At 71.9% G+C, this 55,626-nt stretch carries 54 protein-coding genes (1 of these 54 only partly in view); 29 read left to right on the top strand and 25 right to left on the bottom strand.

Annotation, left to right across the window (positions count from 1 at the left end):
- Positions 1-247, bottom strand: the 5' end (the start) of a protein-coding gene (gene rsgA, locus MKK55_RS28180; RefSeq protein ID WP_405042872.1) for a ribosome small subunit-dependent GTPase A. Its footprint begins 785 nt before the window's first position; 247 of the gene's 1,032 nt are visible here — the first part of the coding sequence; its start codon is at positions 245-247; its stop codon lies beyond the left edge, outside the window.
- Positions 248-529: 282 nt separating this feature from the next.
- Between rsgA and MKK55_RS28175 the strand changes: the two genes are divergently transcribed.
- The 7 genes from MKK55_RS28175 (at position 530) to MKK55_RS28145 (ending at position 7,999) form a co-directional block, all read left to right on the top strand.
- Positions 530-2,515 (top strand): acyl CoA:acetate/3-ketoacid CoA transferase, encoded by a 1,986-nt coding sequence (locus tag MKK55_RS28175; protein WP_243939000.1) that lies wholly within the window; start codon positions 530-532, stop codon positions 2,513-2,515.
- 168 nt (positions 2,516-2,683) lie between these two features.
- Positions 2,684-2,968 (top strand): hypothetical protein, encoded by a 285-nt coding sequence (locus tag MKK55_RS28170; protein WP_147858714.1) that lies wholly within the window; start codon positions 2,684-2,686, stop codon positions 2,966-2,968.
- 435 nt (positions 2,969-3,403) lie between these two features.
- Entirely contained in the window at positions 3,404-4,282 is an 879-nt protein-coding gene (locus tag MKK55_RS28165; protein ID WP_243938966.1) for an STAS domain-containing protein, read from the top strand.
- 4 nt (positions 4,283-4,286) lie between these two features.
- The gene (locus MKK55_RS28160) at positions 4,287-4,688 is read left to right on the top strand and encodes an STAS domain-containing protein (protein ID WP_147725694.1); all 402 of its coding nucleotides are present in this window, start codon (positions 4,287-4,289) and stop codon (positions 4,686-4,688) included.
- Positions 4,669-5,088, top strand: a complete 420-nt coding sequence (locus MKK55_RS28155; RefSeq protein WP_147842251.1) for an anti-sigma regulatory factor — start codon at positions 4,669-4,671, stop codon at positions 5,086-5,088. Before MKK55_RS28160 ends, MKK55_RS28155 begins: the two co-directional genes overlap by 20 nt.
- A gap of 2 nt (positions 5,089-5,090) precedes the next feature.
- On the top strand, positions 5,091-6,086 hold the full coding sequence (locus MKK55_RS28150) for an ATP-binding protein (protein WP_243938998.1): 996 nt from the start codon (positions 5,091-5,093) through the stop codon (positions 6,084-6,086).
- Positions 6,083-7,999 carry an ATP-binding protein gene (locus MKK55_RS28145; RefSeq protein WP_243938996.1) on the top strand — a complete coding sequence of 639 codons (1,917 nt, stop codon included), beginning with the start codon at positions 6,083-6,085 and terminating at the stop codon, positions 7,997-7,999. The genes MKK55_RS28150 and MKK55_RS28145 overlap by 4 nt, the downstream gene beginning before the upstream one ends.
- A gap of 196 nt (positions 8,000-8,195) precedes the next feature.
- Here the strand turns inward: MKK55_RS28145 and gyrB are convergent, their stop codons facing one another.
- The 3 genes from gyrB to MKK55_RS28130 form a co-directional block, all read right to left on the bottom strand.
- Entirely contained in the window at positions 8,196-10,673 is a 2,478-nt protein-coding gene (gene gyrB / locus MKK55_RS28140; protein WP_243938995.1) for a DNA topoisomerase (ATP-hydrolyzing) subunit B, read from the bottom strand.
- Between the two features lie 177 nt (positions 10,674-10,850).
- Positions 10,851-11,810 carry an aldo/keto reductase gene (locus MKK55_RS28135; protein ID WP_243938993.1) on the bottom strand — a complete coding sequence of 320 codons (960 nt, stop codon included), beginning with the start codon at positions 11,808-11,810 and terminating at the stop codon, positions 10,851-10,853.
- Positions 11,811-11,815: 5 nt separating this feature from the next.
- The gene (locus tag MKK55_RS28130) at positions 11,816-12,460 is read right to left on the bottom strand and encodes an MBL fold metallo-hydrolase (RefSeq protein WP_147725689.1); all 645 of its coding nucleotides are present in this window, start codon (positions 12,458-12,460) and stop codon (positions 11,816-11,818) included.
- A 330-nt stretch (positions 12,461-12,790) separates the two neighbouring features.
- On the opposite strand from MKK55_RS28130, the gene MKK55_RS28125 reads away from it, so the two are divergent.
- Positions 12,791-15,142, top strand: a complete 2,352-nt coding sequence (locus MKK55_RS28125) for a TonB-dependent receptor family protein (protein WP_243938991.1) — start codon at positions 12,791-12,793, stop codon at positions 15,140-15,142.
- A gap of 57 nt (positions 15,143-15,199) precedes the next feature.
- On the opposite strand, the gene MKK55_RS28120 is transcribed toward MKK55_RS28125, so the two are convergent.
- The 4 genes from MKK55_RS28120 to MKK55_RS28105 all read right to left on the bottom strand — a co-directional run bounded on the left by MKK55_RS28120 (position 15,200) and on the right by MKK55_RS28105 (position 17,908).
- The gene (locus tag MKK55_RS28120; RefSeq protein WP_147725688.1) at positions 15,200-15,568 is read right to left on the bottom strand and encodes a hypothetical protein; all 369 of its coding nucleotides are present in this window, start codon (positions 15,566-15,568) and stop codon (positions 15,200-15,202) included.
- A gap of 58 nt (positions 15,569-15,626) precedes the next feature.
- Complete coding sequence (locus MKK55_RS28115; protein ID WP_243938989.1) at positions 15,627-17,294, bottom strand: alpha-amylase family protein; 1,668 nt, start codon at positions 17,292-17,294, stop codon at positions 15,627-15,629.
- A 64-nt stretch (positions 17,295-17,358) separates the two neighbouring features.
- Entirely contained in the window at positions 17,359-17,679 is a 321-nt protein-coding gene (locus MKK55_RS28110) for a BrnA antitoxin family protein (RefSeq protein WP_147725686.1), read from the bottom strand.
- The gene (locus tag MKK55_RS28105; RefSeq protein ID WP_243938987.1) at positions 17,642-17,908 is read right to left on the bottom strand and encodes a BrnT family toxin; all 267 of its coding nucleotides are present in this window, start codon (positions 17,906-17,908) and stop codon (positions 17,642-17,644) included. Before MKK55_RS28105 ends, MKK55_RS28110 begins: the two co-directional genes overlap by 38 nt.
- Positions 17,909-18,069: 161 nt before the next feature.
- Here MKK55_RS28105 and MKK55_RS28100 point away from each other — a divergent pair, with 161 nt between their 5' ends.
- The gene (locus tag MKK55_RS28100) at positions 18,070-21,078 is read left to right on the top strand and encodes a penicillin-binding protein 1A (protein WP_243938985.1); all 3,009 of its coding nucleotides are present in this window, start codon (positions 18,070-18,072) and stop codon (positions 21,076-21,078) included.
- 39 nt (positions 21,079-21,117) lie between these two features.
- Complete coding sequence (locus MKK55_RS28095; protein ID WP_147844165.1) at positions 21,118-22,212, top strand: hypothetical protein; 1,095 nt, start codon at positions 21,118-21,120, stop codon at positions 22,210-22,212.
- A 36-nt stretch (positions 22,213-22,248) separates the two neighbouring features.
- Here the strand turns inward: MKK55_RS28095 and MKK55_RS28090 are convergent, their stop codons facing one another.
- Positions 22,249-22,488 (bottom strand): hypothetical protein, encoded by a 240-nt coding sequence (locus MKK55_RS28090; RefSeq protein ID WP_147729075.1) that lies wholly within the window; start codon positions 22,486-22,488, stop codon positions 22,249-22,251.
- 256 nt (positions 22,489-22,744) lie between these two features.
- Between MKK55_RS28090 and MKK55_RS28085 the strand changes: the two genes are divergently transcribed.
- A complete protein-coding gene (locus MKK55_RS28085; protein ID WP_147844166.1) occupies positions 22,745-22,993 on the top strand; it encodes a hypothetical protein in 249 nt (82 codons plus the stop codon).
- A 221-nt stretch (positions 22,994-23,214) separates the two neighbouring features.
- A complete protein-coding gene (locus MKK55_RS28080) occupies positions 23,215-23,847 on the top strand; it encodes a hypothetical protein (protein WP_243938983.1) in 633 nt (210 codons plus the stop codon).
- A 32-nt stretch (positions 23,848-23,879) separates the two neighbouring features.
- Here MKK55_RS28080 and trhA read toward each other — a convergent pair whose 3' ends face one another.
- Both trhA and MKK55_RS28070 read right to left on the bottom strand, forming a co-directional pair.
- Positions 23,880-24,563, bottom strand: coding sequence for a PAQR family membrane homeostasis protein TrhA (gene trhA / locus MKK55_RS28075; protein WP_147729078.1), 684 nt, complete (start codon positions 24,561-24,563; stop codon positions 23,880-23,882).
- 147 nt (positions 24,564-24,710) lie between these two features.
- On the bottom strand, positions 24,711-25,820 hold the full coding sequence (locus MKK55_RS28070) for a COX15/CtaA family protein (protein WP_243938981.1): 1,110 nt from the start codon (positions 25,818-25,820) through the stop codon (positions 24,711-24,713).
- Between the two features lie 371 nt (positions 25,821-26,191).
- Here MKK55_RS28070 and MKK55_RS28065 point away from each other — a divergent pair, with 371 nt between their 5' ends.
- Together MKK55_RS28065 and MKK55_RS28060 are read left to right on the top strand one after the other, a co-directional pair.
- Entirely contained in the window at positions 26,192-26,398 is a 207-nt protein-coding gene (locus MKK55_RS28065) for a DUF2842 domain-containing protein (RefSeq protein ID WP_147729767.1), read from the top strand.
- 74 nt (positions 26,399-26,472) lie between these two features.
- The gene (locus MKK55_RS28060; protein WP_147858710.1) at positions 26,473-26,850 is read left to right on the top strand and encodes a hypothetical protein; all 378 of its coding nucleotides are present in this window, start codon (positions 26,473-26,475) and stop codon (positions 26,848-26,850) included.
- A gap of 15 nt (positions 26,851-26,865) precedes the next feature.
- Here the strand turns inward: MKK55_RS28060 and MKK55_RS28055 are convergent, their stop codons facing one another.
- Positions 26,866-27,927 (bottom strand): polysaccharide deacetylase family protein, encoded by a 1,062-nt coding sequence (locus tag MKK55_RS28055; RefSeq protein WP_147858709.1) that lies wholly within the window; start codon positions 27,925-27,927, stop codon positions 26,866-26,868.
- Positions 27,928-28,276: 349 nt separating this feature from the next.
- On the opposite strand from MKK55_RS28055, the gene MKK55_RS28050 reads away from it, so the two are divergent.
- Positions 28,277-29,428 (top strand): GNAT family N-acetyltransferase, encoded by a 1,152-nt coding sequence (locus tag MKK55_RS28050; protein WP_243938979.1) that lies wholly within the window; start codon positions 28,277-28,279, stop codon positions 29,426-29,428.
- 48 nt (positions 29,429-29,476) lie between these two features.
- Here the strand turns inward: MKK55_RS28050 and MKK55_RS28045 are convergent, their stop codons facing one another.
- Positions 29,477-31,825, bottom strand: coding sequence for a GumC family protein (locus MKK55_RS28045; RefSeq protein WP_243938977.1), 2,349 nt, complete (start codon positions 31,823-31,825; stop codon positions 29,477-29,479).
- A 190-nt stretch (positions 31,826-32,015) separates the two neighbouring features.
- Here MKK55_RS28045 and MKK55_RS28040 point away from each other — a divergent pair, with 190 nt between their 5' ends.
- From MKK55_RS28040 to MKK55_RS28030, 3 genes are all read left to right on the top strand, one after another.
- Complete coding sequence (locus MKK55_RS28040; protein WP_147842834.1) at positions 32,016-32,639, top strand: polysaccharide biosynthesis/export family protein; 624 nt, start codon at positions 32,016-32,018, stop codon at positions 32,637-32,639.
- Positions 32,640-32,822: 183 nt separating this feature from the next.
- On the top strand, positions 32,823-34,019 hold the full coding sequence (locus MKK55_RS28035) for a glycosyltransferase family 4 protein (RefSeq protein WP_243938974.1): 1,197 nt from the start codon (positions 32,823-32,825) through the stop codon (positions 34,017-34,019).
- A 148-nt stretch (positions 34,020-34,167) separates the two neighbouring features.
- The gene (locus tag MKK55_RS28030; protein ID WP_243938942.1) at positions 34,168-35,700 is read left to right on the top strand and encodes an undecaprenyl-phosphate glucose phosphotransferase; all 1,533 of its coding nucleotides are present in this window, start codon (positions 34,168-34,170) and stop codon (positions 35,698-35,700) included.
- Positions 35,701-35,789: 89 nt separating this feature from the next.
- On the opposite strand, the gene MKK55_RS28025 is transcribed toward MKK55_RS28030, so the two are convergent.
- From MKK55_RS28025 to MKK55_RS27985, 9 genes are all read right to left on the bottom strand, one after another.
- Positions 35,790-36,146, bottom strand: coding sequence for a hypothetical protein (locus MKK55_RS28025; RefSeq protein WP_147728714.1), 357 nt, complete (start codon positions 36,144-36,146; stop codon positions 35,790-35,792).
- Between the two features lie 196 nt (positions 36,147-36,342).
- Complete coding sequence (locus MKK55_RS28020) at positions 36,343-38,895, bottom strand: TonB-dependent receptor domain-containing protein (RefSeq protein ID WP_405042853.1); 2,553 nt, start codon at positions 38,893-38,895, stop codon at positions 36,343-36,345.
- Positions 38,896-39,162: 267 nt separating this feature from the next.
- Positions 39,163-39,798: a hypothetical protein gene (locus MKK55_RS28015; protein ID WP_243938969.1), complete on the bottom strand. Its 636-nt coding sequence runs from the start codon at positions 39,796-39,798 to the stop codon at positions 39,163-39,165.
- A complete protein-coding gene (locus MKK55_RS28010) occupies positions 39,795-40,700 on the bottom strand; it encodes an ABC transporter permease (RefSeq protein ID WP_243938967.1) in 906 nt (301 codons plus the stop codon). Before MKK55_RS28010 ends, MKK55_RS28015 begins: the two co-directional genes overlap by 4 nt.
- A complete protein-coding gene (locus MKK55_RS28005) occupies positions 40,697-41,470 on the bottom strand; it encodes an ABC transporter ATP-binding protein (protein WP_409566140.1) in 774 nt (257 codons plus the stop codon). Before MKK55_RS28005 ends, MKK55_RS28010 begins: the two co-directional genes overlap by 4 nt.
- 17 nt (positions 41,471-41,487) lie before the next feature.
- Complete coding sequence (locus tag MKK55_RS28000; protein WP_147728365.1) at positions 41,488-41,724, bottom strand: hypothetical protein; 237 nt, start codon at positions 41,722-41,724, stop codon at positions 41,488-41,490.
- A 14-nt stretch (positions 41,725-41,738) separates the two neighbouring features.
- Positions 41,739-42,173 carry a hypothetical protein gene (locus MKK55_RS27995; protein ID WP_243938963.1) on the bottom strand — a complete coding sequence of 145 codons (435 nt, stop codon included), beginning with the start codon at positions 42,171-42,173 and terminating at the stop codon, positions 41,739-41,741.
- 47 nt (positions 42,174-42,220) lie between these two features.
- Entirely contained in the window at positions 42,221-43,204 is a 984-nt protein-coding gene (locus tag MKK55_RS27990; RefSeq protein ID WP_147728361.1) for a YVTN family beta-propeller repeat protein, read from the bottom strand.
- Between the two features lie 160 nt (positions 43,205-43,364).
- On the bottom strand, positions 43,365-44,615 hold the full coding sequence (locus MKK55_RS27985) for an ABC transporter substrate-binding protein (RefSeq protein ID WP_243938961.1): 1,251 nt from the start codon (positions 44,613-44,615) through the stop codon (positions 43,365-43,367).
- A 145-nt stretch (positions 44,616-44,760) separates the two neighbouring features.
- Here MKK55_RS27985 and MKK55_RS27980 point away from each other — a divergent pair, with 145 nt between their 5' ends.
- From MKK55_RS27980 to MKK55_RS27950, 7 genes are read left to right on the top strand one after another with little or no spacing between them, the layout of a single operon-like run.
- On the top strand, positions 44,761-45,315 hold the full coding sequence (locus tag MKK55_RS27980; protein ID WP_243938959.1) for a DUF3280 domain-containing protein: 555 nt from the start codon (positions 44,761-44,763) through the stop codon (positions 45,313-45,315).
- Positions 45,316-45,365: 50 nt separating this feature from the next.
- Positions 45,366-46,091, top strand: coding sequence for a (5-formylfuran-3-yl)methyl phosphate synthase (locus MKK55_RS27975; RefSeq protein ID WP_243938958.1), 726 nt, complete (start codon positions 45,366-45,368; stop codon positions 46,089-46,091).
- A gap of 2 nt (positions 46,092-46,093) precedes the next feature.
- Positions 46,094-46,672, top strand: a complete 579-nt coding sequence (locus tag MKK55_RS27970; RefSeq protein WP_147859783.1) for a uridylate kinase — start codon at positions 46,094-46,096, stop codon at positions 46,670-46,672.
- The gene (locus MKK55_RS27965) at positions 46,669-48,234 is read left to right on the top strand and encodes a DUF6513 domain-containing protein (protein WP_243938956.1); all 1,566 of its coding nucleotides are present in this window, start codon (positions 46,669-46,671) and stop codon (positions 48,232-48,234) included. The genes MKK55_RS27970 and MKK55_RS27965 overlap by 4 nt, the downstream gene beginning before the upstream one ends.
- A 4-nt stretch (positions 48,235-48,238) precedes the next feature.
- Positions 48,239-48,862, top strand: coding sequence for a DUF447 domain-containing protein (locus MKK55_RS27960; RefSeq protein ID WP_147729340.1), 624 nt, complete (start codon positions 48,239-48,241; stop codon positions 48,860-48,862).
- Between the two features lie 17 nt (positions 48,863-48,879).
- Positions 48,880-49,419: an SRPBCC family protein gene (locus MKK55_RS27955; RefSeq protein ID WP_243938988.1), complete on the top strand. Its 540-nt coding sequence runs from the start codon at positions 48,880-48,882 to the stop codon at positions 49,417-49,419.
- Between the two features lie 32 nt (positions 49,420-49,451).
- Positions 49,452-50,393 (top strand): YncE family protein, encoded by a 942-nt coding sequence (locus tag MKK55_RS27950; protein ID WP_243939016.1) that lies wholly within the window; start codon positions 49,452-49,454, stop codon positions 50,391-50,393.
- 142 nt (positions 50,394-50,535) lie between these two features.
- Here MKK55_RS27950 and MKK55_RS27945 read toward each other — a convergent pair whose 3' ends face one another.
- The gene (locus MKK55_RS27945) at positions 50,536-50,736 is read right to left on the bottom strand and encodes a hypothetical protein (protein ID WP_147729338.1); all 201 of its coding nucleotides are present in this window, start codon (positions 50,734-50,736) and stop codon (positions 50,536-50,538) included.
- Positions 50,733-51,809 (bottom strand): hydantoinase/oxoprolinase family protein, encoded by a 1,077-nt coding sequence (locus tag MKK55_RS27940; protein WP_279596397.1) that lies wholly within the window; start codon positions 51,807-51,809, stop codon positions 50,733-50,735. The genes MKK55_RS27945 and MKK55_RS27940 overlap by 4 nt, the downstream gene beginning before the upstream one ends.
- Positions 51,810-51,823: 14 nt before the next feature.
- Between MKK55_RS27940 and MKK55_RS27935 the strand changes: the two genes are divergently transcribed.
- The 4 genes from MKK55_RS27935 (at position 51,824) to MKK55_RS27920 (ending at position 54,913) form a co-directional block, all read left to right on the top strand.
- The gene (locus MKK55_RS27935) at positions 51,824-52,543 is read left to right on the top strand and encodes a HisA/HisF-related TIM barrel protein (protein WP_243938952.1); all 720 of its coding nucleotides are present in this window, start codon (positions 51,824-51,826) and stop codon (positions 52,541-52,543) included.
- 73 nt (positions 52,544-52,616) lie between these two features.
- Positions 52,617-53,219, top strand: coding sequence for a 3-isopropylmalate dehydratase small subunit (gene leuD, locus MKK55_RS27930; RefSeq protein WP_147729235.1), 603 nt, complete (start codon positions 52,617-52,619; stop codon positions 53,217-53,219).
- Positions 53,220-53,327: 108 nt separating this feature from the next.
- Entirely contained in the window at positions 53,328-54,533 is a 1,206-nt protein-coding gene (locus tag MKK55_RS27925) for a lytic murein transglycosylase (protein WP_243938951.1), read from the top strand.
- On the top strand, positions 54,530-54,913 hold the full coding sequence (locus tag MKK55_RS27920) for a RidA family protein (RefSeq protein ID WP_243938949.1): 384 nt from the start codon (positions 54,530-54,532) through the stop codon (positions 54,911-54,913). The genes MKK55_RS27925 and MKK55_RS27920 overlap by 4 nt, the downstream gene beginning before the upstream one ends.
- An 18-nt stretch (positions 54,914-54,931) precedes the next feature.
- Here the strand turns inward: MKK55_RS27920 and MKK55_RS27915 are convergent, their stop codons facing one another.
- Complete coding sequence (locus MKK55_RS27915) at positions 54,932-55,234, bottom strand: hypothetical protein (RefSeq protein ID WP_147729232.1); 303 nt, start codon at positions 55,232-55,234, stop codon at positions 54,932-54,934.
- Positions 55,235-55,626 lie beyond the last annotated feature (392 nt).

Here is a 55,626-nt window from a genome sequence, read left to right as displayed (position 1 = left end):
CGGCCAGGACCCAGTCGCCGACGGTGACGTCGCCGGTGCTGGCGTGGACCGGCAGGATCAGCTCGACGGGGCCGGCGGCCGACAGCGCCGTCAACCGGGAGCGGTGGACCAGGGCGATCCGCATCGGCGCGAAGCCGGCATCGGCGGCCTCGCACTGGTCCTCGAAGAAGCCGGACCAGCCGAGGCTGGCCGCTTCTGCGGCGCGGAGGGCGTGGGGATCATCGGTCACGGCTTCAGCCCATGACACGGCGCCGGCCGGCTGACCAGTGAGCCGCGCGCGTGCGGAAGCGCCGCGGGATGCCGAAGGCGCAGGGTTTGAATTCAATATTCTGCGCGTGGAAGAACGAGTTAATTTCAACGTCGCGACAAATAATGTTCGTTTGCAGGGCAGCCTTGGCTTGCCCTAACCTCCCCCCGAGCGGTCCCGTGCAGCCGAGCCGTCGCGGTCCGTCAAGAATAGAGCCTGAGCCAACAGGTGCCGCAAGGCAGTGGCCGCAAGACCGGAACGGTCGTCGGCAGGGAGAGTCGCGTGAAGAAGAACAAGATCGTCAGCGCCGACGAGGCGATCGCCCTCATCCGCACCGACGACGTCGTCACGACGACGGGCTTCGTGCAGAGCTGCATCCCCGAGGCGCTGCACGCGGCCCTGGAGAAGCGCTTCGTCGAGACCGGCGCGCCCGGCAACCTCACCCTGATCATGACCGCCGGCGCCGGCGACAGCAAAGGCCTCGGCACCGGGCGCCTCCACCACGAGGGCCTGCTCGGGCGGGTGATCGCGGCGAACTTCGGGCGGATGCCCAAGGTGGCGCAGGCCGCGCAGGACAACCGCATCCGCGGCTACAACCTGCCGCAAGGGGTGATCTCGCAGCTCTACCGGGCCTGCGCCGCCGGCCAGCCCGGCCTGTTCTCGAAGGTCGGCCTCCACACCTACGTCGACCCGCGCCACGGCGGCGGCCGCGTGAACACCCTGACGACCGACGAGATCGTCAAGGTCGTGGAGGTCGAGGGCGAGGAGTGGCTGTTCTACCGGGCCACCAAGATCGACGTCGCCTTCATCCGCGCCACCAGCGCCGACCCGTCGGGCAACCTCTGCGTCTCCAAGGAGGCGCTGACGCTGGACAACCTCGCCCAGGCGATGGCCGCCCGCAACAACGGCGGCATCGTCATCGCGCAGGTCGAGCGCATCGTCGAGCAGGGCTCGATCAAGCCCAAGGACGTGCGCGTGCCGGGCATCCTGGTCGATTGCGTCGTGGTGGCGCCGCCCGAGCAGCACCGCATGAACTACGGCGTGCAGCACGACGCGGCGCTCGCCGGCGAGATCCGCGTGCCGGTCACCGGCCTGAAGCGGATGACGCTCGAAGCGCGCAAGATCATCGCCCGCCGCGCCGCGTTCGAGCTGCCGCCGAACGGCGTGGTCAACCTCGGCGTCGGCGCGCCCGAAGGCATCTCCTCGATCGCCAACGAGGAGAAGGTCACCCCCTACATCACCCTGACGACGGAGGCCGGCGCCGTGGGCGGCGTGCTCGCCTCGGGCTCGAGCTTCGGCGCGGCCACCAACGCCGACTCGATCATCGACCAGAACCAGATGTTCGACTTCTACGACGGCGGCGGCCTCGACATGACCTGCCTCGGCATGGCCGAGTGCGACGGCGCCGGCAACGTCAACACCAGCCGCTTCGGCGGGCGGCTCAACGGCTGCGGCGGCTTCATCAACATCTCGCAGAACGCGCGCAAGGTGGTGTTCGCCGGCACCTTCACCTCCGGCGGCCTCGTCACCGAGATCGACGAGGGCCGCCTGCGGATCGTGCAGGAGGGCCGTTCGCGCAAGTTCGTCGGATCCGTCGAGCAGAACACCTTCAGCGGGCCGTTCGCGCAGGAGCGGCGGCAGCCGGTGCTCTACGTGACGGAACGCTGCGTCTTCAACCTGACCCAGGCCGGGCTGGAGCTGATCGAGGTGGCGCCGGGCATCGACATCGGCCGCGACATCCTCGCCCACATGGACTTCACGCCGGTGATCGAGAACCCGATCCCGATGGACCCGCGCATCTTCCGCGACGAGCCGATGGAGTTGCTCGCCGACCTCCTGAACCTCAACCTGCCCGACCGGGTGAGCTACGACCCGGCGCGCAACCTGCTGTTCGTCAACCTCGAAGGCTGGCAGGTCCGCTCGAAGGGCGACATCGACGCGCTGCGTCAGGTGCTCGAGACCGCCTGCCTGAAGGCCGGGCAGCGGGTGAACTCGGTGGTCAACCACGACGGGTTCCGCATCGGCGAGAACCTCTACGACGACTACGCCGAGATGATCGAGTACCTGTCGAAGTACCACTACCTCACGACGACGCGCTACGCGACGAGCGCCTTCCTGCGCCTGAAGATGCAGGAGGCCCTGAGCCGCCGCGGCCTCGCCCCGCACGTCTTCGAGCGCCGCTCGGAGGCGCACGCCTTCCTCGAAGCCGCCGAGCGCGAGGCCGCGCAGGCCGAGGTCGGCGAGCGCCCGCTCCGCGCGGCCGAGTGATCGGAGGTCCGGCCGGACGCCGGGACGCGAGCGTCGGCGCCCGGATCCTGCGCGTCTCGGCCAAGTCGGGTCGAGCCTGAAGGCTCGGCTCATCAAGATGGCGCAAGCATCGATCGGACGCATGCCTGTCATCGAACCCGTGACGGGAACTCCGGGCGATGAGCACGCTTGGCTAAGTCTGATGTCGGGGGCTGCCGCGACGCCGGATCGAATCCGTCGATCGGGCAGGGTCGCCGGGACGCAGCCCTGCCCGACGCCGAAAGCGAGACGACCGTGCCCTTCTTCGAGAGTCGTTGGCTCTACGCCTCGCCCGTGAACGCGACCGAGCGGCATCTCGGTCGCACGTTGCGCGCGATGTACGAGGCCCTGCCGACGCCGCCGCCCTCCGAGCAGCTCTGCACGCTGTTGCGGAAGCTCGACGACGCCGTCGCGGCGGCCGATCCGACGCCCTGACGGGTCGGAGGCCGCCCTCGACCGGCGGGCCGCGCAGCGCGCCGTCGGTCTCCGCTTCGTCCGAGGCGTCACCGGGTTCCACGGGCAAGCCGCCGTCCGCCCGGACGCTGGCGCCCGACCATGAGAGCCGTCTCCTCCACGCCGGCCGGACGTCGTCGCCGACGCGATTTCTCCGGCTCTGCCAAGCGCTTGGCCAAGAGCTTGGCCAAGCTCTTCAAAGTCACGCAGCACCTCAAATCCAGGCGGCGCCTCGCCGCATCCGTCTCGCGGCGCGCGAGGACGGTCCGGGCCGATGATGGTTCCGGGCGTGGGAAATCTTTCTTTTCACTGATCCGAATGCAAGCATTGCCCCGAGAGAGACCGGACTTGGCGGCGATGCAGCCTATCGAAACGGTCACGACCCAGGTAGATGCTGGATCACGACAGGGGGAAGACATGACGCGTATCGATGGCGCCGAGGTCCTGAAGCGGACGCTCGCGGACGACGAGGCCGCCATCCTCGATGCCTGGACCGTGTCCCTTCGGGAGGGGACATCCCTTCAGAGCGGCCGCATCCGCGAGGCCGAGCTCCAGACCCAGGCCAGGGCGGTCTATCGCCAGCTTCGGGACGCTTTCGCCGCGGGCGGGCTCGACGCCGACGCGGAGGGCTTCGCCCAGCTCCGCGACACCCTCGCCGACATCTCGCGCTCGCGGGCGATCCAGGGCTTCACGCCGACCGACACGGCCAACTTCGTGTATTCTCTCAAGCCGCCGGTCTTCGAGGCCCTCGAGAAGGCCCACGCGACGGACGCGGCGACGCTGGCGGCGGGGACCCGGGCCGCGAGTAGGGTGCTCGATCGGCTCGGCCTGCACACCATGGAGGTGTTCCTGGCCAGCCGCGAGGAGGTGATCGGGCGCCAGGGCCAGGAGATCGCCGAGCTCTCGACCCCGGTGGTCCGGCTCTGGGACGGTATCCTCGCGCTGCCGCTCATCGGCACCCTCGACAGCGCCCGGACCGGCGTCGTGATGGAGAACCTGCTCCAGGCGATCGTCGACGAGGAGGCCGAGATCGCCATCATCGACATCACCGGCGTGCCGACCGTCGACACCCTGGTGGCGCAGCACCTGCTGAAGACCGTCGCGGCGGCGCGGCTGATGGGCGCCGACTGCATCGTCTCCGGCATCCGGCCCCAGATCGCCCAGACCATGGTCCATCTCGGCGTCGAGCTGAACGTCGTCTCGAAGGCGACCCTGGCCGACGCCTTCGCCGTCGCCCTGAGGCGGACCGGCCGCAAGGTGGTGCGCCAGCAGGCCTCCATCGAGGGACGCGGCTGACGCCATGGACCGCATCCCGATCCTCAAGCTGGGTGGCGCCCTCATCGTCACCATCCAGGTCGACATGCACGACCGCCTCGCCCTTGCGCTGGAGGAGGACCTCACCGCGATGATCGCGCGCACCGGCGCACGCGGCGTCCTGCTCGAGATCTCGGCGCTGGAAATCGTTGATTCCTTCATCGGGCGCATGCTGGTGAGCATCGCCGCCGTCTCGCGCGTCCTCGACGCGGAGACGGTCGTGGCCGGCATGCGGCCGGCGGTCGCCATCACCCTGGTCGAGCTCGGCCTGGAGCTGACCGGCATCAAGACCGCCCTCAACGTCGAGCGCGGCATGGCGCTGATCCAGGCGCGGCTCGCCGAGGAGGAGGACGGCTGCGGGGGCGACCGTGAAGGCCACGAAGGCTGAGCCCCCCAAGGCCGAGACCCTCGCGATCCGCTCGGGCGACGACGTCGTGCGGGTGCGCCAGCGGGTCCGCGCGCTCGCCATCGAGATCGGCCTCGGGCTCGTCGACCAGACCAAGATCGTCACCGCCGCGAGCGAGCTCGCGCGCAACACCCTCGACTACGGCGGGGGCGGCCACGTCCACGCGGAGATTGTCCAGGCCGGGACGCGCCGGGGCCTGCGCCTGACCTTCGAGGATCAGGGCCCCGGCATCGCCGACATCGATCAGGCGATGACCGACCACTACACTTCCGGCGGCGGGCTCGGCCTCGGTCTGGGCGGCGCCAAGCGGCTCTCGAACGAGTTCCACATCGCGTCGACCCCCGGAGCCGGCACCCGCGTGACGATCGCGCGGTGGAAGTGAGCATGCACCGGATCACCGTGACGGAAGCGAGCCAGGTGGCCGAGGCGCGGCGGCGCGCCGTCGCCGTGGCGCAGGGCATCGGCTTCGACGAGACCGCGGCCGGACGCGTGGCCCTGGTCGTCACCGAGCTCGCCACCAACGTCGTCAAGTACGGCGTGCCGGGCGAGGTTCTGGTGGGCACCTACGAGGACGGGACCGGCTCGGGGGTCGAGATCCTCGCCCTCGACAAGGGCAACGGTTGCCAGGATCTCGGCCTCGCCCTGCGCGACGGCCATTCCACCGGCGGCAGCGCCGGCGAAGGGCTCGGCGCGGTGCGTCGCCTTTCCGACGCCTTCGACATCGTCTCCCGGCCCGGCCTCGGCACCGCGGTGCTGGCGCGCCTGTCGATCGACAGGACGCGCACCCCGGACGGCGTGCCCGGCTTCGGCGCGGTGACGGTGCCGCTGAAGGGCGAGACCGCCAACGGCGACGCCTACGCCGTGCGCGAGCGCGACGACGGCTGGACCGCCATCGTGTCGGACGGCCTCGGCCACGGGCCGGAGGCCGCCAAGGCGTCCGAGGAGGCCCTCAAGCTGTTCCGGCGCCATCGCGACGAGCCGCCCGCCGCGATCCTCGCCGCCATCCACGCGGGCCTCTCCCACACCCGGGGCGGCGCGATCTCCGTCGCGCGCTACGCCCGGGATCGTGCCACCCTCGCGCTGGCCGGCATCGGCAACGTCGCCGGGGCGGTGGTCTCCGGCGCGGCGATGAAGCGGACGGTCAGCCTGGCCGGGACGGCCGGCCACGCGGCCCGGCGGATCCAGGAGTTCGAGTACCCGATGCAGGCGCGGGACGTGTTCGTGCTCTGCTCCGACGGCATCGCGACGGGCTGGTCCCTCGACGCCCATCCGGGCCTCGCCGGCGCCCACCCGACCCTCGTGGCCGGGGTCATCCTGCGCGACTTCGCCCGCGCCCGCGACGACGCCACTGTGCTGGTCGTGCGGGGGGACCCGGCATGAGGTGGCCGCTGCTCTCGAGCCTGGTCGAGCACGAGGACGACATCATCGCGGTGCGCCAGCGGGTGCGCGGGCTGGCCGAGCGCCTCGGCTTCGGCGTCCAGGACCAGACCCGGATCGCCACTGCCCTGTCCGAGATCGCGCGCAACGCCTACGGCTACGCCGGCGGCGGTCGGGTCGAGTACGGCCTCGACGCGGTGGAGGGCGGCCAGATCCTGCTGATCCGCGTCCGCGACGCGGGGCCCGGCATCCCGCATCTCGATGCCATCCTGGAGGGGCGCTACCGCTCGACCACCGGGCTCGGCATCGGCATCACCGGGTCGCGCCGGCTGATGAACCGCTTCGAGATCGAATCCGTCGTCGACCACGGCACGATGGTGACGTTCGGGATGCGGCTGCCGTTCGGCTCCGAGACCTTCACGGGGCGCCGGCTGACCACCCTGGCCGACGACGTCGCCCGGGCCCGGACGGACGAGCCGGCGACCGCCATGCGCGAGCAGAACCGCGAGCTCCTGCGCAGCCTCGCCGAGCTCGCCGAACGCGAGGAGGAAGCCCAGCGCCTGAACCGGGAGCTGTCCGACACCAACCGGGGCGTGGTGGCGCTCCACGCGGAGCTGGAGGCGCAGGCCGCCCTCCTCCGCGAGGCGGGGGCCCTCCTCGAGAGCCAGGTGGCGGCCCGCACCGCCGAGCTCGCCGCGGCGAACGCCCGGCTCCTCGCCGAGGCGGCCGAGCGCGAGCGGATGGAGCAGGACCTCCGGCAATCGCAGAAGCTCGAGGCGGTCGGCCAGCTGACCGGCGGCGTGGCGCACGACTTCAACAACCTGCTGACCATCATCCGCTCGTCCGTCGACTTCCTGCGCCGGCCGGACCTGCCGGAGGACCGGCGCAAGCGCTACATGGACGCCGTCTCCGACACGGTCGACCGCGCCGCCAAGCTCACCGGGCAGCTCCTGGCCTTCGCGCGCCGGCAATCCCTCAAGCCGGAGGTGTTCGAGGTTGGGGCGTGCCTGAACGGCGTGGCCGAGATGCTCGACACCATCACCGGCGCGCGCATCCGCGTCCGGGTCGAGGCGTCGGACAGGCCGGCCCTGGTGCGCGCCGACCTCAACCAGTTCGAGACGGCCCTGGTGAACATCGCCGTCAACGCCCGCGACGCGATGGACGGCAGCGGGACGCTGACGATGCGGGTGGCGGCCGGGCAGGCCATGCCGACGATCCGGGGCCATGCCGGCTCGCGCGGGCCGTTCGCCGCGGTCTCGCTCGCCGACACCGGCTCGGGCATTCCCCTCGACGTGCTCGGGCGCATCTTCGAGCCGTTCTTCACCACCAAGGACATCGGGCGCGGCACGGGGCTCGGGCTCTCCCAGGTGTTCGGCTTCGCCAAGCAGTCCGGCGGCGACGTCGACGTGACGAGCGAGATCGGCCGGGGCACGACCTTCACCCTCTACCTGCCCGAGGTCTCGTCGGAGGCGGTCGAGGCCGCCGTCGCCGACCCCGACGCCGCCCTGTCGCCGGCGGGGCTGGGCCAGCGCATCCTGCTCGTGGAGGACAACCTCGAGGTCGGCGCCTTCTGCTCGCAGATCCTCGAGGACCTCGGTTACGCGCCCGAATGGGTGGTCAACGCGGAGGAGGCGCTCGCGCGCCTCGGGACGGACGGGGCCGGCTTCCGGGCCGTCTTCTCCGACGTCGTCATGCCCGGCATGGGCGGCATCGAGCTCGCCAAGGCGTTGCGCCTCCGCATCCCGGCCCTGCCGGTGGTGCTGGCCTCGGGCTACAGCCACGTGCTCGCCCGCGAGGACAGCCACGGCTTCGAGCTGCTGCACAAGCCCTACTCGGCAGCGCAGGTCGGCCGGGTCCTGCGCCGGATCATCGGCACCGCATCCCCGGCCCCCGACCCCCCGGAGCACGGCCGATGACGCAGGATCAGACGGCGCCCGCCGCGCTGTCCGAGCGCGACCGCTCGCCGCCCTCGCGGAGTACGGGATCCGCGACAAGCTCGACATGCGCCGGGCTCTCGGCGCGAACGGGCTGTCCTGACATCCGATACAGCGGACACCGAGGTCCGTGGGAGCGTCGTCCGGCCGTCGGCCGGACGCGTCTCGCACCGACGGATCACACGTCGAGGTTGGCCACGCTGAGCGCGTTCTCCTGGATGAACTCGCGCCGGGGCTCGACCACGTCGCCCATCAGCTTGACGAACAGGTCGTCGGCGTCGGTGGTGTCCTTGACCTTGACCTGGAGCAGCGAGCGGATGTCGCGGTCGAGCGTCGTCTCCCACAGCTGCTGCGCGGTCATCTCGCCCAGGCCCTTGTAGCGCTGGAGCTGGAGCCCCTTCCGGCCGAACGCCATCACCGCCTCGAACAGCGCGACCGGCCCATGCAGGACCGTCGATTCGCCCTTGCGCGAGAAGGTGACCGGCTCGCCGTAGATCTCGCGGAGCGCATCGGCGCGGTCGGCGAGGCGGCGCGCCTCCTGCGAGGCGATGAGGCCGGCATCGAGCGTCGCGATCTGGCGCACGCCGCGCAGCGTGCGCCCGAAGACGTAGCCGCCCTCCGACGCCTCGCCCTGCCAGCCCTGCTCGATGTCGTCGGCGATGGCGTCGAGGCGCCTGGCCGTGACGTCGGCCAGGACCTCGGCCTCGCCCGCGTGCTCGGCCGCCTCCGGCCGGAAGGCGCCGGCCAGCACCGCCTGCTCGACCACCGAGCGGTCGTAGCGGGTGTGCAGGCCGAGCAGAATGCCGCGGAAGGTGCGGGCCTCCTCGACCAGCGTCTTGAGCTGCGGGCCGCCGAAGGCCGCGCCCGAGGCCAGCGTCAGGGTCGCGCCCTCGACGCCCTGGTCGATCAGGTAGTCCTCGAGGGCGCGCTCGTCCTTGAGGTAGAGCGCCTTGCGCCCGCGCTCGGCTTTGTAGAGCGGCGGCTGGGCGATGTAGAGGTGGCCGCGCTCGATCAGCTCCGGCATCTGCCGGAAGAAGAAGGTCAGGAGCAGGGTGCGGATGTGCGAGCCGTCCACGTCCGCGTCGGTCATGATGATGATGCGGTGGTAGCGCAGCTTGTCCGGGTTGAAGCCCTCGCGGTCGGTCGAGGACCGCCCGATCCCGGCCCCGAGCGCGGTGATCAGCGTGCCGATCTCGGCCGAGCCGAGCATCCGGTCGGCGCGCACGCGCTCGACGTTGAGGATCTTGCCCCGCAGCGGCAGCACCGCCTGGAAGGTGCGGTCGCGGCCCTGCTTGGCCGAGCCGCCGGCCGAGTCGCCCTCGACCAGCAGGATCTCGCACTTGCTCGGGTCGCGCTCCTGGCAGTCGGCGAGCTTGCCCGGCAGCGAGGCGATGTCGAGCGCGCCCTTGCGGGTCACGGTCTCGCGCGCCTTGCGCGCGGCCTCGCGGGCCGAGGCCGCCAGGATCACCTTGCCCATCACCGACCGGGCCTGGGACGGGTTCTCCTCCAGCCAGTTCGACAGGCCCTCGTTCAGCACGTTCTCCACCGCCGGGCGCACCTCGGAGGAGACGAGCTTGTCCTTGGTCTGCGACGAGAACTTCGGGTCCGGCACCTGCACCGAGATCACCGCGGTCAGGCCCTCGCGGCAATCCTCGCCGGTGAGGGTGATCTTCTCGCGCTTGGCGATGCCCGACGATTCCGCGTAGCCGGTGATCTGGCGGGTCAGCGCGGCGCGGAACCCCGCCATGTGGGTGCCGCCGTCGCGCTGCGGGATGTTGTTGGTGAAGGGCAGCACCGTCTCGTTGAACGAGTCGTTCCACCAGAACGCCACCTCGACGCGGATGCCGTCGCGCTCCGAGCGCACCATGACGGGCTTGGACACGCCCTCGATCGGCTTGCGCGAGCGGTCGAGGTAGCGCACGAACGCCTCGATCCCGCCCTCGTAGTACAGCTCCTCGCGCCGGTGCTCGGGGTGGCGCGCGTCGGTCAGCACGATCCGGACGCCGGAATTGAGGAAGGCGAGCTCGCGCAGGCGCTTCTCCAGCGTCGCGAAGTCGAACTCGATCATCGTGAAGGTGTCGGTGGAGGGCAGGAAGCTGACCTCCGTCCCCTTCCGCCCGTTGCCGGGGCCGAGGACCTTGAGCGGGGCCACGGCGTCGCCGTGGCGGAACTCCATCGTGTGCTCCTTGTCGTTGCGCCAGATGCGCAGGCGCAGCCACTGCGACAGGGCGTTGACGACCGAGACGCCGACGCCGTGCAGGCCGCCCGAGACCTTGTAGGAATTCTGGTCGAACTTCCCGCCGGCGTGGAGCTGGGTCATGATGACCTCGGCCGCCGAGACGCCCTCCTCCTTGTGGATGTCCACTGGGATGCCGCGGCCGTTGTCCGAGACCGTGCAGGAGCCGTCGGCGTTCAGCGTCACGGTCACGAGGTCGGCATGGCCCCCCAGGGCCTCGTCGATGGCGTTGTCCACCACCTCGTAGACCATGTGGTGCAGGCCCGAGCCGTCGTCGGTGTCGCCGATATACATACCGGGGCGCTTGCGCACGGCATCCAGGCCCTTGAGCACGCGGATCGACTCCGCGCCGTAGGCGTCGACGAATTCGGCGGGGGGCACGGCGCCCTGGGACAGGTCGTTCGGGTTCTGGTCAGACATCAAGGTCCTCGGGCAGGCGGGTCCGAGCGCGAGGGTCCGGCGCCCGCTTGGGAGCAGCCCCGCCTGCGATTCGATCAGTCCGCCTCATATAGGCGTTCCGCCTTGAAATTGCATCGTTTCCAGGCTTGCACGGCCTGGCTCGGTCCCGTGTTCTGACGCGGCCGCCTTAACGTCGGGTTAGGCCTGAATCCCGCCGGCCGTCGCTGCGTCGAGGCGTGCGATCGCATCGGGCGGGAGGCGCAGCGTGGCGGCCCCGATCAGCTCGTCGAGCTGCGCCACCGAGGTCGCGCTGGCGATCGGCGCGGTGATGCCGGGGCGCGCCATGATCCAGGCGAGCGCCACCTGCGCCGGGCTGGCGCCGTGCTCGGCGGCGACCGCATCGAGCACGCCGAGCAGCGCGAAGCCCTTCGGCGTCAGGTACTTCGACACCCGGTTCTCGCGGGCGCGGCCGGCGGCGGACTCCGCCGAGCGGTACTTGCCGGTGAGGAAGCCGGCCGCGAGCGAGAAGTAGCCGATCACGCCGAGCCCGGCCTCGCGGCAGACCGGCTCGAGCTCGGCCTCGTAGCCGCGCTCGGCCAGGCTGTAGTCGGGCTGCAGGCATTCGTAGCGCGGCAGGCCCGCGCGTTCCGCGACGGCCAGCGCCTCGCGCAGGCGCGCGGCGGAAAAATTCGAGGCGCCGATCGCCCGCACCTTGCCCGCCTGGATCAGGCGCTCGTAGGCGCGCAGCGTCTCCTCCTGCGGGGTCGCCGCGTCGTCGGCATGCGACTGGTACAGGTCGATCCGGTCGGTCCGGAGCCGGCGGAGCGAGGCCTCGCAGGCCTCGGCGATGCGCGCGGGCGCGAGGCCGGTCCTGCCCCCGCCCATGTCCATGCCGACCTTGGTCGCCAGCACGACCTTGTCCCGCGTGCCGCGCGCGGCGAACCACCGGCCGATCACCGCCTCCGACTCGCCGCCCGCATGCCCGGGGGCCCAGCGCGAGTAGACGTCGGCCGTGTCGACGAAGTTCAAGCCCGCGTCGACGAAGCGGTCGAGGATCGCGAAGGACGTGGTCTCGTCGGCCGTCCAGCCGAAGACGTTGGCGCCGAGGCACAAGGGGGCGACGGACAGGCCGGAGCGGCCGACGGGGCGCGTTTCCATGGCGCTCAACCCTGCAGGAACGGGTTCGAGACCCGCTCCTCGCCGAGCGTCCCGGTGGGTCCGTGGCCGGGGATGAAGGCGAGGTCGTCGCCGAGCGGCAGCACCTTCTCACGGATCGCGCGGATGAGCTGGTCGTGGTTGCCGCCCGGCAGGTCGGTGCGCCCGACCGAGCCCTTGAACACCACGTCGCCGACCAGGGCGAAGCGCGCGTCGCGGCTGACGAACACCACGCTGCCGGGCGAATGGCCGGGGGCATGCAGAATGTCGAAGGCCAGCGGCCCGACGGTCACCGCGTCGCCCTCGTCGAGCCAGCGGTCGGGCACGACCGCGCGGGCACCGTCGATGCCGTAGTTGGCGCCGGTCTCGGGCAGCGAGTCGAGGAGGTAGCGGTCGGCCTCGTGCGGGCCCTCGATCGGCACGCCGAGGCGCTCGCGCAGCTCGGCCGCGCCGCCGGCATGGTCGATATGCCCGTGCGTCAGCAGGATCTTCTCCACGCTCACGCCCTGCTCGGCGATCGCCGCCTCGATCCGGTCGAGGTCGCCGCCGGGATCGACCACGGCGCCGACCTTGGTCGCGGCATCCCAGATCAGGGTGCAGTTCTGCTGGAAGGGCGTGACCGGGATGATCCCGACGCGGGGCGTGCCTGGCATGGTGGTCCGTTCACCGAGTGGAGGGTGGAAGCGCCGCCCGTTCTAACCCCGATCGGGTCGAGCCGCACCCCGGGGGGCGGCCGCACCGCAGGAGCGCTTGTATCCGAAATGCGACGGCTCGGCCGATTCATCGCGCGTGCGCCGCCGCCGGCTGGTTGGTTGACGGTGCAACCGATACAACTTTGTGCACAATCCTTCGTCCGTCTCGCCTTCCTCCAACTCGCCTTCGTCCGTCTCGCGGATCTGCGCCGTGCCCGTGCCACCCGCCATCGTCGACATCGCCGCGCGGTTGCCGGTCGCGCCGCGCGTCGACCGCACCGGGTGACCGCGATGGCGTTCCGGCGCTTGCGGGGGCGCGTCCGCCTCCGCCGGATCGTGCCCGCCCTGATGCTGGCCCAGCTCGTATCCGCGGCGGCTGGGGCGGAGGCCGCGGCAAGGCCGGAGGCGGAGGTCCGATCCGGATCGGACGACGGCGTCACCCTCGACACGCTCTCCGTCGTCGGCGAGGCCCGCCCCGACGAGCCCCGCGGCTTCGGCGTGTCCGCTCCGCCCGGATCGGCCCCGAGCCCGATCGAGAACCCCGTCGGCCAGGTGGTGACGTCGATCGGGCGCGCGGGCGCGATCGACGACCGGCCGCCGACGGGGATCGGCGCCGTGCTCGCCAACAGCCCCGGCGTCACCGTCCGCCAGGGGCTCGGCGGCCGCGACGTGGTGATCTCGATCCGCGGCAACAACGCCCGCTCCACCGGCATCACCCGCAACATGGTGGTGCTGGAGGACGGGTTCCTGGTGACGCAGGCCGACGGCGCCTCGCGCTTCGACCTGTCGGATCCCCGCGCCTATTCGCGGATCGACGTGTTCCGCGGGCCGCAATCGGCCCTGTTCGGCAACTATGCCAGCGGCGGCGCGCTGGCCTTCCGCACCCGCACCGGCCGCGAGATCGACGGCGCCGAGGTCGCGGTCGACGCCGGCAGCTTCGGCGTCCTCAACACGTCCTTCGCCGTCGGCCAGGCGAGCGGCCCGTTCGAGATCAGCCTGTTTTCCAGCGACGCGCGCGGCAACGGCTACCAGGGCCATGCGAGCTTCGACACCCAGACCGTCAACCTGCTGGCGAGCTACACCCCGAGCCCGGACGACCGCTTCACCCTCAAGGTGATCGACAACGTGGTCTCCACCGGGCTGCCGGCGCGCGCGTCGCTGAACCAGTTCACCCTCAACCCGTACCAGCGCGGCTGCGAGACCGCCGCGACGGCGGCGCCCGGCTGCGCGACGGTCGCGATCCTGCGCAACGGCATCTTCGGACGGACCGTGGCGGTGACCGCCGACGAGGGCGGCTTCGGGCGCGACGACCGCCGCACCGTCGTCGCCGGCCGCTGGGAGCACGACGTCGACGCGCAGACGACCTGGCGCGTCCAGGCCGGCTACGACGAGCGCCGCTACGACCAGCCGTTCTACACCCTGGCGGGCCGCGCCAGCCTGCCCTCGGTCAACCTCGCCGCCGACCTGACCCGGCGCGGCGAGCTGTTCGGGCTGGCCGCCACCGGCTACCTCGCGCTGAGCTACGACACCATCGACATCCGCGCGCCCACCTTCAACCGGGCGGCCTACGGAGGGCCGCGGATCGGCGCGCTTATCGGCCTGCAGGAGGCGATGCAGGACAACCTCGGCGGCCGGGCGCGGGCCGAGATCGCCGTGTCCGACCGCTGGACCGCCGTGCTCGGGATCGGCGCGACGCGGACCGCGATCGCCGGGCGCAACACCACCTTCGCCTACACGGCCGCCGGCGCCGCCTCCGCCGTCACCGGGGTCGACCCGACCTACGTCAACGTCGCGCCCGAGCTGATCCTCGTCTACCGGCCGGATGCGGACTGGGCCCTGCGCGGCCGGGTCGCCGCCGGCTACGCGACGCCGTCGGTCGGCAACCTGTTTGTCACGCCGGCCGGCATCCCCGGCGACAACACCGGGCTCCGGTCGCAGCGGAACCTCGGATTCGACCTCGGCGCGGACTGGTCCCCGACGGCGGGCGTGCGCGTCAGCCTCACCGGCTTCTACGAGCTCTTCCGCAACGAGCTGGTCGGCCAGTCGCCGGGGGCGGGGCTCCTGTCCTACACCTTCAACGTGCCGGCCTCGGAGCACCGCGGCATCGAGCTCGGGGCGGAGGCGGCGCTCGGCTCGGGCTGGCGCGGCACGCTGGCCTACACCTTCGACGCCCAGGTCTACACGCGGTTCGTCGAGCGCCTCGCGGCCGGCCCGCTCACCGCCGCGTTCGACCGGGCCGGCAACCGCATCGTCGGCGTGCCGGAGCACCAGCTCCTCGCCCGGATCGGATACGACGTGCCGGCCGGGCCGCTCGCCGGCCTCGGCACCTACGCCGAGGCGGTGGCGCAGGACGGATCCTTCCTCGACAACGCCAACCTGCTGCGGGTGCCGGGCTTCGCGGTCCTGAACCTCAACGTCCACTACGCGACGGCGCTCGTCGGCGACGTCCGGCGCCTCGACCTCTACGGCGAGGTCCGCAACGTCCTCGACACCGCCTATGTCGGCGCCGCCAACCCGCTGGCGAACACGCTGAGCCCCGTCAGCGGCCTGCAGAACGGCCGCGCCGTGCTCGCGAACACGAGCGGCACGATCTTCGCCGGCCCGCCGCGGATCTTCATGACCGGGATGCGGCTGCGATTCTGAGCCTCGTCGCGCGCGGTCGATGGGGCGCGCGGGAGGACGATGCTCTCGGGGTCTCGCTCAGTCGGCCGCCCCGCCCTTCGGCCGGCGGAAGCCGTCGTGGAGCGCCAGCATCTCCGCCATGCCCAGCGCCCGGCTGCTCCAGCGGGTCTCGGCGGTGTTCACCTGGGTGAAGCGGTCGTGCGAGCGGCCGCCATAGGCGCCGAACAGCACCAGCGCCTCCGCGCCGTCGGGCGCCGGGCGGTCGATCCGGTAGGAGGGCGGGCCGCCCTTCGCGGTCACCCCGATCCGCACCACGGCGTCGCCGAAATGCTTCTGGCACATCCGCATGGTGGCGAGCACCGCGCGGAGATAGGCCTCGCCGTCCTCGAGGTCGGGCAGCACGTCGGCGATGGTCGCGTCGGGCGAAAGTGGGGGGCGTCGGGGCATCGGGTTCTCGCTTCCCGGTCTCCCCTACCCTGCCGCGGCGGCAAGCGCGAGGCGCCGGTCAGGTCGGCTTGCGCTTCAAAAGCGCGTCGAGCCCGCCGACCCGGAACCAGTGATAGCCGTAGCCCTCCAGGTAGAGGCCGTGGCGCCCGGCATCGTCCGCCTCGCTGCGCTCGCCCGTGAGCAGGTCGATCAGCAGCAGGCCGTCCGGCGCGGGGACGCCGGTGTCGAGCGCGACCTCGGTCGGGCCGGGCCCGAGGTTGTGGAGGCACAGCACCGCGTTGCCGCGCCAGTCGTAGCGGAGCGCCAGCACGGCCGGCTGGCCGGTCTCGAGCGCGGTGACATCGCCCCAGCCGATCTCCGGCGCCTCCTTGCGCAGGCGGATGATGCTCTGCATCCAGTTGAGGAGCGAGCCGGTCTCGTGGCGCTGGTCCGCGACGTTGACGTGCGCGTAGCCGTAGGCGCCGTGGTCGATCGGCGGCATGGTCGGCGTCGCCGACCGGGTGAAGCCGCCCTGCGCCTCGGGCGTCCACTGCATCGGCGTACGGGCGCAGTCGCGCTCCTTCAGGGTCAGGTCGTCGCCCATGCCGATCTCGTCGCCGTAGCGCAGCACCGGGGTGCCGGGCAGCGTGAACATCAGCGAGTAGGCAAGCCGGATGCGGCGCGGGTCGCCGTCGAGCATCGGCGCGAAGCGGCGCCGGATGCCGCGGTCGTAGAGCTGCATGCCCTTGTCGGGGCCGAACCTCTCGAAGACGGTCTGGCGCTGCTTATCGGTCAGGCGACCGAGGTCGAGCTCGTCGTGGTTCCTCAGGAAGATGCCCCACTGGCAGGAGAGCGGCCGGGGCTTGGTCCGCTCGATCGCCTTGACGAGCGGCCGCGCGTCGTGGGCCGCCAGCGCGTAGAAGGTCGCCTGGTTGACCTGGAAGTTGAACATCATGTGCGCGCGGTCGGCGTCGTCGCCGAAATAGTCGAGGTCCTGGCGGGGCAGGATGTTGGCCTCGGCCAGGATGATCGCGTCGCCCTTGCGCCATTGCAGGAACTCGCGGAAGTCGCGCAGCATGTCGAACTGCTCGCGCGGCGCGCCCGTCACGTCGGCGCCCTTCTCGGCGATGACGAAGGGCACCGCATCCATGCGGAAGCCCGAGACCCCGAGCTCGATCCAGAAGCCCATGATCTTCAGGATCTCGGCCAGCACGGCGGGGTTGGCCGTGTTCAGGTCGGGCTGGAAGTCGAAGAAGCGGTGGAAGTAGTAGGCGCCCGCCGCCTCGTCCCAGGTCCAGGTCGTCGTCTGGACGCCGGGAAACACCATGCCTTCGTCGGCGTTGGCCGGCTTCTCCTTCGACCAGACGTACCAGTCGCGATAGGGCGAATCCGGGTCGGAGCGGGCGGATTGGAACCAGCGGTGCTGGTCCGAGGTGTGGTTGACCACGAGGTCGATCAGCACCCGCAGGCCGCGCTGCTTGGCGGCGTGGGTGAAGGCCACGAAGTCCCCGAGCGACCCGTAATCCGGATCGACCCCGTAATGGTCGGCGATGTCGTAGCCGCCGTCGCGCTTCAGCGAGGGCTGGAACGGCATCAGCCACACCGCCGTGACGCCGAGCCCCTGGAGGTAGTCGAGCCGCCGCTCCAGCCCGGCGAAATCGCCGATCCCGTCGCCGTCGGCATCCATGAAGGTGGCGACCGACAGGCAGTAGATGACGGCGTTCTTGTACCAGAGGTCGGTGATCATCGGGCCTCGCGAGGTCGAAGGGGGCCCGACGCGCGCGGCGGGACGGAGGAAGCCGGCCGGTCCGCTACTTCCGCGCATGCTCCATGTAGGCGCGCAGCACGGCGTTGATCCGGGTCTGATATCCGCGTCCCTGGCCCTGGAAGAAGGCCAGGACGTCGGCGTCGAGCCGGATGGTCATCGGCTTCTTGCGCGACTCGGGGTGGAACACCGCCTTGCTCCAGTCGATCTCCAGCCCCGCCTCGTCGGGGTCGGAGGCGACCGCGGCCTCGACCTCGGCATCGGTCATGGCCTTCACGGCCTCCCAGTCTGTCCGGTCCTCGCCGTCCCTCCGCATCGCGGTCAGTTCCTCAGCCGTATAGCTGACGATATGCGGCTCGTTCCTCATGACGTGCCCTCCGGAGTGAGATCGCGCGACGCCGATCGCCGCGCCATGTCCAGACCAGGGCGACGAACACCCCGTCGAGTTCGGCGACGGTGATCATGCGCGGCTCGGGCGCATGCGTCGACGGCAGGTCGAGCCGGGCGCGACCGTCGAACAGGAGGTCCGCCCTGACGAAATCGAGCCGGTGCTTGGCAAGGTTGCCGAGCCGCTTGGCCTCGTCCCCCTCGAACATCGCAGCGCACCGTAACGTGTCCATACGAAGCGTCAATACGCAGCCGCGCACAAGCCTGGGGCGAGGCACGCTCCTTAAAACAGCCGCGTTGTGCACGCCCTGTTCAGAGCGACGCCCGCAGGTTCGGGGCGCGCGTGGAAGAGCCCGGTGCCCCGGATTTCATGAACACCATCCTGATCAAGCTGTTCGCGACCGCCCTGACGCTGAGCCAGGTCACGACCAAGCCCGATGCGGTGAGGACCCGGTTCGACCCTGCCGTCGACGGTCCGCAGGTCGTGCAGATCCTGCGCGACGGCTGCGCGCACATGCGAAAAGCCTTCGACATCGAGGACATCAACCTCGACGAGCTGATCTCCACCGCGATGGAGGACCCGAGCGCGGTGGCGGGGCCGGCGGCGCCGAAGATCCTGCACGGGCTCGACATCGGCGAGCTGAACACGAGCTACAAGCAGTTCTGCAAGGGCGAGAACCCCAAGGCCTCGCCGTTCGACGCCCGCGAGGTGATCGAATTCTACAACAGGGCGACCACCGACCTGCCGACCGCCGAGGCCCTGCGCGACAAGGCGCTGCCGGGCATGACCCGCATCCTCGACGCCTCGGGAAAGCCCTTCGCCGAGACCTTCGAGCCGAACGGCCGCCGCCTCGTCGTGCCGATCGGCGACGTGCCGCAACTGGTCCGACAAGCTTTCATCGCCGCCGAGGACAAGCGCTTCGAGAGCCACCACGGCATCGACGAGCGCGGGGTGATCCGCGCCTTCATCGGAAACCTCGCCGCCCCGGGCCGCCCGGCCGGCGGCTCGACCATCACGCAGCAGGTGGTGAAGAACCTCTCGGTGGGCGACGACGTCACCTACGAGCGCAAGATCCGCGAGATGATCGTCGCCTCCCGCCTGGAGCGCATCCTCGGCAAGCCGCAGATCCTCGGGCTCTACCTCAACGGGATCTATCTCGGCCGCGGCGCCTACGGCATCGAGATGGCCGCCAGGAGCTATTTCGGGAAGTCGGTGGGCGAGCTCACCCTGCCCGAGGCGGCGCTTCTCGCCGGCATGCCGAAGGGCCCCAACTTCTACAGCCCCGACAAGTACCCCGAGCGCGCCCGCGAGCGCCGCGCCTACGTGCTCGCCCGCCTCAAGGAGGAGGGGGCGATCACCGAGGCCGAGATGGCGGCGGCCGTCGCCTCCGACCTCGGGCTGAAGCCGATCGAGACCGCGCGGCGGGATTCCGGGTTCTACGTGGTCGATCATCTCACCCGCGAGGCCCGCACCTTCGCCGGCCTCGATTCGCTCACCGCTTCGTCCTTCACCGTGCGCTCGACCATCAATGCCGGGCTCCAGCGGGCGGTCGAGGGCGCGCTGCAGGACGGGCTGGCGAATTACGAGCGCGGCACCGGGCGCCAGACCTTCTCCGGGCCGGAGTTCAACCTCGCCGACAGCGTGCGCAAGCTCGGGGCGGCGACGCCCGCCCCCGAGGCGGCGCCGCAATCGCTGCCGGGCGTGACCGGGGCGGAGGCGAAACCCGAGGCGGCGAAGGCGGCCGTCGGCAGGCCGGCGCGCGGAAAGCCGGTCGCCGCGGCGGCGCCCGCCGAAAAGCCGGTGTGGCTGCGGGCGCTCGAGAGCGCCCGGCCGGTGCTCTACGACGTGCGCTGGCCGCTCGCCGTGGTGCTGGAGACCGGCCGCAACGGCGTGAAGGTCGGGCTCGGCGACGGCCGCGTCGCCCTGCTCGACCCCGGCATCGCCCGCGGCAGGCTGCAGCCGTACGACGTCGTCCGGGTGAAGCTGCGGGACGGCAAAGGTCTGCGCGCCGAGATCCGCGTGAAGCCGTCGGTGCAGGGCGCGGCCCTGATGCTGGAGAACCGCACCGGCCGCATCCTGGCGATGGCCGGCGGGTTCTCCTACCCGGCGAGCCAGCTCAATCGCGTGACGCAGGCGGTGCGCCAGCCCGGCTCGACCCTGAAGCCGCTGACCTACCTCGCCGCGCTGAACGCCGGCCTGCAGCCCAACACCCTGGTGATGGACGCGCCCGTGACCCTGCCGCCGATCGGCGGGGTCGGCGACGCATGGTCGCCGAAGAACTACGAGGGCGGCGGCTCCGGCCCGACGACCCTGCGGCGCGGCCTGGAATTCTCCAAGAACCTCGTCACCGCCCGCCTCCTCCAGGGCGGGATCGCGGACAAGGCGCCGGCCAGCCTCAAGCGGGTCTGCGACATCGCCCTGGAGGCGCAGATCTACGCCGCCTGCGAGCCGTACTACCCGTTCGTGCTGGGCGCCCAGCCGGTGCGGATGATCGACCTCGCCGGGTTCTACGCCGCGGTGGCCAACGAGGGCGCCCGCACCGCGCCCTACGCCCTCGAAGGGATCGAGCGCGACGGCAGGACCGTCTACGCCCACGCGGCCCGCGAGCCGGTGCGGATCGGCTCGGCCGACCGGGTCGCGTTCTACCAGCTCAAGACCATGCTCCAGGGCGTGACCAACCACGGGACCGCGGCGGCCCTGGCGCGGGTCTCGCAGTTCGTGGCCGGCAAGACCGGCACCTCGGAGAACGAGAACGACGCGTGGTTCGCCGGCTTCACCAACGAGGTCACGGTGGTGGTCTGGGTCGGCTACGACAATGCCGACGGCACCCGCAAGACGCTGGGCCGCGGCCAGACCGGCGGCCACGTCTCCGTGCCGATCGCGTCCGCGATCTTCCAGGCCGCCTGGGCCAACGGCGTGGCCAAGACCCCGCTGGCCCCGCCCTCCCCGGAGGCGCGGCAGATGCTCGTCGACCTCTCGATCGACCCGCGCAGCGGGCAGCGCGTCTCGGGCGGCGGGTTCACCGAGCACTTCCGCAAGGCCGCCGACGGCCGCATGGCCGACACGCAGTACAAGCTGCTGCCGCGCGAGAACGCCTACGCGATGCGGCCGGACGCGGAGGACGGCGACCTCTCGGGCCTCGAGGACGGCGCCGACGTCGCCGGCGACGCCTACGGCAACCGCGCGCCCGATGCCGACCTGCTCGACCCGTTCGGCGACCGGCGCCCGGCGATGCGCAGCCGCCGGGCCCAGGGCGACCTCGACGGCGGCTCCCGGCTCTGGCCCGGCCAGACGGCGCGCTCGCCCTTCGGCGACGACGATGCCCGGCCGCGGCGGCGCGACCCCGATTACCTGTTCGGCGACGACCCGCGCTACTGACGCCGCCGCCCCTCCCCCTTTCCCATCGAGGTTCCTTTCGTGCGGATGCAGCTTCCGGCTCGCCTTGCCCTGCCCTTGCTCGTGCTCCCGGGGTTCGTGCTCTCGGGCGCCCCATGCGCGATGGCCCAGGCGCCGGCACCGTCGCCCGCGCAGCCGGGCATGGCGGCGACGCCGGCCGCCGCCGGGCGGATCCGCGAGGTCGCCTCGATCACCGCCGTCGATCCGACGACGCTCAAGCCCGGCGCGATCCTGGTGAGCGACCACCGCGACAACCCGTCGACGCCGGAGAACGGCTTGACGCCCTACCTCGACTGGGTCCGGACCAAGCCTGCGGAAGCGGCCGCGCTCTCGCCCTTCCCCGGCTACAAGGAGCCGGACTACACCACCACCGTGAACGGCGTGGCCAAGCCCCGGCACGAGACGCTGAAGGTTTACGTCGCCGAGGGGCGCTTCGTGGTGGCGCGGCCTCCCGAGGCGATCGACCTCGCGGCGCTGGCCCGTCTCGGCTTCGTGCAGGCGATGGACCCGGCGATCAAGCACAAGGCCCTCGACCCCGCCGACGTGACGCCGACCAAGGACCCCGCCGCGGCCTTCGCCCGCCGTCCCGACCGCCCGTGGTGCGAGCCGGGCACGGTCTGCATCGAGTCGCGCTACGACCTCGAGGGCAAGCTGCCGCTCGGCGTGAAGCTCGCCAACAAGCTGGAGGAGGGCGGCGCGAAGAAGATCGCCGAGTTCGTGACGTTCCAGAGCGAGCTGCGCACCCTCGCCCCCGATCGGGCGGCCGGCCTCGGGGCGCTGACGAAGGTCGACACCACCGTCACGGGCGGGCTGGAGCAGACGATCTTCTGGGTCAACCAGATCCTGCGCTTCGGCAAGTTCCTGGCGGTGTTCCAGCCGATGCCGGGCGACCCGACCAAGACCGTCGTGACCACCTACATGGCGCTGGCGATCAAGGGCGACGTCCTCGACCGCAAGGCGGAATACGCCCGCGTCCCCGTGCTCAGGAACCTGCTGCCGGCGCAGGTGCTGATGGGCAATTCGAGCTTCAACACCGGCACCTCGATCAGCGCCGGCCTGCCGACCTACGCCCGCAACCGCATCGCGGCCTTCGCCGACGCCCTGGCCAAGCGCTAGGGCGCCCCGGGCCGCGGGTGCGGAGCGATCCGGGGATCAGTAGCCGCGGTTGGCGATCGAGGGAATCGAGGGCTGGGTGTACAGGCGGTTCACGTCGGGCCGGGTCTGCGTGCCGTTGGTGTCGTTCGAGCGCCGGTAGTTGTCGGTGTTGAAGGTCTCCGCCAGGCCGCTGCGGCTGTCGGGGCCGTCGACGCTGTTGCAGGCGCCGAGGCCGCCGACCAGGGCGGCCGCGAGGGCGAAGGGAGCGAGTGTCTGAACGGTCGGGACGAGGCGCATCGCGGGTCCTGGGGCGTGATCGGGAGGGAAGGCGCGGGAATGACGGGCCGAGGTGTCGGGCCAGTGTGTCCGCGTCAAGGCAGTGCCGATCGCGTGAATCGGTTGCCGGGGATGTGATGTCGTCCGGCCACGGAAAAGTCACCACGGCGTGGCTTTGCGGCCGCGAAACCGGGCATTCGTGTGGAGGAGCGGCGGTGCGACCCTGGCCAAGCGGGCGCGTTCCGGCGACAACGACCGTGATGAGCCGAAAGCCTTCATGAGCAACGTCCTGCCCTTCCGCCCGCGCACCCCCGTGCAGCAGCTCGCCCGTTGCGAGGTCGTCGCCGTCGCCGGAGACCTTCTCACGCTGCTCGAGCAGCTCGAGGACGTCAGCGCCCGCGCCGCCGCCATGGGCCGCCCGGCGCTCGAGGTCGAGCGCACGGTCCAGCACCTGCTCGACGCGGTCAGCGCCGTCGAGCGCGCGCTCGACTGCATCGGCGAGGGCGAGCAGGCCGCGCCGGCCTGACGCCCGACGCAGCAACCGCCGACATCCGTCCGGACGTTTCGCGCGACCCGATGCGATCGGGCCCGCGCCTTCCGCCATGCGTTCGACCGGTGCGCCCGCCCGCGAATTCGCGTGCAAACTTCGCGGAACTGTCGCGTTTAAGTTGCCGTTAACGGGGTGTCGCATCGCACGCGCCGTGCGGTTCACCTCATGTCTCTGCACGCCCATCCTTGGAGGGATCGATGACGTTGTCCTTGAACCGTCGCGTCCTCGCCACCGTGCTCGCCGGTGGCCTCGTCGCCGGCGGCGTCGCCCAGGCGCAGGCGGCCGAGCTCGGCTTCTTCGAGGCGCTGTTCGGTGGGGCCCGCCCGGCGGCGCAGGCGCAGGCGCCCGAGCCGAGCCAGCCGGCCTATTCCGGCGGCGCGTACCGTCCGCGCATCCGCCGGGCGATGTCGCCGCGGCTGCGGCCGCGGACCCGCTACGCCGCCCTGCCCGCCGCGGAGCCGCTGAAGGTGCGGATCACCGACCGCCAGAAGCCGATCGACATGACGGGCGGCGCCGCCGCCGCCCTGATGAAGGACGAGACGCTGCGGCCCGGCGACATCGTGGTGTTGAGCAGCGGAGCCCGCGTGTTCACCGGCGATCCCGATGCGGCCCACACGATGCGCGACTTCGCCCCGGTCGAGCGTTCGGCCTACGTCGATCGCGGCACCCGCAAGCAGCTGGCGGCGCTGATGGCGCCCGCCTCGGCGCTGCCGGCCGACCAGGCGCGCAAGTTCGTCGAGCGGCTGAAATCCACGCCGCGCACGCCCGCGACCCTGATGCCGCAACAGGCCTCGATGCGCGTCATCAGCCCGTGGACGGTGGCGCCCTGAGGCGCCGACCGATCCCTGTCATTGGCGGAGGATCAGCTGATCGCGGCGCCGGTCAGGCTCGCCCAGACCGTGCCGTAATGGCAGGCGGCGGCCGCGAGCACGAAGGCGTGCCAGATCGCGTTCTGGAACGGAAGCTTGCGCCAGACGTGGAAGATCACCCCGACCGAGTAGAGCAGGCCGCCGATCGCGAGCATCCACAAAGCGGTCGGCTGCAGCGCCGCGATCACCGATTCGTAGGCGAACAGGCCGCACCAGCCGAGGAGCAGGTAGAGGCCGATCGACAGCCGGTCGAAGCGGCCGGGCAGTAGCAGCTTCACCGCGATGCCGATCCCGGCCACGATCCACACGAAGGCGAGGAGCGCCCACGCCGTCGGCCCGGTCCCGACCAGGGCGACGAGCGGCGTGTAGGTGCCGGCGATCATCAGGTAGATCAACGCGTGGTCGGCGCGGCGCAGCAGCCATTTGCGCGGGCCGACCGGGTAGAGGTTGTAGGTGGCCGAGACCGCCAGCATCGAGACCAGGGCGGTGGCGTAGACCGCCACCGCGACCCGCTCGGACGTGCCGAGATGCTCCGTCAGCGCCATCGACACCAGGGCCACCGCCCCGGCGAGGCCGAGGAGCACGCCGAGGCCGTGGACCACCCCGTCGGCGACGATCTCGCGCGGCGTATAGTGCCAGGTGAGACCAACCGGTCGTCCGTCTTCGGCCAGGAACATCACAGCCTCCTGCAACGCATCGAGGCTAAGCCGTTTCGATGACACTCGTTCCACCGGCAGACCACGCAGCGCCGAGCCGTCCCGACTTTTCCACCGATCAGGCTCAACATTCATCCTGAATCGGGGAAGCGGGCCTCCGAGCCGCCATCAGGCCCCGCGTCCAGCGAGCGCCTCGAAGCCGAACGGGGCGATCGCCGGGCCGGTCGTGCGCGTCGCGCGCACGAGGCCGCGGCTCAGGCGCGCATGGACGGTCGCCATCACCAGGACGGCCATCGCCAGCACCTGGTGCGCCAGGGCCGCCCAGAGCGGCACGGCCATCAGCAGCGTCGCGATGCCGAGCCCGGCCTGAGCCACGGCGAGCCCAGCGACGCCGGTGGCGCGCCGCGCGACCGCGCTGCCCGGGGCGGCGAGCCGCGCGTCGGCCGCGTGCGCGAGGGCGACGGCGAGCAGCAGGTAGGCGGTCAACCGGTGGTTGAGCTGAACCAGGGTGACGTTGTCGACGAAGTTCTCGATCCAGGGCCTGACCGAGAACAGCGTCTCGGCCGGCGGGATCAAGGCGCCGTCCATGGTCGGCCAGGTGTTGTGGACGAGACCGGCATGGGAGCCGGCGACCAGGCCGCCGAGGAAGATCTGCGCCAGCACCAGCGCCGGCAGGGCGAGCGCGACCGCGCGCAGGCGGGGTCGGGCCGGGGCGACGCTTTCGCTGCGCTCGCCGGCGGCGAGCCAGACGAGGCCCGCCAGGATCAGGCTGGCCATGGTGAGGTGCAGGGCGAGCTTGATCGGCGCCACGGCGGTCATGCCGGGCTGGAGACCCGAGGCCACCATGATCCAGCCGATCGCGCCCTGCGCGCCCCCGAGGATGCCGAGCGTCAGCAGGCCGAGGCCGAGGCGCCGGCTCAGCATGCCGCGCCACCAGAACGCGATCAGCGGCAGGAAGAACACCAGGCCGACGATCCGACCGAGCAGGCGGTGCCCCCATTCCCAGAAATACAGCACCTTGAAGTCCGACAGGCCCAGGCCCTGGTTGAGGATGCGGTATTGCGGCGTGTCGCGGTACTTCTCGAACTCGGTCGCCCAGTCGGCGGCCGAGAGCGGCGGCACCACGCCGGTCACGGGGCGCCACTCGGTGATCGACAGGCCGGACCCGGTCAGGCGCGTCGCGCCGCCGACCGCCACCATCGCCACGACGAGGGCGGCGAGCAGGTAGAGCCACGTGCGGACGGCGCCTTCGCGGCGCGGGGATTCGGCAGGCCTCATCGGGGCGTCGTCGCTCGGATCGGTGACAGGGCGCCACCGGGTTAGGCAAAGCCGGCGCCCGCGGCAACGTCCGGCGTTGCCGCACGCGCGCGGACCGCGGCGGGACGGCGCCGACAGGGCGATCGCGTGAAGCCGCCCGGGGCGGCTTCACGGCGCGAAGAGCGCCGCGCGCAGCGGGGTCTTCAGGACGAATGTCCTGGAGACCGTCGAGCGAAGCGAAAGCCCAAGCCCGCGGAGGCGGGCGCCGGCGATTGAGGCCAGCTGAAAACAAGGGCGATCGCTTTCAGCAATCGCCCTGACGGCGCCGATCCGACGCGTTGCCATCGCCGGCCGCCGGCGCTACCCCCCGGGGCGAGCATCAAGGGAATCGCATGCGCCGCCGCACCCGCACCCTGATCGGGACGATCGGGATCCTGGCCTTCGTCATCGTCTACGCGCCGCTGGCGATGGCGCTGGCCGACAGCCGCATCGCCGAGGCGCCGGCCCTGCTCCAGACCGTGCTCTACAGCATCCTCGGCATCGCCTGGATCTTCCCGCTGATGCCGCTGATCAAGTGGATGGAACGACCGGACCGCTGACGGCGCCCGCGTTTTCGCCGCACTCGGGGGCGAGAAGCGGCCGAACCGCGCCGCTTCGCTCGCAGATGTCCTTCATGCCCCTCCCGAAACCGTCCCCTGCCCTCGCCGGGTTGCTCCTCCTGTGGCTCGGCGGCACCGCCCTGGCCCAGGGGACGCCGCGTTCGGTCGGCGAGTGCGAGCGCCTGAAGAACGACCTCGCCTACAACCAGTGCCTGGCGATGTTCGGGCCGGCGGCCAAGAACGTCGCCGGCGGCTACGCGGCGGGCGAGACCCCGCCCGCGCCCGCCCTGCCCGCGACGGCGGCGGTCGCGACCCAGGCCGACGAGCCGGCCGAGGAGGCCCGCGGCAGCCGGCGCGGGCGCTACCGCGTCCGCCGCGGCCGCCAGAGCGCGGTGTTCACCGCGGGCAGCAGCGAGGGCCGGTCCTACCGGCACCGCCGCCGGCGGCGGTGACCGCGTCCGCCGGGCTCACGCCACGTTGAGGCGTCGGCCGCGGTTCCAGGCGAGGAAGGGCACGCCCGAGAGCAGGCCGGCCAGCGCCGCCCGCGACTGGTGGCAGCCGTTGACCGAGACCCGCGGCAGGGCGTGCAGGTGGCCGGCATGGTCGGGGAAGAGGTGGCCCGGCCGCGTCGTCACCGCGGTCTCGAAGCCGAGGTCGCGGGCGAGCGCGAATTCCCGCGCGCCGGCCGACGTCGGATCACCGACCGGATAGGACAGGTGCCGCACCGGCCGCGCCAGCTCCGCCGCCAGCCGGTCGCGACCCTCGCCGATCTCGCGGAGCGCCGCCTCGGCCGCGTGCTTGGCCAGCATCGGATGGCTGCGCGTGTGCGCGCCGAAGGTCACCGCAGGGTCCCGGCCCAGCGCCCTGAGGTCGTCCCACGACAGGCAGAGCTCGGCGGCGACCGCGCCGGGGGCGATGCCCGCCTCCCGGCACAAAGCCGCGATCCCGTCGAGCAGCCGCGCTTCCGAGCCGCTGCGCAGGTCGCGGTAGACCGCCTCGAAGGCGAGCGCCTTCTCCTGCGGGCTGCGCGCCGGCAGGTCGACCGTCCGCGTGCCGATCGCGACGCGGACCCGCTCCAGCCGGCCGATCGCCCGCTCCAGCTCGATCCACCACAGCCGCCCGGTCTGGTCGGCGAAGTCGCTGGTGACGAACAGCGTCCACGGCACGCCGTGGCGGCGCAGCACCGGCAGGGCGTGCTCGACGTTGTCGCGGTAGCCGTCGTCGAAGGTCAGCACCGCGAAGGGCGGCCGGTAGCGCGCGGCGGCGAGGCGCTCGGGCACCTCGTCGAGGCCGACGACCTCGAAGCCGCGGGCGTCGAGCTCGCGCAGCGTCGCGTCGAGGAAGTCCGGCGTGATCGAGAGCAGGCGGTTCGGCGCGTAGGGACCCGGCGCCTCCGGGCTGACATGGTGGAAGGTGAGGATGACCCCGAGGCCGCAGGCGGCCGGCGCGAGCCAGCGGTCGGCCCCCGTCGCCGAGACGGCCCGGAACCCGGCCTCGAACAGCCGGTGGCGGTTTCGGGACGACAGCATGGCACCGCCTCGATGGGGCAAGATCGATGAAGCAGAAGCGGGACGTCGCAGGCGATGCCGCGCGCCGCGTCGCCCGTTCCTTGTCCCGCTTCGATGTAAACAAAGGCTGAGGTTTCACCGGCGATCCCGGGACCCGAGGCGCGTCGCAACCATGCGTTAGCCACGTCGTCGCTTGGGCGGCGCCGATGCTTCGATCGCACCGCGCCGTACACCCCGGCTTAGGAGCGTGCGCACGAGAACTGGCGCCCGAGACCGATGGTTTGCTGCCTCCGCGAGAGGCCGGCGCGAGGGATGGGCGATGACGGTTCTGGCACGCGGTCCGATGAACCGGGATCTCGCAGGAGCGATCATGGCCCGCGCGGGCGCCCGATCCGGCCTGACCGCCGAGGTCTTCACCGATCTCGATGCCGTCGAGGCGCTGTGGCGCGGGCTCGAGGCCGACCCCGCCTGCCTCGCCACGCCCTACCAGCGCTTCGCCTGGGTCCGCGCCTATGCCGGCGCGGCCGTCGCCCCCGGCGCGCTGCGGATCGTCGTCCTGCGCGATGCCGCCGGCCGGCCGCGCATCCTGCTGCCGCTGGCGGTCGAGCGCCGCCGCGGGATCGCGATCGCCCGGACGCTCGGCGGCGACCACGCCAACTACCACCTGCCGCTCTTCGCCGCCCGCGACGCCGCCGCGGTGCCGGCCGAGGACGTGATCGCGGCGCTCGGCCTGGTCGGGTGCGCCGCCGGCATCGACGTCTACGCGCTCGGGCACCAGCCCCGCACCTGGGACGGGGCGGTCAACCCGCTGGCGATCCGCGGCGAGGCGGCACCGAGCGACGGCTACGGAATGATGCTCGGGCCCGATCCCGAATCGACGCTCAAGCGCGCCTTCAGCGCCGACGCGCGCAAGAAGCTGCGCTCGAAGGAGAAGCGCCTCGTCGAGGCGCACGGCGCCCTCGCCTACCGCAAGGCCGCCGACGGCGCCGAGGCCGCGCGGTTCCTGTCGGCCTTCTACGCTCAGAAGGCGGCACGCTTCGCCGCGATGGGCATCGCCGACCCTTATGCCGACCCCGCGATCCGCGCCTTCCTCACGGCGGCCACCGCGGGCGAGAACCCGGCGGTCGAGATCCACGCGCTGGTGCTGGAGGCGACCGGCCGCGTGCTCGCGACCTTCGGCGGGGCGGTCGACGGGGCGCGCTACAGCGGCATGATGACGGCGTTCGACGCCGACCCCGAGATCGCCCGCTTCAGCCCCGGCGACCTGCTGCTCCACCACCTCGTGCGCGACCAGGCCGCGCAGGGGCGCCGCGCCTTCGACCTCGGCGTCGGCGAGGCCCGCTACAAGGCGAGCGTCTGCGACGAGACCATCCCGCTGGTGGAGGCGACGCTGCCGGTGACGCTGCGCGGCCACGCCTACGGGTTCGTGGCGACGCGGCTCACCCGGCTCAAGCGCCGGATCAAGCGCGACCCGCGCCTGTTCGCCCTCGTCCGGCGCCTGCGGCGGATGAAGGGCGGTTGAAGCGGCTCGAGGCCCCGCCGTCTCCGCACGGAGACGGCGGGGCTCCGGTCACGCCGCCGACAGGCGCAGCGCCATCGGCTCGGTGCGGACGGCGCGGGCCTGAGCCGGCTGGTCCTGGGCGACGAGGACCTGGCCCGCGCCGGAATCCTCGGCGCTGGCGAACAGGTCGCCGAGATCGGGATCGTCGAGGGCCGCGTTCGAGGCGATGATCACGCTGTCCATCAGGCCGCCGAGGGCGGGGAGCAGGGCGTGCGCGCCCGGCTCCGCCCGCAGGCGGCAGACCACCCAGTCGTAGGCCTCGGCCATCGCCTCGACGGTGATCGCCACCGCGTCCGGCTCCTCGAGCAGCACCTCGGTCTCCAGCGAGCCGGCGGCGATCCGGTGCAGCCCGGAGCCGCGTTCGGCCTGGATCACGTCGAGGAAGGCGGCCTCCCCGGCGACGAGATCCGTCAGGCCCGGCGCGTCGGCGTCGGAGGCCGGTCCGTTCAGGTCGACCGAGAGCGCGGAGGCCCGGCCCGAGAGCGCCGCCTCGATCGCCTCGACGAGGCTCGGGCCTGCTGCAGGCCGGCCGGGGCCCGCGGTCTCGACGACGAGGAGGGTGCGCCCGCTGCCGGCACGCGGACCGGCTTCGAGGCGGGCGATCAGCGGCGCGAGATCGAACGCCGCGGCGCGGGGCGGCGCCGGCTCGGGCGTCGCGGCGACGGGCAGGACGGGTTCGGGCGCGGCTTCGGCCTCCTCGGCCGGCGCTTCGGCCGACGCGGAATGGGCCGACGCGCGCCCGGCCGATGCCGGCTCGGGAAAGGCAGGGTCGGCAAAGCGCGGCGCCGCGGCGCGCGGCGCGATCTCGGCCGCGGCCCAGTGGGCGGGGGGGACGGCCTCCGGGAAGGCGAAGCGCTCGGGCCGCTCGGCCGTGGCGTGCGCATCGGCCGCCACCGCCTCGCGCTCGCGCCGCCCGCCGCCGGTCGGATCGGACAGGAGGTGGCGGGCGATGACCGCGCCGGCGGCGAGCATCAGCGTCAGCAGGGTGGCGAAGGCGACGATCGGCAGCTTCTTGGGGAAGGACGGGATCTCCGGCGTCACCGCCCGCGAGATGATGCGCGCGTCGGCCGGCGTCGCGCTCTCGCCGTCGCGGGCGGCGGCCTCGCGGTAGCGCGACAGGTAGGATTCGAGCTGCTCGCGCTGGACCTTGGCCTCGCGCTCGAGGGCGCGCAGCTGGATCTCGCTGGTGTTGCCCTTGACCACCACGTCGCGCTGGCCGTCGACCGCCGCCTGCAGGCTCTCGACGCGGGAGGCCGCGATCTTGGCGTCGTTCTCCAGGGTGCGCCCGACGCGCTCGGCCGAGGCCTTGATCTGGGCGTCGAGATCCTGGAGCTGCGCGGTCAGCTCCTTGATGCGCGGATGCGCCGGCAGCAGCGTGCGCGATTCCAGGGCGAGCTGCCCGCGGATCGTGATGCGGTTCTCGACGGTGCGCCGGATCACCTCGTTGTTGGCGACGTCCGGGATCTCGAAGGCGCGCCCGTCCTTGATCATCTCCTTGACGGCCTTCGCCCGGCCGGCGAGATCCGCCTTCAGGATGCGGGCCTGCGACAGCTGGCTCGAGAGCTCGCCGAGCTGCTGGGCGTTGAGCGGCTGGCCGGTGGCGCCGGTGGAGCCGACGAGGCCGTTGCCTGCGCGGTAGGCCTCGACCCGCGCCTCGGCCTCGGCGACGCGCTTGCGCAGGCTGTCGATGTTGCCGCCGAGCCAGGTCGAGGCGTAGCGCGCGGTGTCGACCTTGGCCGCCTCCAGGGCCGCGATGTAGAGCTCGGAGACGGTGTTGGCGCCCTTGGCCGCCAGCTCCGCGTCCTTCGCGCGGAACTCGACCGAGAGGATGCGCGACTTGCCCGCCGGGAAGACCAGCAGCCGCTCGAAATAGGCTTCCAGCACCCGGTCCTCGGCCGGACGGTCGAGGGGGTTCTTGGCGAGCCCGAGCATCATCAGGGTGCGCTGGACCGGGCCGATGGTGCCGGCGCTCGGATCGAATTCCGGGTTGCCGACGAGGTTCAGCCGGCGGATCGCCTCGCGGGCGAGGTCGCGCGACATCATCACCTGGACCTGGCTCGCCACCGCCTGCTCGTCGATCGGCGGGACCTGCTCGGCGCGCTCGGAGGCGGTGCGGGCGAAGGCGGCCTCGCGGCTCTCCAGCAGCAGCTTGGCCTCGCCGGTGTAGCGCGGCGAGACCACCTGGACGAACACCGTCGACAGCCCCGCGACGACCAGCGTCGGCACCGCGATCCAGTGCCAGGACCGGCGCAGCAGCGCGGGAACCTGGGCCAGGCTGATGCCGTCGGCCGGGGCCGGCCTTTCGGCGAAGGCCGGCCTCTCGCTGAAGGCGGCCGCGCGCGGGGCGATTCGGGACATGGCACGATCTCTTGGCGATGCCGGGCCGCGACTGTGCCCGCGCATCAACACGTGAGATCAATAGAACCTGTTAAGGTTGCCTGAGAGTTAAGGCCGGCCCGATGCGGACTGCTCCGACGCGGGGCGACAGCATTTCTTAACCTTAACGGATTACGCCACGACCGATCAGGCAATCACGACGGCTGTGGTGATGAACCGACGCGTACTCCTCCTCGTCCTCGCCGCCAGCCTCGGGCTCGGCGGCTGCCTGCGGCCGGACTACCGGACCGCCCAGCTCGACGCCACCGGCACCGGCTCGATCGGCGCGCGCTACCCGCTCGCGGCCGGCGACAAGCTCCGCGTCATCGTGTTCGGGCAGGACAACCTGTCCAACATCTACGCGGTCGACGGCGGCGGCCGCATCGCGATGCCGCTGATCGGCGTCGTCCAGATCGGCGGGCAGACCACGGGGCAGGCCGCGCGCACCATCGAGGCCAAGCTCGCCGCCGGCTTCGTGCGCGAGCCGCACGTCACCGTCGAGGTCGACGCCTACCGCCCGTTCTACATCCTGGGCGAGGTCACCACCTCGGGGCAGTATCCCTTCGTCAACGGCATGACCGTCGAGACCGCGGTGGCGATCGCCGCCGGGTTCGGCCCGCGGGCGGCGCGCGACTACGCCGTGCTCACCCGCGAGGGCAAGGGCGGCGCCACATCCGGCCCCGGCCTCGAGCCGACCAACGAGGCGGGCCGCGAGGGACTGGTCTCGGGCATCGTGCCGATGACCTATCCCGTGCGCCCCGGCGACACGATCGTCATCAAGGAGCGGTTCTTCTGAGGCGCCCGCTCGTGCGAAGGGGATAAAAGCCGGCGCGTTAGGCGACCGTTGACCCTCGCATCGGGAAAAGGCGGCGCCGCGGCCCGGCCGATTCGGGCCGGCACCCGCGCTTAACCGGCTGGACAGGGCCGGCATGGCACGCAGGCGAGGCCGGCCGAACGCGCCGGCCTGGAGACGTCCGCCGTGACCCCGTCCGTCAGCCCTTCGGATGCCGAGCCCCGCCGCATCCTGCACGTGTTCCGCGCGCCCGTCGGCGGCCTGTTCCGCCACGTGGTCGACCTCGCACGGCTCCAGGCCGCGGCCGGCCACCGCGTCGGGATCGTGTGCGACGCGACCACCGGCGGCGAGCGCGCCGTCCGGGCGCTGGCCGATCTCGCGCCCTGCCTCGCCCTCGGCGTCACCCGGATCCCGATGCGGCGCAACCCGCACCCGTCCGACCTCGCCTGCCTGCGCGCGGTGGCGGCCCGCGCCGACGCCGCAGCCGCCGACGTGCTGCACGGGCACGGCGCCAAGGGCGGCGCCTACGCCCGCCTCGCCCACGTTCCCCGCGGCCGGCCCGTGATCCGCGCCTACACCCCGCATGGCGGCAGCTACAATTACCGGCCCGGCAGCCTGCTGCACCGGGTCTACATGGGCGCCGAGGGTCTCCTCGCCCGCCGGACCGACGTGTTCCTGTTCGAGAGCGAGTACGTCGCCGGGCGCCACCGCGCCTATGTCGGCACCCACGGCCGCGTCAGCCGCATCGTCCACAACGGCCTGAGCGAGGCCGAGTTCGCGCCCGTGACGCCGGCGGCCGACCCGTTCGACCTGCTCTACGTGGGCGAGCTGCGCGACGCCAAGGGGCTGCCGATCCTGCTTCAGGCCCTGGCGCTGCTGCGCGCCGAGGGCCGCCGGGTCCGGCTGTTGATGGTCGGCTCGGGCCCGGATGCCGGGCAGCTCCAGGCCAAGGCCGAAGCCCTCGGCCTCGCCGGCGCCATCGCCTTCGAGCCGGCCCAGGCGATCCGCTCCGTCCTCGCCCGCGGACGGATCATGGTGGTGCCGTCCTTCGCCGAGTCCCTCCCCTACGTGGTGCTCGAGGCCGCCGCGGCCGCCCAGCCGCTGGTCGCCACCGATGTCGGCGGCATCCCCGAGATCTTCGGCTCGGCCGCGGGCGATCTCGTCCCGGCCCGCGATCCGATCGCGCTGCAGCGGGCGATCGCCCGCGTCCTCGACGAGGCGCCCGAGAGCCGCGTCGCCCGGTTCCGGACCTTGAGCGACTCGGTGCGCCAGCGCTTCTCGATGGAGCGGATGGGCGCCGACGTGCTCTCGGGCTACGCCGCCGCCTTCCGGGCCCGCCGCCCCGTGGCGTCCGCCGAGCCGGCCCGCGTCGGGGCCGCCTGAGCCCCGGACCCTCGCACGAACGTGATTCCCGCCCGTCGCGGGCGCGCAGAAGGACGGCGGCGGCGCCTGCAGCTTTAAGTAATCCGATAGGTCGGTTTGAGACACTTCCCGGCAGGAACTAGCCCGCTGGACTGCTGGGAAGCGACCGATGAGTGCCTTCGACGTCCGTGATCTTCTGAAGGTCGCCGGACACGGCGAGACCGCGGCGGCCCGCTTCGCCGAGCCCGCGCCGCAGGCGGCGCCGCTGGCCGAGACGGTCTCCGTCCTCCCGGCCCAGGCGATCTCGCCGGTGGTGATCGCAGGGCTGGTGCGGGCGGCGGAGTTCGTCCTGATCGGCTGCCTCGGCGCGGGCCTGCACCTGACGCTGCTGCGCGGCGTGGTTCCGTTCGGGCTGACCTATGCCGGGGCGGTCGTCGCGGTGGCCGCCCTGGCGATCGCCGCCTTCCAGGCCGCCGGCACCTACCGGATCGGCGCGTTCCGCACCTTCTTCAAGACCGCGATCAAGATCTCGGCCGGCTGGATGCTCGCCTTCCTCCTGGTGGCGACCGGCCTCGTGCTGGCCAAGGTCGCCGACCATTATTCCCGCCTGTGGCTGGCCGCCTACTTCGCCGGCGGCCTCGGCCTGCTGCTGACCGGCCGGTTCGTCCTGTCGCGCGTGATCGTGGCGCAGACCCGGAAGGGCCGTTTCGACCGGCGCACCGCGATCGTCGGCGGCGGCAAGGCCGCCGAGGAGCTCATCGCCGCCCTCGAGACGCAGAGCGAGGGCGGCATCCGCATCGTCGGCGTGTTCGACGACCGCAACGACGACCGCTCCACCGACGTGGTCGCCGGATACCCGAAGCTCGGCACCGTCAGCGACCTCGTCGCCTACGCCCGCGCCACGCGCCTCGACCTGATCGTGTTCACGATCCCGATCTCGGCCGAGGGGCGCATCCTGCAGATGCTCTCGAAGCTCTGGGTCCTGCCGATCGACATCCGCCTCTCAGCGCACGCGACGAAGCTGCGCCTGCGCCCGCGCAGCTACTCCTATCTCGGCTCGGTGCCGGTGCTCGACGTGTTCGACCGCCCGATCGCCGACTGGGACGTGGTGATGAAGACGGTGTTCGACCGCGCGGTCGGCCTGCTGATGCTGGCCGCGCTCGCCCCGGTGATGATCGGCGTCGCGCTCGCGGTGAAGCTGACCTCGCGCGGCCCGGTGTTCTTCCGGCAGAAGCGCCACGGCTTCAACAACGAGCTGATCGACGTGTTCAAGTTCCGCTCGATGTACGTCGACGCCTGCGACGCCACGGCGGCGAGGATGGTGACCAAGGGCGATGCGCGCGTGACCCCGGTCGGCCGGTTCATCCGCAAGACCTCGCTCGACGAGCTGCCGCAGCTCTTCAACGTGATCAAGGGCGACCTCTCCCTCGTCGGCCCCCGTCCGCACGCGCTGCAGGCGAAGGCCGCCAACACGCTCTACGACCAGGTCGTCGACGGCTACTTTGCCCGCCACAAGGTCAAGCCCGGCATCACCGGCTGGGCCCAGGTCAACGGCTGGCGCGGCGAGACCGACACCAGCGAGAAGCTCCAGCGCCGGGTCGAGCACGACCTGTACTACATCGAGAACTGGTCGGTGCTGTTCGATCTCCAGATCCTGCTGACCACGCCGTTCGCCCTCTTCAGGACCGAGAACGCGTACTGACCGGGCCGGGGCAGGCGGGACCCGGAAAACGAAGACAGGGCGGCTCGCGAGAGCCGCCCTGTCCGTTCGTTGCGGACGCGGCGAAGCGGCTACGGCAGCGCGCCGGCCTTCTCCTTGGCCTTCATGATGGTGTCGCGGCAGGCATCGGCCTTGCCGGCCTTGTCCTCGCCGCGCGCCTTCTCGACGAGGTCGCGAGCCTCCTTCACGCCGCCGGCGGTGGAGGTCGTCGACGGGTCGCTGGGCTTGCCCCCGGGCGGCGCGGACAGCGCCTTGTCGGAATTCGACGAGGTCGTGCCGCCCACCGGCTCCTTGCCGGTCACCTTTTCCGCGCCGGCGCTGTCGAGGCGCCGCTCCAGCGTCGCGATCTCCTCGGAGCAGGAGCTCGCGAAGGCGGGCGCCGCGGAGACGAGGAGGAGGGCGGCCGAGACCGCGTGGACCAATCGCATGAGAACTCCCTGAAGCTTTTCGCGCGGGCGAGTGGCCCGCGTCGTTTCGGTTGCAGGGGGCAAGCGACGAAGCGCGACCGTGTTCCGGTGGCGTGAGGCCGCAGGCCCGCACGCGCCCCGCCGAACGCGAAGGGGGCGCGGACCTCCCGGTCCACGCCCCCTCCTCCCGGGCCCGCGGGGCAATCGATCCGCGCGGTCAGTACTTGCGGATGATCGGCTCCGCCATCGGGACCGGATCGGGGCCGAAGGCGTAGCGGATGCCGCCGTAGATCGAGAGCGGCTGCGCCAGCGTCGTCGTGCGCGGATCGTTGATGGTGAGGTTGCCGGCGACGGGCCCACGCTCGGCGAAGGTGCCGAAGTTGGCGTAGCGGTTGTTGGTCAGGTTGGTGATCAAGCCGAAAACCTGAAGGTTCGGCGTGACTTGGTAGGTGGTGTTGAGGCCGAGCACGAGGTAGGCCGGCAGCTTCGGATTCAGGTTCGACTCGTCGCCGCGATAGTAGGCGGAGGAGAAGGCCTGGAGGTTCATGCCGAAGCGCCAGCCCGGCAGGACGAGGTAGTCGAAGCCGACCTTGAACTGGTGGTTGGGGATCAGCGGCACCTGGTTGCCGCGGGTCACGGCGATGGCGCCGTCGTCGGCCAGGGGGTTGTTGGGCGAGGACAGGGTTCCGTTGAACTGGAAGGTGGCGTCGATCAGGGCGTAGTTGGCGTAGACCGAGAGGTCGCCGCGGGTGTAGTCGGCCGCGACCTCGATGCCCTGCCGCTGGGTCGCCGGCACGTTGACGAAGTAGCCGCGCGCCGCGTTGCCGGGGGTCGCGAGCTGGATGATGTCGTTGGCGAGATCCGTGCGGAAGGCGCCGACCTTGTAGGTCACGAGGCCGCCCTCGTAGACGTTCGGGATCTGGCCGCGGATGCCGACCTCGTAGGTCTGTGCGGTGACCTGCTTGAGCGGCGGGTCGGCGACGAGCGAGTTCGGCAGCAGGCAGGGCCGGTCCGGGTTGGAGCAGGCGGTCTCGAGCGGCGTCGGCGCGCGGTTCGATTCCGAGTAGCCGCCGTAGAGCGACAGGCCCGGGGTGAAGCGGTAGGTCAGGCCCGCCACCGGGTTGATCTTGTTGTAGTAGTAGGTCCCGTTCACGTCCGGCGAGAAGCCGGTCTGGTCGGTCGTCGTGAGGCGGGCGAAGTTCAGGCGCGCCCCGGCCGTGAGCGACAGCGCGTCGGTCACGTCGAACGTGTCCGTCGCGTAGAGGCCCATGTAGAGGTTCGAGCCGATGACGTTCGAGGGCGCGATGCCGAGCGCGGCCGCGGTCCGCAGCTGCGTCGTGCCGAGGCCGGGGATGGTGCCGTAGTACGGGTTGTTCGGATCGGTGGTCACCCGCAGATCCGGGTTGATGACGCCCAGCGTGCTCGACGACTTGAAGCTGAAGTCGGCGACGTCGATGCTGCCGCCGACGACGAAGCTGTTGCCGAAGCCGAAGATCTTGTCGCGGTTGGCCGCCTGGAGCGAGCCGCCGTAGCTCGTCGCCTCGGTCTTGGTCACGTCCAGCGTGCCGTAGGGCACGTTCGGGGTGAAGGGGATGCGCCGGTTGTTGGCGCCGAGGATGGTGAACTGGTTGCGGAAGGCGAGATTGGACTGTCCCGGCGCCTGGGCGAAGCCGTCATCCTCGAAGCAGAGGAAGCCGCGGTTGCTCGACTGGCGGCTGCAGTTCTCGAAGTTGCCGTCGTTGCCGTCGACGTAGGTGTTGCTGAAGCGGCGGAAATAGGCGTTTCCGGCGAGATCCCAGGTCGGCGAGATGTCGACGCGGCCGGTCACCTGCATGGTGCCCATCTCGGTCGTGGTGGTCTGCGGGAAGGTGAAGATCGCCCGCGGGTCGACATGGGTGAAGTCCACCGGGGTCGCGGCGGCCGCGCCGAAGAAGGTCCGGGCGAAGTTGCCGATCAGGTGGAACTCGGAATCGAGGGTGCGGTAGCCGAGGTCGGTGTAGAGGCGCCCGATCGTCGACGGGCTCTCGTAGCGCCATCCGCGGTCGTTGAGGCCGTCGCCGTTGAAGTAGAAGCTCCACGGCCCGATCACCTTGCCGTACTCGAGCGAGCCGGCGATGCGGCCGTCCGAGCCGCCGAGCGCGGTGACCTCCGTGCCCTGCCAGGTGAAGCCGTTCTTCATCTGGATGTTGACCGCGCCGCCGATGGCGTTGAGGCCGAACACCGGGTTGCCGGTGACGATGTCGATGCGCTGGATCGCCGTCGGCGGGATCAGGTCGAACTGGACGGTGTCGCCGAAGGCCTCGTTGATGCGCACGCCGTTCTGGTAGACGGCCAGGCCCTGCGGCACGCCCTGCACCGGCGAAGCGGTGAAGCCGCGGTAGTTCACGTCGGTGCGGTTGGAGTTGCCCTGCGAATCCGAAAGGTTGAGGCCGGGCGTGCGCCGCGCCAGCGTGGCCACCGCGTTGAAGGTGCCGCGATCGATGTCGAGGTCGGCCGCCGTGACGGTCTCGACCGTGCTCGGGATCTTGTAGAGCGGCTGCTCGCCGCCGCGCAGGCGCGGCAGGCCGGCGGAGGAGAGCGGCGCCGCGCTCGGCGACACGACCGGGGTCGCGCCGAGCGGCGGGGCGGCCAGCGTGCTGCCCGAGCCCGACCCGCCGACCGGGGTCGTCGCCACGACGCTGATCTCCGACAGCGTCACCGAACTCTGTGCGTAGGCTGCACCCGGCAGCAATGCCACCGAGGCGATCAGGCTTCCGCGAAGCGCCCGCATTGTCATTCCCCAACCCCGAACCGTCGAACAGCGTGCCCCCTCTGCGGCGGGCTTGCCCAGCACTCATGCAAGGCGCGTCGAGATCGGACAATCGCGGGACGACCGTGATCCGGCGGAAAACGCCGCTCACGGGGCCGTTACGCGCGGAAACGGATGACCCGTGGTCCGCGTGCAACAGATTTTCTATGTCTCATCAAAGGCTTAGGGAGTGTTCGGCAATGCTGCCCGGGACGATTCGGCAACCCGGTTCCGGGTCGCCGGGCGGCGTCAGAGCCTGGCCTGGATCTTCTTGGCGATCTCGCCGAGGCGCTGCTCCAGGAGCTGCGGCACCTCGCAGACGTAGGTCAGCGACTGGCTGCGCTCCTGGAAGATGCGGCGATCCCAGGCGAACTTGGTCTCGATGTCGGATTGCTCCTTCGAGACCTCGCGGGCGTCGGCCGCGCTCGGGCCGTCCTTGGTCTGGCTGATGGTGTCGGCCTCGTCGCGGATGCGCTCGGCCATGCGGCGCTGTCCCTGCGCGTAGCGCGCGATCCCGCCCATCACCTTGTCGCGCTCGCCGTTGATGACCTCGAACACGCCCGCATAGACGTGGGCGAGGCCCTTGGCCTTGTCGGCCGCCGGCACCTTGGCGACGTAGGCGTCGATCAGCGGATCGACCTCGGTGAGCTCGGTCCGGCGGGAGGCGAGCTTCTGCGCCAGCACCGCGGCGTCGTTGTCGTCGCCCCAGGCGCCGGCGGCGGCGATGTCTGACCCGGTCCAGAACTGGCCGGGGCTCAGGGTCGCGACCTTGCGCTGGACGCAGGGCCAGTCCGGGTCGGTCCTGGGCTGCGCCAGCGCGGGCGCGGCGAGGCCGGCCAGGGCGACGCCGAGGGCGGCGAGGGAGCAGAAGCGGGAAGCGATCATGACGGGTCTCCGGCCGGGCCGCCGCGCCGGGCCATGATGCCGCGGCCGGGATCGTAGGCGACGACGGCGAGGGTGAAGAAGGCGAGGGTCACGCCGAGCACGACCGCGCACGAGACCGGCTCGAACTGCCCGTAGAGGGCGAAGCGCACGAGCTGGACGGCGTGGGTGAAGGGATTGCACTGGCAGATCCAGTACAGCGTCTCCGAGGATTCGCGGAGGCGCCAGAGCGGGTAGAGCGCCGACGAGGCGAAGAACATCGGGAAGATCACGAAGTTCATCACGCTGGCGAAGTTCTCGAGCTGCTTGACCATCGACGACAGCAGCAGGCCGATCGAGCCGAGCATCAGCCCGGCGGCGATGAAGGCCGGCAGGGCCGCGAGGTAGCCGACGGCCGGGATGTCGAGGTCCCAGAACCAGGCGATGGCGAGGAAGGCGTAGGCCTGCACCACCGAGACGGTGACGCCCGCGATCAGCTTGGCGAGCAGCAGCAGCCAGCGCGGATACGGGCTCGTCAGCAGCACCTTCATCGAGCCGACCTCGCGGTCGTAGACCATCGAGAGCGAGGATTGCATGCCGTTGAACAGCTGGATCATCACCGCCAGCCCCGGCACCACGTAGACCTCGTAGAGCACGTAGGTCTGGTACGGCGGCTCGATCGACACGCCGAGGGTGTTGCGGAAGCCCGCCGCGAAGATGAACAGCCATACCAGCGGCCGCACCAGCGCCGAGAAGAACCGCTCCTTCTGGTTGAAGAAGCGCAACAGCTCGCGCCGGACGATGCCGCCGAGGCAGATCAGGTAGCCGACCCCGTCGAGCCGGCCGAGATGGGCGGGCGGGCGCGTCGCGTCCGCCGCCACGGTGCGGGCGTCGACCGCCGTCGGCGTGCCGATGGGCGTGCTCATGCAGCCTCCCTCGCCGGCTTGGCCGGCTCGGCCACGAGCCGGCGGAACGCCTCCTCGAGGGTTTCGTCGGCCCCGCCGATGGTGCCGGCCCGTCCGCGCGCGACGATGCGGCCCCGGTGCAGCACCACCGCGTCGTCCTCCGCCGCGATCTCCTCGAAGATGTGGGTCGCCCACAGCACCGAGAGCCCCTCCTCGCGCACGAGCGCGCGGACGATCGCGACGATGTCGGCCCGCGATTCGAGGTCGAGGCCGACGGTGGGCTCGTCGAGCAGCAGCAGGCTTGGATGGTGGACCAGCGAGCGCGCGATCTCGATGCGGCGCGACTGGCCACCGGAGAGCGTCCGCACCTTGTCGGCGCGCCGGTCCGCCAGCTCGACCCGGTCGAGCAGCACCGCGATCCGCGCCTTGGCGGCCTTGCGCGCGATGCCGTGAAGCGCCGCGTGATAGAGCAGGTTCTGCTCGACGGTGAGGTCGGTGTCCAAGGTCCGTGCCTGGAACACCACGCCGAGGCGGGCGAGCGCGCGCGACGGCTCGCGATCGAGGGCGTGGCCGAAGATCGCGACCCGGCCGTGGCGGTTGTTGTAGAGCCGGGTGATCAGGGAGAACAGCGTGGTCTTGCCGGCGCCGTTGGGCCCGAGCAGCGCCATGAAGCGCCCGCGCTCGACGGTGATCGACACGTCCGACAGCGCCCGGCGCGCGCCGAAGCTGTGGCTGACGTCGGCCACCTCCAGCGCCGGGGCCTCGCCCGCCGGACGCCCGCCCGCACCCATCGCCCGAGCGCCTTCGCTCATCGCCCGAGGACCCTTCTGGCATCGCCGACCGCGTCGAGGCACTCGTCGAACTCGCCCTCGCCCTGCTCGCGCTCGGCCACGCGCAGGGCCTTTTTCAGCTTCGGCAGCGCCGCCTCGGGCGGGTTCTGCGCGAGCGCATCCCTGATCATGGCGATGCCGTCCGCGCAGGCGGCCTTGTCGTCGGCCAGCGCCGGCGTGCTCAAGAGGAGGCTGGCGAGAAGAAGCGTCCGCATCATTCCACCGTGCGTCATTTCACAGTGATCGTGCCGGCGACGCCCTTCGACTCCAGGCCGCGGGCCTCCCAGGTGTACTTGCCCGGCTTGATCGCCACGAACTCGATCGCGATCTCGCCCGGATCGTCGAACTCGAGGTGATCCGGCGGGCCGCCGCCGTGGATCTCCTTGTGCTCGATGACGATCTGGTTCCACCAGATGTAGCGGAAGAACTCGGTCGCGTAGAATTTGTACTCCTGGTGGCCCTTGGCGATGATCCGCAGCCGGTAGGCCTTGCCGGATTCGAGCTCGATGTCCTTGTTCTCGACGACGAAGTCGTTGCCCTCCTCGTTGCCGAGGACCAGGTCGGGCAGGGTCTCGCGCTTCTTGGTGAGATCGAGCGCGACGGCCGGGCCGGCCGCCAGGATCGCCGCCAGCCCCAGCGCCGCCCATCGAAGACCTCGTGTCATCCTGTTCCCCCCGCGCTGCCGTTCGCGGCAGTCGTGCTTGCGAAAACTCAGTTCGGCGAGATCGCCACGCCCCAGGGCAGCAGGCCGACCGGGATGCTCTTGACCACCTTCTCGGCCGCCACGTCGACCACCGAGACGTCGTTGGAGGTGCCGTTGGTGGAGAACAGCAGCGACTGGTCTGGCGTGAAGGCGAGCTGCCACACCCGCTGGCCCACCGGCAGGTACTTCTGCACGTCGTAGGTCTTGGCATCGATCACCGCGATGCGGTTGGCGGGCCCGAGGGCGACGAAGGCCTTGGTCCCGTCCTGGGTAATGCGGATGCCCACCGGCTGGATCGCCTCGTCGTTCACGCTCGGGATCTTGAAGGTGATCTTCTTCACCACGCGCCGCGCCGCCACGTCGATCACGCTGACCGTGCCGCCGACCTCGGCCGAGACCCAGAGGAACTTGCCGTCCGCCGTGAACTCGGCGAAGCGCGGACGGGCGTCGACCAGCACGTTGTCGATCACCTGGAAGGTCTTGGTGTCGATGAAGTGGGCCATGTTGGTGGTCTCGGAGGTGTTCACCAGGATCTTGCCGTCCGGCGACAGGCCCATGCCCTCCGGCTCGACGCCGACGGGGACCTCCGCGAGCACCTTGTTCTTCTCGATGTCGATGATCGTGACCTGGCTGTCGTCCTCGTTGGCGACGTAGAGCGGGTTGCCGCTGCGATCGAGGATGAACTGCTCGGGATCGGGGCCGGAGCGCAGCGAGCGCACCACCTTGCCGGTGGCGGTGTCGAGCACGTCGATGCGGTCGTCGTCGCTGGCGCAGACGAAGACTTCCTTGCCGTCCTTGCTCACGGTGATGCCGCGGGGGCGGCGCCCGACCTTCCAGGTCGCCGTCACCGCCATCGTCGCGGTGTCGATCACGCTGACCGAGTTGCCCTTCTCGTTGGAGACGTAGACCGTGTAGGCCTGCGCCGGCACCGACCCGAGCAGCGCCGCGCCGAGCGCGGCGAGCCCCAACCCTGCTCTCACGCAGCGGTCCATTCGCGATCCTCCCCCTGGCCTGGCGGCAAGCTTGGCACTCTGGCGGTGCCGAAATCCCGACGGACGACAGTGTAGTGCGTTTCGTGCCCGCGGCGAGGGCGACGGAACCGCGCTGCGGACTTCACGCGGCGGAACGCCGTCCTCGTGCGTCCCGGCGCGCTCACTGGAACTTGCAGGTCGTCTCGGGCAGGTCGGTCCCGAGGGTGTCGAGCGGCGTGCGCTGGTGCAGGAAGCCCTGCTCGGGCGCCACCGAGACCAGGGCCTTCGGCTGCACCACGATCAGCGGCTGGCGCAGCTGGTGGTCCCAGGGGCGGAAGCTCAGCGACACGCCCTTGTAGGCCGGCAGGCCGAAGGCCGGATCGCTCAGGTAGGCGGCCAGTGCCGCCGGGTCGGCGGTCTTGCGGGCGGCCCCGGCATCGCCGACGACGCGGATCGCGGCCCAGACCTGGTAGTCCAGCGGCCGCATCAGCCGGCCCGACAGGCGCCGGAAGCGGTTCTGCGCCTGAGCCGCGCCCCAGGTCTCCAGCACCGGCGACCAGGTGGTGGCGACGAGCCCCTGCGTGCCGCCGACGGGCCGCGGGTCGACGGTGCGATAGGGGACGTAGTCGCCCCAGTCGGCCTCCTCGTCGGCCACGATCGCCATGTCGTAGTCGAGCCCGCGGGTGAAGACCATCGCCTCGGCGCGGGTCGGCGTGTCGCCGCGCGCCTTGGCCAGCGGCCCGAAGGTCCAGGGCTTCTCCGCCGTGATCTTGAGAGCGAACTTCCTGGCCGAGTTGCGCATCGCGTCGGCATAGAGCTTGTCCGCATCGGTCGGGCCGACGATCAGGAACAGCTTCCGCCAGCGCATCACGGTGAGGTACTGCGCCAGCGCGTCGGTCTGCATCGCCCGGCTCGGGGCGACGTGGAACACGTTCCTGCGGCAATCGGCACCGCGCAGGCGGTCGTCGGGGGCCGCCGCGTTCAGGACCACGGCGCCCTTGCCGTCGGCGCGTGCCGCCTCCGAGACGGCGAGCACCTCGTCGGCCGGCAGCGCCAGGACGAGGAAGCGGATGCCCTTGCCGAGCAGCGCCTTCGCCGCGTCGACCGCGCTCGGGCCCCCCTCGGTGAGCGCGATCTCGTCGAGGGCGTAGCTCTGCTTGATGAAGCGGCCGGTGGTGTTGTTGTCGGCGATGGCCATTTTCGCGCCGGCCAGGCCCTCGTCCTCGGGCGCGGCCTCCGCGTCGTAGGAGGACGGCGCGGGCTGCGGCCGGTAGATCAGGCCGACATGGGTGGCGGCCGGTTCCGCGGGCGCGGCCGGCGCGGCGGCGGGCTCCTGGGCTGCCGCCGGGCCGGCCAGCGCCAGGGCGAGCAGCGCCGCAGCACCGAGGGAATGTGCAGGATCGTGCAGGATGGCGTGCAGGGAGGCGTGCATGGGGGCGGGACGTAACAGCATTCCGGGCGCGGACTCAAACGTTAAGCGCGCGCCGATCATTGCCAAAATTCCCCGCCGCGCGACCTTATGCCGGGATGCGGCCGGCGTTGCGGCCGGCGCCGATGCCTCCGACCGGAGTTCCGTCATGATCCTTCGCGGCACGATCTTTCGCGACGATGCCTTTCGCGCCTGCCGCCTCGCGGTTCCCCTCGCGCTTGCCGCCTGCCATCCGGGCGCGGCGGCGGCGGCCGAGCCGTCGAAGGCCGCGGTCTTCCCGGTCGAGCTGTTCGATCCGGGCGTCGTCGGCGGCCGCAAGGCCCGGCCCGACGAGGCGCGCAAGCTCGCGCTGGTCACCGACGAGCTGCGCGGCGCGCTCAAGGACAAGGGCGGCCTGGAGCCCGTCGATACCGCGCCGCAGGCGGCCGAGGTGAGCAAGCAGGGGCCGCTCTACAAGTGCGACGGCTGCGCCGCCCCGATCGCCAAGGCCCTGGGTGCGGATCTCGCCGTGACCGGCTATGTGGAGAAGGGGTCGGGCCAGATCTTCAACCTCAACGTCGTCATCGCCGACGCCGCCACCGGCAAGGTGGTGCGCGGCGGGCAGGTGGTGATCCGGGCCGACACCGACGACACCTGGACGCATGCCATGCGCTGGATCGTCAAGAACCGCCTGCTCGCCGAGCCCCTGCCCGGCAAGTCGTGATGTCGTCCGGCGCCCGCGCCGCCCCCGAGCCGTCCCCGTTCAGGTCGCCCGTGTCCGAGTCCGCACCTCCGTTTCCGACAAATCCCCTCCCCCGCCTCCTCGTCAGCGTCCGCGACGCCGCCGAGGCCGAGGCCGCGATCCGCGCCGGGGCCGACCTGATCGACGCCAAGGACCCGGAGAACGGGGCGCTCGGCGCCCTCCCCCCGGAGACCGTCCGCGCCATCGTCGCGCGCACCGCCGGCCGCGCCGCCACGAGCGCGGTCGCCGGCGAGCCGGCGGCGGCGGAGCGGCAGGCCGCGATCCGCGCCATGGCGGAGACCGGGGTCGGCTGGGTCAAGGTCGCGGTCCGCCCCGACTGGCTCGCCGATCCCGCCTCCCTTCGCGCGGCCGGCGCGGCCGCGCCTGGCCGCCTCGTCGCCGTGCTGTTCGCCGAGGACGACCCCGCGCCGGACTGCGCGCCGCGGCTCGCGGCGGCGGGCTTCATCGGCGCGATGATCGACACGGCGGTCAAGGACGGGCGCCGCCTGCCCGGCCTGATCGACGGGGCGCGCCTGGCCGCCTTCACCGCGGCGGCCCGTGCCGCCGGGCTGCTGTCGGGGCTCGCCGGGTCGCTGCGCGTCGGCGACATCCCCGGCCTCGCCGCCCACCGCCCGGACTATCTCGGCTTCCGCGGCGGCCTCTGCCGCGACGGCGACCGCCGCAACGCCCTCGACGCGCAGCGGATCGCCGAGGCCGTGCGGGCGCTCCGCCGGCCGGCCTCGCGAGACGCGGCGTGAGCGTGCACACCGTCGTCAAGGTCGGCGGCAGCCTCCGCGCCGACCCGGCGCGCCTCCAAGCGCTGCTCGCCGCGCTCGCCGACGGCGCCTTCGGCCCGTGCCTCGTCGTGCCGGGCGGCGGCGCCTTCGCCGACGCGGTGCGGCTCGACCAGGCGCGTCTCGGCTTCGACGACGCGGAGGCGCATCGCCGCGCGCTCGATGCGATGAGCCGGATGGCGGGGTGTTTCCACGCCATCGAGCCGCGCCTCCTTCCCTTCCCCCTCCCCCGCAAGGGGGGGAGGGAGAGCGCCGTATCGGCTATCTGGGACCCCATCGCCCTCCGCGCCGGCCATCCGGACATCCCGGAATCCTGGGACGTGACCTCCGACAGCCTCGCGCTCTGGGCGGCGACGCGGATCGAGGCCGCCCGCTGCATCCTGGTGAAGTCCGCCGACGCCCCGGCGGGCGCCGACGCGTGCGACCTCGCCCGGATCGGCCTCGTGGATGCCGCGTTCCCGGCCTTCGCCGGCCGCTACCGCGGCGCGGTCTCGATCCTCGGCCCCGCCGGCGCGCGGCCGGTCCACGCGCGGGCCGCCGCATGAGCGCCGCGCCCGAGCACCTGGTCTTCGTCACCGGCAAGCTCGCCCGCGCCCGGCTGGAGAAGGTCGCGAGCGCCCTGCCCCCGGAGCGGTTCGCCTGGAGCATCGCCGATTCCGGGGTGAAGGTCGCCGCGCTGATGACCGAGGAGATCATCAAGCGCCGCGTCACCCTCCCCGAGGGCGCCACCCGCATCATCCTGCCCGGGCGCTGCCGGGCGAACCCGGAGGCCTTGGCCGCGCATTTCGGCCTGCCGGTCGAGCGCGGCCCCGACGAGATCGTCGACCTGCCGGCCCATCTCGGGCTCGCCGGCCGCAAGGTCGACCTGTCGCGCCACGACCTGCGCATCTTCTCCGAGATCGTCGACGCCTCGAAGATGACGGCCGCCGAGGTGGTGGCCAAGGGCCTGGACCTGGCGCGCCGGGGCGCCGACGTGATCGACCTCGGCGGCCTGCCGGACACCGATTTCCCGCATCTCGAGGATTGCGTGCGCGGGCTGAAGGCGCAGGGCCTCAAGGTCAGCGTCGATTCCTTCTCGATCGACGAGCTGCGCCGGGGTGCGGCCGCCGGGGCCGACTTCCTGCTCAGCCTCAACGAGGAGACGCTGGACCTCGCCTTCGAGACGGATGCGGTGCCGATCCTGGTGCCGATGCGGCCCGACGACCTGCCCTCCCTCGACCGCGCGATCGCGCGGATGGTGGAGGCGGGGCGCCCGTTCATCGCCGACCCGATCCTCGAGCCGATCCATTTCGGCTTCGTCGACTCGATCGCGCGCTACCGCGCCACCCGCGCGCGCTGGCCCGACATCGCGATAATGATGGGCACCGGCAACCTCACGGAGCTGACGGAGGCCGACAGCCTTGGGATCACCGCGCTCCTCGTCGGGATGTGCTCGGAGCTGTCGATCGGCAATGTCCTGATCGTGCAGGTCTCGAACCACACCCGCCGCACGGTCGAGGAACACGATGCCGCGAGGCGGGTGATGTTCGCGGCCAAGGCCGACGCCGCGCTGCCGAAGGGCTACGGCCGGGCACTTCTGGCACTTCACGACAAGCGTCCCTTCGTGCAAACGCCCGACGAGATCGCGGCCCTGGCGGCGCAGGTCCGCGACCCGAACTACCGGATCGCGGTCGCCGAGGACGGGATCCACCTCTACAACCGCGACGTCCACAAGGTCGGCACCGACGCGATGGCCTTCTTCACCGACCTCGACGTCGCCAGCGACGGCGCCCACGCGTTCTACCTCGGGGGCGAGCTGACCAAGGCCGAGACCGCGTGGCGCTTAGGCAAGCGCTACGTGCAGGACGAGCCGCTCGACTGGGCCTGCGCCGCCGACGCCGAGGTCGAGGACACCACCGCCTTCAAGAAGGCCGGCCATACCAAGCATTCCGGCCCGGACGCGCCGCAGGGCGCGCGCGACGCGCAGGTTCCGGCCGAGGCCGGCGCCTCGGCGCCCCGCACCATCGCGCCGGACGCGGCCGCGGCCGAGGCGTCGGTGTCGGAAACGCCCCGGGCGCCCGCGCAAAAGCCCGTCTGCGGCAAGCTCGTGCCGGCCGGGGAGGCCTGAGCCGGTGCCGCTGATCCTCGAGACGATCGTCACGACGCTCTCGCGAGAGGGCGCCCTGCACCTCGTGCCCTTCGGCCTGATCGCGGAGGGCGACGACTACGTGCTGGCGCCGTTCCGGCCCTCGCCGACGATCCTCAACCTCGAGGCCAACCCCTGCTTCTGCGCCTCGAGCCCGCGCGACGTGCGGGTGATCGCCGGCGCGGTCACCGGGCGCCGGGACTGGCCGACGGTGGCGTGCGACCGCATCCCGGGCCGGCGCCTCGCCGACAGCTTCGGCCACGCCGAGTTCGAGGTCGCGGCGGTCGAGGCCGACCCGACCCGGCCGCGCTACCGCGGGCGCCAGGTCCACGCGGCGGCGCACGCCCCGTTCATCGGCTACAACCGGGCGCAGGCCGCGGTGCTGGAGGCGGCGATCCTCTCGACGCGGCTCCACATGCTGACGCCCGACAAGGTCATGGCCGAGATGCGCTATCTCGCCATCGCGATATCCAAGACGGCCGGCCCGCGCGAGCGGGAGGCCTGGGACTGGATCGAGGACAAGGTCGCCGCCCATCTCGGGACGGACGGCCGCATCCTCGCCGACACCGCCGCCGCACGAGACGGCGGATCAGGAGTGACACCCCCATGAGGATCGAGCTGCCCATGATGAGAAGACTGGCCCTCACGAGCGCCGTGGTGATCGCCGCGGTGGCGGCGACCACGGCCCAGGCCCACGGCCCGACCCGCAAGAAGGTCGAGGAGACCGTCGAGATCAACGCCAGCCCGGACAAGGTCTGGAAGGTGATCGGCAACTTCCAGGACATGAGCTGGCTGCCGCTGGTCGAGAAGACCGAGGGCAAGGAGGGCAACACCCCCGACAAGGCCACCCGCGTCCTCACGCTCAAGGGCGGCGCCACCGTCGAGGAGAGCCTGTACAAGTACTCCGCCGAAAAGATGAGCTACTCGTACCGGATCACCAAGGTCGACGTGAAGACCCTGCCGGTGAACGATTACTCGTCCACGCTCAAGGTCGAGGCGGACGGCGACGGCAAGTCGAAGGTGTCGTGGGACGGCGCGTTCTACCGCGGCTACATGAACAACGATCCGCCGCCCGAGCTGAACGACGAGGCCTCGCAGAAGGCCGTGCGCGGTCTCTACCGCACCGGTCTCGACGCGCTGAAGGCGCAGGTCGAGAAGGGCTCTTGAGCCGTTCGATCACATCGCGACGCGGAGGCCGGCTGCGCGCCGGCCTCTCGCTCGCCCTCGCCCTGTGGCTCGTGCCGCTCGCCGCGCGCGCCGCCGAGGCGGTGGTCACGGTGCAGGGCGACAACGCCGTCGACGTGATCGACCTCGAGGCCGGCACGATCCTGCAGCGCATCCCCGTCGCCGGCTCGCCCGCCGGCATCGCGCTCTCCCCCGATCGCAGGACCGCCTACGTGACCTGCCCAGACGCGCCGGGCATCGCCGTCGTCGACCTGACCGCGCGCAAGGTCGCGCAGGTCCTGGCCCTTCCGGGCGGCCCGCTCGGCATCGCGGTGAACCCGAGGAGCGGCGCCGTCTACGTCGCCGACTGGTACGCCAAGCGGGTGTTCGTGCTGGTGCCGGGTGAGGCGGGCCTCAGGCTCGACGGCGAGATCGCGGTCGGGGCCTCGCCGTCGGGCATCGCGGTGACGCCGGACGGCGCGACGCTGCTGGTGGCCAACCGCGAGGCGGACACGGTCTCGGTGGTCGACGCCGCGACCCGCCGCGAGACCGGGACGATCGCCGTCGGCCACCATCCCTTCGGCATCACCCTCGATGCGCAAGCCAAGCGCGCCTACACCGCCAACGTCACCGGCGACGACGTGTCGGTGATCGACCTCGCCGCGGCGCGCGAGGTCGGCCGGGTGAAGACCGGCCAGCGCCCCTACGTTATTGCCCTGACGGGGGAGCGCGGCTTCGTCACCGACCAGTATTCCGGCACCGTCACGGTGTTCGATCCTGCCACCCTCGCCCCCGTGACCCGGATCGAGGTCGGCGACCACCCCGAGGGCATCGCCGCCACCGCCGACGGGCGCTCGGTGATCGTCGCCAACTGGGGCTCGAACACGCTCTCGGTCATCGACGCGCGGACGCTGACGGTGACCCGCGAGATCAAGACCGACGACAGCCCGCGGGCGTTCGGGGATTTTCTGCGCTGACGTCGCGCCGGGCGGAAGCCTGACGTGGCGCGGGTCCCTTCCCCCAGGGGGAGGACAGGATGAGGGGCGTGCGTTTTCCGGAGCGGTCACGCCCCTCACCCCAACCCTCTCCCCGTGGATGAGGGCGTGGTCCCGCGGTCGATCACGCCGCCTCGGGCGGCTCGCCGTCCTCCGGGCCCTCCGGCGCGTGCAGCATGTCCTCCAGCTCGTCGATCAGCCGGTCGATCTGGTCGGGCGTCGCCAGCACCTTGACGGTCTCGCCGTCCTCGGTGGCGAGCGCGAGCTCGATATGCGGGCCGACCCGGGCGGTGAGGACGCGGGCGAGGATCTTCAGGGCGCTCATCGGTCTTCCTTCGAAACCAGCGTGTCGGCGGAGAGCAGCGCGACGGCGAGCGCCGGGCCGCAGGTGGAGGCCCAGTCTGGCCGGCCGGCGATGCGATCCGCCAGCACCTCGGTGAAGGGCAGGCAGCGCCGGCCGAGGCGCCGGGCGAGGGCGTCGGCCAGGAAGGCGCCCGCGCCGCAGGCGATCACGGGGGCCGTGGCCGGGATATCGGGGCGCGAGAGCAGGGTGGCGGCCGCGTCGTGGAGCAGGCGCAGCTGCGCCTCGGCGAAGTGGCCGGCAAGCGCCCGCCAGTCCTCGTCCGTCCCCTCCCCGCGGTCGCGGCCGATCATCCGGGCGAGCCGCGTCTCGCTTTCGGGCACCGACTTGCCCTTGCCGTCGCCGCTCGCCTGCTGGTCGGCGCCCTCGGGAAGGTCGCCGGTGATGCGGTGGACGTCGGCCGCGTGCGCGAAGGTCTCGGACATCAGCCGGGTGCGGCGGCCCCGGAACGGCGCATGGTCGGAAAGCGCCAGCAGCGGCGTGCGCACGACGCCGGTATAGACGAGCTCCCCCGTCTCCAGCCGCTCGGCGTCGCTGTAGCCGGCGGCGGCGGCGCGGCCTCCGACGATCGGGATCAGGTCGGCGGTGGTCGAGCCGACGTCGACGAGCAGCGCGTCGGGCACGTGCCGCCAGAGCAGGGCCGCGGTGGCGTGCCAGTTCGCCGAGGCGATCTCCGCGGCGTTCGGCTCCGCATCCCGCGGCGCGACGAAGCCGGCGCGCCCGGCATAGATCGCGACCTCGCCGGCCAGGTGCGTCGCCGCCCAGCCCGCGAGCTGCGCGACGCCGTCCGTCCGGTCGGCGAAGCAGTCGGTGAGCTCGCCGGTCATCGTCACGGCGTGCGCCGCCTCCCCCCGCGCCCAGTCGGGCAGCCCGGCGAAGGTGGCGTCGAGGGCGGGCAGCCCGCGCCAGAGCGGGCACGGCGCCTGGACCACCGCGCGGACGATGCCGCCCTCGACCAGCGCCGCCTTGACGTGCACCCCGCCGAGATCCCATCCGATCGTCCTGGCAGGGCGGGGAAGCGGATGCGCGGCGGGCAAGGGCGATCTCACTGATGGGCGACGCAGAGGGCGAGGGCGCGACGACGCCGTTCGCGGTGATTCCGGTGATCGACCTGCGCCACGGGCGGGTGGTGCGGGCACGCGCCGGCGAGCGACAGAGCTATGCCCCGATCGAGACCCCGTTGGCAAAGGGCTCGGCGCCGGCCGACATCGCCCGCGGCCTCCTCGCCGCGGTCCCGGCGCGGACGCTCTACGTCGCCGACCTCGACGCGATCGTCGATCGTGCCCCGCCCGACCTCGGGGCGCTGGCGGCGATCGCGCGGGCCTGCCCCGGCATCGGCCTCTGGGTCGATGCGGGCTTCGCCGAGGCGGCGACGGTCGAGGCCTTCCTCGCCGCCGGGCTCGGCCGCCCCGTGATCGGCAGCGAGAGCCAGGCCGACGAGGGCCTCGTCGTCCGCCTCGGCGACCGGGCCGTGCTCTCGCTCGACAGCCGCGGCCCGAGCCGGCTCGGGCCGCCCGGCCTGCATGCGGATGCCCGCCACTGGCCGCCGGAGGTGATCGTGATGACGCTCGCCCGCATCGGCGTCGGATCGGGGCCGGACCTCGCCGGGCTGGAAGCCGCCGCGCGCCTGGCGCCCGGCCGCCGGATCTACGCCGCCGGCGGCGTGCGCGGCCCGGACGACCTCGCCGCGCTCCGTCGCGCCGGGGTCGCGGGCGCCCTGGTCGCGTCGGCGATCCATGACGGCGCCCTCCGCGCCGGGGACCTGCCCTGAACCTTCCGGCCGTGGCACGCCGCTGCTAGGGTGCCGGCAGGCACCGAGCGAAACGCGACAGACGGCAAGACCAATGGAAAAATTCACCACCCTGGAGGGCGTCGCGGCGCCCATGCGGATCATCAACGTCGACACCGACCGGATCATCCCGAAGCAGTACCTCAAGACGATCAAGCGCACCGGCCTCGGCAAGGGGCTGTTCGCCGAGATGCGCTACCGGGACGACGGCTCGGAGAACCCGGACTTCGTGCTCAACCAGCCGGCCTACCGCAACGCCAGGATCCTGGTGGCGGGCGACAATTTCGGCTGCGGCTCGTCGCGCGAGCACGCGCCCTGGGCGCTGACCGATTTCGGCATCCGCTGCGTGATCTCGACGAGCTTCGCCGACATCTTCTTCAACAACTGCGCCAAGAACGGCATCCTGGCGATCGTGGTCTCTCCGGAAGACCTCGAGAAGCTGTTCGAGGATGCCGAGCGCGGCGCCAACGCCACCCTCTCGGTCGACCTCGAAGCGCAGACCATCCGGGGCCCGGACGGCGGCACGCTGCACTTCGACATCGATCCCGGCCGCAAGGAGAGCCTGCTCAACGGCCTCGACGAGATCGGCCTGACCCTCAAGCGCGCCCCGAAGATCGACGCCTACGAGGACAAGCTGGCCGCGCGCGGCTGGGCGTGAGCGCGGCCGGACCGCGGGGGAGCGTCCGCACCGCGATCCGGCCTTAAGCCTGCGTTAACCGTTCCCTCATCAGGCTCCGGCGCCCCGGACACCATGCGAGCGACGACGATGCGGCGAGACTCCTGGCAGCGATCCTCCCGCAGGCCGATCCTGCCGTGGCTCGCCCTCGCCTGCCTCACGGCGACCGGCGCGCGGGCCGATTTCCAATCCTGCCTCGCCGGCCTGCAGCAGCAGGCGGCGGCGCAGGGCGTGTCGGTGCAGGCGTTCCGCAGCGCCACCGACGGGATCAGCTTCGACGACAAGGTGATCGAGCTCTCCCAGGCGCAGCCCGAGTTCAAGACGCCGATCTGGGACTACATGGCGGCCCTGGTCGACGACGAGCGCGTCGACGACGGCAAGGCGGCGATGCGCCAGTACGGGCAGGCCCTGGCGCAGGCCGAGGCCCGCTACGGCGTCGACCGCTTCACCATCGCCGCGGTCTGGGGCGTGGAATCGAACTTCGGCAAGAACCTCGGCAAGATGCCGCTGGTGCAGTCGCTGGCGACGCTGGCCTGCTCCGGCAACCGCCGCCGCGACTTCTTCCGCGGCGAGCTGATGGCGACGCTGAAGATCATCGACCGCGGCGACATCGAGCCCGGCCGCCTCACCGGCTCCTGGGCCGGCGCCTTCGGCCAGACCCAGTTCATGCCGACGACCTACCAGCGCCTCGCCGTCGACCTCGACGGCGACGGCCGCCGCGACGTGGTCGACTCGGTGCCCGACGCCGTCGGCTCGACCGCGAACTTCCTGCACGTCGCCAAGTGGTCGAACGGCCAGGGCTGGGGCTACGAGGTCAAGCTGCCGGCCGGCTTCAACGCCGGGGCCGCGGGGCGGAAGAACAAGAAGCCGGTCGGCCACTGGGCCGCGCTCGGCGTCAAGCGCATCGACGGGCGCCCGCTCTCCGCCGAGGGTCCCGTCGGCATCATGATCCCGGCCGGGATCGAGGGGCCCGCCTTCCTCGTCACCAGGAACTTCGACGCGATCTACTCCTACAACGCCGCCGAATCCTACGGGCTCGCCATCGCCGTGCTCTCCGACCGCCTGCGCGGCCGGCCCGGCATCCAGGCGGAGTGGCCGACCGACGACCCGCCGCTGTCGAGGGCCGAGCGCCGCGACCTCCAGGCCCGGCTGACGGCGCGCGGCTACGACGTCGGCGAGCCGGACGGCAAGGTCGGCGCCAAGACCCGCGACGCGATCAAGGAGATCGAGCGCAGCCTCGGCATGCCGCAGACCGGCCGTCCGGGCGCGAAGGTGCTGGAAGCGTTGCGCCGGTGAGCCGGCGCCTGATCGGCTCGGGCTCGCCGTTCGAGGCCGCCTACGGCTATTCGCGCGCGGTCGTGACGGGCGGCTTCGTGTTCGTCGCCGGCACCACCGGCTACGATTACGCGACGATGACGATGCCGGAGGAGGCCGCGGCGCAGGCCGAGGCGTGCTGGCGCACCATCGCATCGGTGCTCGCCGAGGCCGGATCCGGCCTGGAGCGCATCGTGCGGGCGACCTACTACGTCACCGATCTGGCGGATGCCGAGGCGGTGCTCGCGGTCTGCGGCCGCGTGCTGGCCCAGGTCCGGCCGGCCGCGACGCTCCTCGTCGTCGCCGGCCTGCTGCGCCCCGAGATGAAGCTCGAGATCGAGGTCACGGCGACCTTAGGGTGAGACGGTTGCGCCGCCCGATCAGTAGGGCGTCCCGTAATACGGCCGGCGGACCGGGCGGTAGCGGTCCTGGACGGGACGGCCATAGCCGTCGCCGTACGCCCCGAGATAGGGATCGAGCCGCGGATCGCGGTAGTTGCCGTTGTTGACGCCGGCCGAGCGGTCGTTGCCGTTCAGTGCCGCGTAGGGCGAGAGGCCGCTGCCGCTGTCGCTGCCACCGCCTCCACCGCCGCCGCGCGCGAGCACGGCGCCGGTCGAGCCGATGATGAGGCCTGCCGCCAGCACGGCCCGAACCGTCTTCCGCGTCGTCGTCTTGACTGCCATCGTCGCCTCCCGATCTCGCTGCGTGCCGGATCCAGGCGAAAAACCGGTCGCGGCGACGCGAGGTTCCCGAGGGCCGGGGGCGGCGAAAGCGCCGACCTTTGCTCCGCCACCGGTCGTCGACGCGGCAGGGCCCGTCGCCCGGGATTCGAGCAGACCCCGATGACCCCCGGCGGCGACGGCGGGACGAGATGGCGTCGGGGCGAGCCGATGGCTCAGCCCGGCCACCGGGGCCTGCGCCGGACGACGCCTAGTGCCGGTAGCGTTCGGCGAGGGCCATGAGGGCTCCTGCGAGCTCGGTGAGGTTGGCCGAGGCCGCCTCGACCTCGCGGGTGCCGGCGGCGGTCTGCTGGCTCGCCTGGCGGATGTTCTGCAGGGCGCCCATCACCTGCTCG

The organism is Methylobacterium sp. J-059 (assembly GCF_022829485.1).
Taxonomy (GTDB): domain Bacteria; phylum Pseudomonadota; class Alphaproteobacteria; order Rhizobiales; family Beijerinckiaceae; genus Methylobacterium.
This window is presented reverse-complemented; position numbering and strand designations above follow the sequence as displayed.

Excerpts from the sequence above, each read along its gene's own strand:
- MKK55_RS28165 (WP_243938966.1), top strand. The coding sequence starts at position 3,404 with ATGACGCGTATCGATGGCGCCGAGGTCCTGAAGCGGACGCTCGCGGAC.
- MKK55_RS28160 (WP_147725694.1), top strand. The coding sequence starts at position 4,287 with ATGGACCGCATCCCGATCCTCAAGCTGGGTGGCGCCCTCATCGTCACC.
- MKK55_RS28150 (WP_243938998.1), top strand. The coding sequence starts at position 5,091 with ATGCACCGGATCACCGTGACGGAAGCGAGCCAGGTGGCCGAGGCGCGG.
- MKK55_RS28145 (WP_243938996.1), top strand. The coding sequence starts at position 6,083 with ATGAGGTGGCCGCTGCTCTCGAGCCTGGTCGAGCACGAGGACGACATC.
- gyrB (WP_243938995.1), bottom strand. The coding sequence starts at position 10,673 with ATGTCTGACCAGAACCCGAACGACCTGTCCCAGGGCGCCGTGCCCCCC.
- MKK55_RS28135 (WP_243938993.1), bottom strand. The coding sequence starts at position 11,810 with ATGGAAACGCGCCCCGTCGGCCGCTCCGGCCTGTCCGTCGCCCCCTTG.
- MKK55_RS28130 (WP_147725689.1), bottom strand. The coding sequence starts at position 12,460 with ATGCCAGGCACGCCCCGCGTCGGGATCATCCCGGTCACGCCCTTCCAG.
- MKK55_RS28125 (WP_243938991.1), top strand. The coding sequence starts at position 12,791 with ATGGCGTTCCGGCGCTTGCGGGGGCGCGTCCGCCTCCGCCGGATCGTG.
- MKK55_RS28120 (WP_147725688.1), bottom strand. The coding sequence starts at position 15,568 with ATGCCCCGACGCCCCCCACTTTCGCCCGACGCGACCATCGCCGACGTG.
- MKK55_RS28115 (WP_243938989.1), bottom strand. The coding sequence starts at position 17,294 with ATGATCACCGACCTCTGGTACAAGAACGCCGTCATCTACTGCCTGTCG.
- MKK55_RS28110 (WP_147725686.1), bottom strand. The coding sequence starts at position 17,679 with ATGAGGAACGAGCCGCATATCGTCAGCTATACGGCTGAGGAACTGACC.
- MKK55_RS28105 (WP_243938987.1), bottom strand. The coding sequence starts at position 17,908 with ATGTTCGAGGGGGACGAGGCCAAGCGGCTCGGCAACCTTGCCAAGCAC.
- MKK55_RS28100 (WP_243938985.1), top strand. The coding sequence starts at position 18,070 with ATGAACACCATCCTGATCAAGCTGTTCGCGACCGCCCTGACGCTGAGC.
- MKK55_RS28090 (WP_147729075.1), bottom strand. The coding sequence starts at position 22,488 with ATGCGCCTCGTCCCGACCGTTCAGACACTCGCTCCCTTCGCCCTCGCG.
- MKK55_RS28085 (WP_147844166.1), top strand. The coding sequence starts at position 22,745 with ATGAGCAACGTCCTGCCCTTCCGCCCGCGCACCCCCGTGCAGCAGCTC.
- MKK55_RS28080 (WP_243938983.1), top strand. The coding sequence starts at position 23,215 with ATGACGTTGTCCTTGAACCGTCGCGTCCTCGCCACCGTGCTCGCCGGT.
- trhA (WP_147729078.1), bottom strand. The coding sequence starts at position 24,563 with ATGTTCCTGGCCGAAGACGGACGACCGGTTGGTCTCACCTGGCACTAT.
- MKK55_RS28070 (WP_243938981.1), bottom strand. The coding sequence starts at position 25,820 with ATGAGGCCTGCCGAATCCCCGCGCCGCGAAGGCGCCGTCCGCACGTGG.
- MKK55_RS28065 (WP_147729767.1), top strand. The coding sequence starts at position 26,192 with ATGCGCCGCCGCACCCGCACCCTGATCGGGACGATCGGGATCCTGGCC.
- MKK55_RS28060 (WP_147858710.1), top strand. The coding sequence starts at position 26,473 with ATGCCCCTCCCGAAACCGTCCCCTGCCCTCGCCGGGTTGCTCCTCCTG.
- MKK55_RS28055 (WP_147858709.1), bottom strand. The coding sequence starts at position 27,927 with ATGCTGTCGTCCCGAAACCGCCACCGGCTGTTCGAGGCCGGGTTCCGG.
- MKK55_RS28050 (WP_243938979.1), top strand. The coding sequence starts at position 28,277 with ATGGCCCGCGCGGGCGCCCGATCCGGCCTGACCGCCGAGGTCTTCACC.
- MKK55_RS28045 (WP_243938977.1), bottom strand. The coding sequence starts at position 31,825 with ATGTCCCGAATCGCCCCGCGCGCGGCCGCCTTCAGCGAGAGGCCGGCC.
- MKK55_RS28040 (WP_147842834.1), top strand. The coding sequence starts at position 32,016 with ATGAACCGACGCGTACTCCTCCTCGTCCTCGCCGCCAGCCTCGGGCTC.
- MKK55_RS28030 (WP_243938942.1), top strand. The coding sequence starts at position 34,168 with ATGAGTGCCTTCGACGTCCGTGATCTTCTGAAGGTCGCCGGACACGGC.
- MKK55_RS28025 (WP_147728714.1), bottom strand. The coding sequence starts at position 36,146 with ATGCGATTGGTCCACGCGGTCTCGGCCGCCCTCCTCCTCGTCTCCGCG.
- MKK55_RS28020 (WP_405042853.1), bottom strand. The coding sequence starts at position 38,895 with ATGCGGGCGCTTCGCGGAAGCCTGATCGCCTCGGTGGCATTGCTGCCG.
- MKK55_RS28015 (WP_243938969.1), bottom strand. The coding sequence starts at position 39,798 with ATGATCGCTTCCCGCTTCTGCTCCCTCGCCGCCCTCGGCGTCGCCCTG.
- MKK55_RS28010 (WP_243938967.1), bottom strand. The coding sequence starts at position 40,700 with ATGAGCACGCCCATCGGCACGCCGACGGCGGTCGACGCCCGCACCGTG.
- MKK55_RS28005 (WP_409566140.1), bottom strand. The coding sequence starts at position 41,470 with ATGGGTGCGGGCGGGCGTCCGGCGGGCGAGGCCCCGGCGCTGGAGGTG.
- MKK55_RS28000 (WP_147728365.1), bottom strand. The coding sequence starts at position 41,724 with ATGCGGACGCTTCTTCTCGCCAGCCTCCTCTTGAGCACGCCGGCGCTG.
- MKK55_RS27995 (WP_243938963.1), bottom strand. The coding sequence starts at position 42,173 with ATGACACGAGGTCTTCGATGGGCGGCGCTGGGGCTGGCGGCGATCCTG.
- MKK55_RS27990 (WP_147728361.1), bottom strand. The coding sequence starts at position 43,204 with ATGGACCGCTGCGTGAGAGCAGGGTTGGGGCTCGCCGCGCTCGGCGCG.
- MKK55_RS27985 (WP_243938961.1), bottom strand. The coding sequence starts at position 44,615 with ATGCACGCCTCCCTGCACGCCATCCTGCACGATCCTGCACATTCCCTC.
- MKK55_RS27980 (WP_243938959.1), top strand. The coding sequence starts at position 44,761 with ATGATCCTTCGCGGCACGATCTTTCGCGACGATGCCTTTCGCGCCTGC.
- MKK55_RS27965 (WP_243938956.1), top strand. The coding sequence starts at position 46,669 with ATGAGCGCCGCGCCCGAGCACCTGGTCTTCGTCACCGGCAAGCTCGCC.
- MKK55_RS27955 (WP_243938988.1), top strand. The coding sequence starts at position 48,880 with ATGAGAAGACTGGCCCTCACGAGCGCCGTGGTGATCGCCGCGGTGGCG.
- MKK55_RS27945 (WP_147729338.1), bottom strand. The coding sequence starts at position 50,736 with ATGAGCGCCCTGAAGATCCTCGCCCGCGTCCTCACCGCCCGGGTCGGC.
- MKK55_RS27935 (WP_243938952.1), top strand. The coding sequence starts at position 51,824 with ATGGGCGACGCAGAGGGCGAGGGCGCGACGACGCCGTTCGCGGTGATT.
- leuD (WP_147729235.1), top strand. The coding sequence starts at position 52,617 with ATGGAAAAATTCACCACCCTGGAGGGCGTCGCGGCGCCCATGCGGATC.
- MKK55_RS27925 (WP_243938951.1), top strand. The coding sequence starts at position 53,328 with ATGCGGCGAGACTCCTGGCAGCGATCCTCCCGCAGGCCGATCCTGCCG.
- MKK55_RS27915 (WP_147729232.1), bottom strand. The coding sequence starts at position 55,234 with ATGGCAGTCAAGACGACGACGCGGAAGACGGTTCGGGCCGTGCTGGCG.